The following is a 54012-nucleotide window of genomic DNA, read 5'->3' as shown; positions in this document are numbered from 1 at the left end:
GCGATCTCGGCCGCGCGTTGAACCGCCTGCTGTCGGGTTTTCGTACCCGCACCAAAGTGTTCGATCCCTGGCTGCCGCCGTCGATCCTGATCGACAACGGCGTCGAGCCGGCCTCGCTCGACGACGTACTGTCGCAGAGCGACTTCGTCTTCGTCGTCGCCTCGGTGACCTCCGAGAACCAGGGCTTTCTGGGCAGCCAGGCCTTCGCCAGCATGCGCAAGGGCGCCGCCTTCATCCTGCTCAGCCGCGCTGGCGTGGTCGACTTCCCCGCGCTGATGGCGGCGGTCAAGAGCGGCCACATCGTCGCCGCCAGCGATGTCTTCCCCGAGGAACCACTGGCGCAGGACCATCCCGTCCGCGCCATCCCCGGCTTCCTGCGCTCCGCCCACCGCGCCGGCGCGCTCGACATCGCCTTCAAGCGCATGGGCGACATGGTGCTGGAGGACATGGACCTGATCGACCGCGGCCTACCGCCGCTGCGCTCCAAGCGCGCCGAGCGCGAGACGGTGTCGAGGATGCGCTCGAAGCCGGCGGACAGGAACTAGGCCAAGACGCGGCAAGCAGACCGACGAGAACGAGATCACGGCCACGACCACCGGCTTTGCGGCTGCTGTGCGCACGCGGCCCGGATCGCGACAAGGTATCGAATTTCACGCCGAGATGCCCTGCCGCTGGAACCTTTCTCCGGCCTTTGCGTTTTCCAGGCGGATCGTCTCCCATTCGATCCGTCACTCCTCCAATCAACACCCCGCCAGGCCTCGCCTGGCGGGCGTCTCTTTATTTTAGGGGCGACTTGACAACAACCGGACGCAGGGGCTTACGTCAGGCGTATCGGGGCATGGGGGATTCAAATGAAAAAGACCTACCAGAAGCCGCTTCTGGTGAAGCGCGACAGGCTGTCGGCCGTCACCGCGGTCGCCTGTCCGATCTCGGTATGCCCGCACTGAATCGAAGACTTGGCGATCGAAGACTGGCACTGGCCGGCTGTAGAAAACCCGTTTCCGCGAGGTAGCAGGCTTCTGATGGAACGATCGTTCCGCTGCGCGGTTCTTTAAAGACAGCCGGGCGAAGGCGAGCCCGGTCTACTCCAGAAGGCCCGCCACGAGTCGCGTCGGTGGCGGGCCTTTTCGTATTGGCCTGCCCGTCGTGCGGTATTGGTCGAAGGTCCCCATTCGCGGCAGCACGATCTTGTGCGAGATTGAGGAAATATAAGCAACTTCTGAATAATGGTTCGGACGTCTGTCGGGGCGGTGTCGTGCCAATCCGCAAGAATCTTGCCGCAAATCTCAGACGCTTGGTCAGCGGCCATGCGTCGGTGAGCGCTGTATGCCGCGGATTGAACATGAACCGCTCGCAGTTCGAGCGCTACCTGCAAGGCAAGAGCGTGCCCAACCGGGCCACGGCGCGACTGATCTGCGACTATTTCCGCATCGAGGAGGATGAACTGTACCGGGCGCCGGACGTTGCAACGCCCGGACATCCTGCCCTGCCGCCGCTCCACCAGAAGCTCTACGAGAACATGGTGCAAGGCCCTTCTCCCGCCATCGCAGGCGGCACCTACTTCACCTATTTTTCGGTTCCCGACCGTCCCGACCTTCTGATGCGGTCGGTCACCTTCGTGCGGCGCGAGGCCGAACTGGTGACCTTCAGGCGCGTGACCCGGTGGGCCGAAGGCCATCGCCAGGGCGGAGCGCAGGCGCCGGGCTGGCACTATGGCGTGGCGATCTCGCGCCTGAACTGGATCTATTTCGCCGGCATCAACCGCCGCCAGACCGGCGAACCGTCGATCGTGGCCGTTCAGTGGGCGCCCTTCTCTGAACCGGTCCTGGTCGGCAACGCCTTCATTCTGACTGCGGCGGGGCCGGTCTGCGTGCCGGTCATCATGCGCCAGCAGGTTGGCAGGATCAGCCTGAGGCAGGCGCTGCAGATGTCCAGAATGGTCAGCCTCGATGACCCAGGCGTCGACCAGCTTGTGGTAAGCCTTGTGCGTGAGCGCTAGAGTAGCATTGCTGGCCAATGAGAACACAAGGGTTCGCGATGCTCAACGCCTTCGACTATGGCGGCAAGGAAGCCGATACAGTGCATGCGCTGGAGGAGGACATCATCTTCGGCCGGCTGGCGCCGGGTGAGCGGCTGGTCGAGGACGTGCTGCTCGCCCGTTTCCCTGTGTCTCGCCACACCATCCGCCAGGCGCTTTACCAGCTGGAAAAACTCGGCATCGTCACGCGTGAGCGCAACAAGGGCGCCATGGTGCGCAGGCTTTCACCCGACGAGGTGCGACAGATCTACGAGGTGCGCGAAATGCTGCAGCGCCAGGCCGCGCTGATGATCCGCTTGCCGGCCAGCGATGCGCTGATCGCGGAGCTGATGGAGATCCATGAGATCTATGGCGGCCATATCGATAACGGCTATCTGCGCGGCATCCACGAGGCCAATGACCGCTTCCACCTCACCATGTTCTCGGCCTGCGGCAACGCCTATCTCGTCTCCTCGATCGAGCACTACATGCGCCTCAGCCTGCCGGTGCGAGCCAATTCGCTGGCCGACAGGGAAAAGCTGGACATCTCGCGAAAACACCACTGGATGATGATCGAGGCGATGAAGCGCCGGGACAATTGGGTGCTGGCGCAGCTCTGCGTCGACCATCTGCAGCCGAGCAAGACGTTTTATCTCCAGGAGATCGAGACCGCGCCGGCCGGCTGAAGCAACGCTTTCGTGCCCGCAACTGCGCAAAGACAAGGAGGCAGAGCGGTTCGCCGAACGCTCTCTTTATCTGATCTTGACGACGACCTTGCCCTTGGCACGCCCGGTTTCGACGTAGGCCAATGCCTCGTTGGTGTTCTCGAACGGAAAAGTCCGGTCCATGACGGGCCGTATGATGCCGGATTCGATGAGCGACGTGATCTTGCCCAGCTGATCGCCCTGCGCCCACATGAACAGGAACGAATACCCGACACCAGCGCGCCTGGCCTTGCTGCGTATGCCGCGGCTCAGCAAGCGCAGGACCAGCTTCAGGACCATGTTCAACCCCTGCTTGCTGGCAAATCCGGGATCCGGCGGACCGGAAATGGAGATGAGTTTGCCGCCCGGCTTCAGCACATGCAGGGATTTTTCGAGCGTCTTGGCATCCTGGCTGTTCAGGACGACGTCGTAGCCTTGCAGGACGTTCTCGAAATCGTCTTTCTTGTAGTCGATGACGATATCGGCTCCGAGGCCTTTCACCAGATCGGTACTCGCCGCGCTCGCTGTCGTCGCGACGATCGCACCGAGATGCTTTGCAAGCTGGATGGCGAAGGTTCCCACGCCACCGGAACCGGCCTGGATAAACACTTTCTGGCCTTTCTTCAGCCCGGCTGTTTCGACCAGAACCTGCCAGGCGGTCAGGCCCACGAGCGGAATCGAGGCGGCTTCTTCCATGCTGAGGTTTTTAGGCTTCAGCGCCACGTCGGCTTCATCCATCGCGATAAATTCGGCGAATGCGCCGGTCCGGCTGTCGCGCGGCCGGGCATAGATCTCGTCACCGGGCTTGAATTTGCGGACTTTCGATCCGACCCGAACGACGATCCCGGCCACGTCATGGCCCAGGATGAAGGGCGGGCGATAGGGCAAAATCAGCTTGAACTCACCATCCCGGAGCTTGGAATCGAGAAGGTTTATACCGGCGGCGTGAATTTCGACCAGGACATCATTGTCCCGCAACGCGGGCTCCGGCATTTCGGCGAGCCGCAGGGCACCCTTCTTTTGATACTTGTCGACAACAAAGGCTTTCATCATGTTTTCTTTCTAAAATGATTTCGATGGCCGGCGCGAAACAGACCGGGCTTGCGTGTCGCACATGCGTTAAGTCACTCGCTTCGTTCAGGCAGGCAGGCGAAATTGCTTGCGCAAGATTTTGTCGAACATCGCGGCCGGCGCGAACCGGCGCAGCATGCTGACCTGTCGCGCTGCCTGGCCGGCGGTGTAGCGCCGCCGCGGATGCCTGTCGGTCGCGGCCCGCAGAACCACCTTCGCCACGATGTCCGGGGGATCCGCCTTGGGCATCACGTCGCGAAGCAATGCCTCGAGCCCTGCGCGCGCCTCATCATAGTCCTGCAGGACGGAATCGGGCTCGAATCCGTTCTGGTCGAACACGGTGCGCACGAATGCCGGTTCGATGACCGAAACGCGTATGTTGAAGGCGCGTACCTCGTGGTCGAGCGATTCCGAATAGCCTTCGAGCGCGTGCTTGACGGCTGAATAATGGGCCGAATACGGTGCCGGGACCAGTCCCAGGATCGAGCCGATATTGATGATGCGCCCTTCGCCCAGCCGGCGCATCGACGGCAGCACCGCGTGGGTCATGCGCATGACGCCGAACAGGTTGACGTCGAACAGGGCCTGCGACTGTGCGACCGAGGATTCTTCCGCGCCTCCCAGCAGCCCGACACCGGCATTGTTGACCAAGAGGTCTATCCGGCCGGTCTTGCCGAGGACAGTTGAGACCAGGGACGCGACAGACGCGTCGTCGGTCACGTCGCAAACCAGCATCGATATCCCGTTCGAACTCTGGCTGGACGCCTTGCGGCTGGTGCCGAAGACAGTGAAGCCAGCGCGTGCCAAAATCTCGGCGCTGGCACGGCCAATGCCTGAGGAGGCGCCGGTCACAACAGCGGTCTTTCCCGAATTCCGGTTCATTCTAAAGGCTCCAAACGTAAGAGGTCTTGCCTGCGATCGGCGATTGAATTATGATCGTAATATCACATTATGCTCATAATGCAATAGGAAGACGAGAAGGAGACATCATGCGCTATGACAAGGGCCGGAAGGATGCATCACGCAGCCGGATCATGGAGGTCGCTTCCCACCGCTTCCGAGGCGACGGCATCGCCGCCTCCGGCTTGGCCAGCATCATGAGCGACGCCGGGATGACGAACGGCGCCTTTTATCCGCACTTCCAGTCCAAGGCCGACCTCGTGCGCGAGAGCGTGGCCTCGGCCCTGGAGGCTCAGTCGCAGCAATTACAGGAGGTGCTTGCCTCTGGTGGCCTGGAACTGGCCCTGGCGTTGTATCTGTCGCCCGAGCACCGCGATCATCCGCAGACCGGCTGTGCTTCCGCCGCGCTATTACCGGAGATCGCGCGTCAGCCGCCCGAGACACGCGCTTTCTACACCGAAAGGCTGCTGACCCTGGTTCGCCAGTTGGCAAAGGACCTGCCACCGGGCATCCGTGATCCGGAAGGCGCGGCGCTGGGCGTCTTCGCCGCGCTCATCGGCGCCCTTCAATTGGCCCGCGCGGTGGAAGGAACGGAATTGTCGGACCGCATCCTGGCGGCGGGAGCCGATGCCGCGCGCACGCTGGCCCAACCGCAGCCGAAGGGCGAAGAATACTAGAGCTGGAATGGCGGCTGTCAGGCGACAACATCCCGCGCGCTAGTGCCACGCAGGGTCACTTGCAAGCGAACGAAAAAACCGTCGAAAGGTTTCCAAAATATATTTCGATAAATCCCCACCGCTTCCGGCATGTCATCGGAACTTTCCCTATCCTGACCCCGTTCCGAACCTGACCGTTGCTTATACGGTCGTAAGGCAACAGGGAAGGATCCTACCATGAACATCAAGATGATCTGTTTTGGCGCCATGACGCTCTCGATGGTCGCTGGCTCGGCTCTTGCCGCAGGCAACACAGGCACGTCCGCTCTCGACGACCCGGCCAAGATGCAGCCCTTCTATACTGACTCCAGCATGAAGACGCTGCGCAGCAACGACGACTTCGTCAAAGCCTGGAAGGCCCTGACGCCGGAAGACCAGACCGCGATGATGACGGCCTGCGCCGACGAGGCCAAGAACGCCAACCCCACCAACACCCATCCGGAATTCTGCAGCAGCGTGAAGCTGAATGGCGGCAGCAAGTAACGCAGCCTATCGAGCAGGAACAGCCCCGTTCGCAGGGCTGTTCCTGTTCCTCTGACAGCCGGAATGTCGAGCGGTCCCGGTCACGCCTTGCCGCGGCTTGCCCCTCCGGCACCGCGTCGGCCATAATCCGCATCTCGCGGAGAACACCGATGTCGCTCACCCCTTTGCTCCACGCATCGCCCGTCATCCAGCTCCATGCGCTGATCGCCGTCGCCGCGTTGCTGCTCGGCGCCATGCAGCTCTGGCGCACCAAGGGCGACCGGCTGCACCGGGCACTCGGCCGCGTCTGGATGGCACTTATGGCAACAGTCGCCATCTCCGGCCTGTTCATCTGGACGATCCGGCTGTGGGGTCCGTTCAGCCCGATCCACCTTCTGTCTCTGTTCGTGCTGGTGATGCTATGGCGCGGCGTGCGCGCCGCGCGAGGCGGCAACATTGCCGCGCACCGCCGCATCATGCAGGGCACTTACATCATCGGCCTCGCCATCACCGGGCTTTTGACCTTCATTCCCGGCCGCACCATGTACTTCGTCGCCTTCGGCCCGGAAGGCGCGACGCCTGGGAAACTGGCCGTCTTCGCCGCGCTTGTCGTCGTGGCGGCGGGCGCGGGTCTCTATGCCGCGCGCAGTGCCAGGACGGCGAGCGAGATTCCGCCCGCGCCGACACGAAGCTGACCCGGGCGAACCGGTTCCGGGACAATGTGGCAGCCTAGTCACAGGCGTCGATGAGCCTTGCCCCTTCGCCGCGCGCTCGCCGGCAGGCCATCCGATCCATTTCCGGCGCCTCCCCTTTTTGGCCATGTTGCGCTGCGAAAAATTTGTTGCATTGCGATAGCAGCCGGTCCGGCCGACAATGGCAATGGGCTGGGCTTGCACGGAGGAGGCCTCGTGTCGGCATCGTTCCGGCCAGACATACAAGGGTTGCGCGCGCTCGCCGTCGGCGGCGTCGTTGCCTATCATTTCGGCGTTACGGCGCTGCCCGGCGGCTTCGCCGGCGTCGACATCTTCTTCGTCATTTCCGGCTGGCTGATCACCACGCATCTGATGCAGGAGATTACGGAGACCGGCAGGCTCGACCTCTGGCGCTTCTATGCCCGCCGCGCCCGGCGCCTCCTGCCCGCCGCCCTGTTCGTCATCCTGGTCACGCTGGCTGTCGGCTACTTCATCCTGGCGCCGCAGGAACAGGCGCTCTATTCGCGCGGCGCCATGTATGCCAGCGCCTACGCAATCAATCTGTGGCTACTGCGCTGGTCATTCGACTATTTCGCCGCCGATGCCTTGAGCAACCCCTTCATCCACTTCTGGTCGCTGTCGGTGGAGGAACAATTCTACCTCGTCTGGCCGACGCTGCTTCTGCTCGCCGCCTGGCTGCGCCCAGGCCGGCGAACCGCCGTGGCGGTGATCGGCGTGGCCGGCCTCGCCTCTTTCGCCGCCTGCCTGTGGCTGACCAGGCTCTCGCCGGCCTGGGCCTTCTATTTCTCGCCGCTGCGCGCCTGGGAGTTCGCCGCGGGCGGCCTGGCAACGCTGGCGCCGACGGCCTTGTGCCGGCCGCAACTGCGGGCCGCGCAGGGCTGGCTCGGCCTGGCGCTGATCGCGGCGGCCTACCTTTGCCTAAGCGAAGACCTGCCCTTCCCCGGCTGGTACGCTCTGTTGCCGGTTGCCGGCACGGTGCTGGTGCTGCTGAGCGGTGCTGGCGAACAGGAACTGACAGGCTGGCGGGCGCCCGCCGCCGCACTGTCGCTGCCGCCGCTGCAATGGATCGGTGCGCTCTCCTATTCGCTCTATCTCTGGCACTGGCCGGTGATCGTCTATGCGCAAATGCTGGTGCCGGATCTCAGCGCGCCGCAGCGCCTCGGCTGCGGCGCCCTGGCGCTGGCACTGTCGGTGTTCAGCTACCACCTGATCGAGAACCCGGGACGGCGTTTCGGCTGGCTGACGGCGGGCGCCCGGGCATTGGCTCCCGCGCTGGCGCTAACGGGTGCCGGCATGGCGGTTGCCTATGCCAACGCGCATCTGGCCACCCGCAACATCGACCCCGCGCAGCGCGGCATCGAGCAGGCGGCCGAGCAGCCCTCCACGGCGCGCGCGCTCGACAAGAGCTGCCTGCTCGATTTCAACACGGTGAAGCCGAAACCCTGTGCGTTTGGCCCGGCCGACGCCGCCCACACTGTCGTGCTGTTCGGCGATTCGCATGCCGACCACTGGTCGACGCCGCTGGTCGAGGCGGCCAAACGCAACGACACCAAAGTGGTCACCTACCTCAAATCCTCGTGCCGCGCCTCGCGGCTTTCGACCTTCAACGCCGTGCTGAAGCGCTACTACACCGAATGCGACGCCTGGCGCGAACAGGCGATTGGAGAAATCATCCGCCGCAAGCCGCGCCTGGTGGTGATCTCGGAATTCTCGATCGGCAATCTGACCCGCGACATGCCCGACGCCAGCCGCGAAGCCGAGACCGCGCGCTGGCAGGCCGGCCTGCGCTCCACCTTGCAGGCCTTCAGCCAGGCCGGCGTCGAGACGGCCGTCATCCGCGACACGCCGATCAGCGACAGCTTCGCCGACTCCTGCGTGGCCCGCGCCCTGTGGTGGCGCGAGGCACCCTCGCGCTGCGACACGCCAAGGGCCGAGGCCGCCAATGACGGGGTGGCGGCGGCCGAGCGCGCCGTGGTGAAAAGCGTGCCCGGCACGCTCTATGTCGACCTGACCGACCGCTTCTGCGGCGCCACCGAATGCCACGTCTTCATCAACGGCAAACTCGCCTTCCGCGACCGGCACCATCTGGCGACAGCCTTTGCAAAAACGCTGGAAGGACCACTGGAGAAGGCGCTGTTTTAGGGAAGTGGAAGAGCGCTCTTTCCTTCTCCCTGTGGTCGAGCGTTACGCGCATGGGAATATGGAGGCAGCCAAACCTTGGGGGGCATGTTGGCCTCTTGATCCACATCATAACCTTCGCAGTCGGCCTCGTCGTGCTGCGTCGATCTCGGCTGCCAAAGCCAACCGAAATCGACGCGGATTGGGCTCGGTAGCCAAGACACGTTTCTGAGCCGCCCCCCTCACCGCCCCATTGCATCGGTCGCTCCGGTGAACGCCTGGTTCGTCACAGCTGGCGAATTTTCGGAACGAGGCTGCATCTCGGGAGTTTATATTAGGCCAACCTTGAAAAGGAGGTAGCCATGAAGAAGCTCCTACTCGTCTCGGTTATCGCCATTGCTTCGGCGGCGGCGATGATCGCCCCGGCGGATGCGCGCAGTCACGTTTTTATCGGCATCGGCGGCGGCTATAACGATTATTACGGCAACGATTATTACGATGGCTATGGCGGTTATGGCAGTCGCTACGTCTATAGCCCCTACGACGACGACTACGACAACGGCTACAGGCCGGGTTATTTTTATCGGCACCACCGGGGTTATTCCTACAGGCACCACCGTTGCCACATCGAAGTGGTCAGACACTGGCGCCACCACCACAGGATCGTTGAGGAAATCCGCGTCTGCGGCTGACCTGACCTTCTGAAACTGACCCGGCCGGCATCTGCCGGTCGGGTGTTTGCGCCGTTATCGCACGCTCACCGCCCCATCATCATCCCGTAGTGCACCGCCAGCAGATCCAGCCCCACCTTCAAGAGCTTGGTCACAACGTCCCGGCCCTCGTCGGTCTGTTCGGCCAGGCTCTTGATCGACCCGCCGGCACAGCAGACCTTTTGCACCACGGCGGCGACCTCCCAGTGGCCGAGCGCCCTTGTGGCGGCGGCGTTGGCGCGGCCGGCGTCCAGCACGCTGTCGGCAATGCCGCCGCCCTGGCGACCGCCGTCGACGCGTTCGGTCCAGCGCATGGGCTTGACGCTCGCCTGCTGGCTGCACTGGAAATCCTCGCGGTAGCGCTGGCCGGCCTCACGCTGCTGGCGCGACAGCGAGGTGATGCCCGTGAGCGGATCGACATTGCGCACCCGTACGATGCCGCCGGTGGAGGTGAAACCGTCATTCGACACCTCGTAGACGCGCCGTGCCTCCTGCGTTCCGGCGTTCAGCCGCTTGCGGCCGAAGGCGTCATCCCTTAGCGCGAAATCATGGCCGACCTCACGGCGGATGCGCACCTGCTCGGCCTCGCCCTTCGGCAGTTTCGGCACCTGCGGTTTGGCGGCTTTGGCTTTTTTGGGCATTGGTTGGCTCCTTGGGGTTCTTGGGGTGGTTGAAGAGGCTGGCGGGATGATCATCCCGCCGGCTTCGCGAGCGCTTGCGCCCCACGCCTCGCCACCGGTTCGCGCGGTGGAGAAGGACATCGTGTCGCCGACGAAATCGGAGACGGGGAGCGGCGTGAACGGCCGTTCGCTCATGCCCGCCTCCGCGCCGCGCTCATGGTCACGGTTGATGGAACCAGCCTCCAGCCCGCACGTTGTTTCGCGTCGATTCCAAGGAGAGAATTGCCGATGACGGCCTTCATGTACGCTGCGCTTCTGCGACAACAAGACCATGTTGGTCGGCTCGGTGGCCGATGCCGCGACGGCGCTTCGGCAGCAATGGCCCGACAAAACCTCGCCCGGCTATCTCGACGCCGCACGGCTGGTGCGGCTGGCGGTCGAGGGCAGTTGCTGCCCGCGCACCGCCTTCGAAGCATTCATCCGCGCCGCCGGGCAGCAGGGCATATTGGTGGCCAGGCGCAGAAGCCGTGCGCATGACTGGCTGGACGCCGCCGCCCGCCCGTGAGGCAGGTCCGACCGCCATGCAACCGCCTGCTGGTGTCGCGCGTTTATGAGCGTCGGCTTGAAAGCCGCGCGCACTGCACGACCGAAGGTGAACGCCGTGGGTACGATGAAAACCGGAGTGCCGCTTAAAGTATGCCTGGACGGCCATGTCGAGGAGATCGACAACGTGGCCGACGCCGCCGATTTCCTGCAACGCTGGCCGATCGAGCGGCGCGGCCACGTCTATCGCAGCGCGCTCAACGCCTGCAGCGCGGCTATCGCCGCGCAGATATCGGAATCCGATGCGATAAAAGTGTTCACAGGCTTTGCCCGTGTCGCCGGCATTTTGGTTGGAGACAACGGTCCAGCGATGACGCTGGAGGCCCGGACAGCGCAAAGCCGCCTGCCCAAGCAGGGACGGCAGATGCCGAAATAGGGCGGCGAGAGTTCGTTCGTGTCGGGCTTGTTTCATTTGAAATCCTCAAATCCGCCGGCTGGCGGACACCTGCACGATTTGCGTTCGCGTCCCTTCGGTCATCCGGGCGTTACCCCGCAAACCCGCCGCTGGAATCGCGCTTGGTGATAGCTGCAATAGCTTTTCAGCGCCTTGGTGCCCATGCCGCAGCACAGCATGTCGGCGCCCGGCCGCCCGCCTGGTGCATCCTTCTCGGGGTCTTCCTCCAGCGCCATGTCCAGCGGTGCGCGGCAGCGGGAAAACAGGCAGTCGATGAACCGCATCGCCACGCCATGCGGCTGACGGCCGATGGGTACGCGCTGCGGCGCTGGCACCTCCAGGCGATAGGCCTCGCCATCGGCGATCAGCATACCCACCTCGCGCACCAACCGACGCGTCGGGAGCCAGGCCGGCGAAGGATCAGGCCTGGTCTGGATTTTGCGAGCGGCGCCGCCCCCGGCCATTTGTGCGTCGGGCAATTTTTCCACGGCAACCTTGCCGGTTGCCCTACTCTTTTCCCGCGTTCGGCCTTGTCGCCTGCTCTTCACCGCAACCCGCTTGACGCTGGCCGGCGGTCCCCCGCGGTTGGCAAAGCCGACCGCACCCAGCATGGCGTTGCGGTGGACGATGCCGATGATGGCATTGCGCGAAACCGGGCTGCCGCGCAGCGCACTGAACGCGGCGGCGATCCTCGAGGCCGAAAGCCCCTCCTTCAGCCAGCGGGCGATCTCCTGCAGTTCGGCGTCTGTATAGCTTGCCATTTCCAGGCTCCATCCAAAGATCCGCCTTCGGCCACGCTTGAAAGCGCGCCGTCGGCCAGGCGTCAGGGTTCCAGCCCGGTCTGGGCCGCGGTCAGGGTGTTCGATGCGAACGCCGGCTTCTCGCCGGCGATCAGCCGAAGCGGATCGATTGCCCGGCGAGGCGCGCAAGCCGCGCCTCGGCCGTCTTTCTATCGGAGGCGGACACCGCCCTGCCCGTTGCGGGCTCCAGCAGGATGACGGTGCCGTCCTGCGTGCGGATGCAGGATCGCCCGGGCAGGACACATGCGTCGAATTGGGGGCCGGAGCCGAGGGGAGCGGCGACTCCGGCCGTTCCGGTCGCCGCTGACGGGCGGACCGGACCCGAGGCTGGTGCAATCAAGCACGGGGCCTCGGGCTTCACTCCGGCCGGGGAGGAGGACGGCCGGAGCGGAAGGGAATGGCTGGCGACTTCAGCCGCCGGAAGCGCCTCGCAAGAGGCCGGCGCTACCGCGCCATCGAAGCTGGACAGGTTTTGCATGACCTGATATAAGCATAACTCGAAAATTGATGCAAGCCATTCTTTCATAGACGAGAGCAGCTTTCATCGCTCACATGGGTGCCATGGCAAAAACGGAACTGTCGATCAAGGTCGGGGCGGCGATCCGCCAGGCGCGCAAGCAACGCGGCCTTGTCATGCGCCACATCGCCGAGCACAACGACACCGATGTCGCCGCCGTCGGCAATTGGGAAACCGGCCGCAATCTGCCCAAGACCGAGAACCTGTTGAAGACCGCCGCCTTCCTGCGCGTCGACCCAGTCGCGCTCGGCCAAGGGCAGGTCGTCTTCCTCGACGATGCCGGTCCGGTGGCCGACGCCGAGATCGTAACCGATGCCGGGCCCCTGCCCGCCGGACCGATGGACATCGAGCTTCTGGGCGCGGCCGTAGGCGGCGACGATGGCGACTTCACCTTCAACGGCGAGGTTGCCGGCTACGTCCAGCGCCCGCCCGGTATCGCGCATCTGCGAAAAGTGTTTGCACTACACGTGCTTTCGGATTCCATGGTGCCGCGCTACGAGCCCGGCGAAATGCTCTATTGCGGCGGCCGCGATGCCGTCCCCGGCGACCATGTGGTGATCGAGACCTTCCCGGAAGAGAACGAGCGCAACGGCAAGGCCTTCATCAAGAAGCTGGTCAAGCGCACGGCGGGCGAACTGGTGGTCGAACAGTACAATCCGCCGAAGACACTGACCTTCAACCGCTACGCCATCAAACACGTATGGCGGGTTATACCGCTCAAGGAATTGCTGGGGTATTAGGCGGGGCGGTTCTTCCTTCTCCCCTTGCGGGAGAAGAACCAGCGCCCCTCCATCAAGCCCGCCTCGTCCCCTCCAGCGGCACCTCGCGGTCGCTCAGCATTTGCGCTTCGCTGCGGACACGCTGGCGCTCGTCGATGAACGCGGCCTGGATCGACACCGCCGTACCCGGCAGCCCGTCGGCGCGACAGGCGGAACACACGATGCGACCCGAAAGCACAGCCAGCGGCGTGTTGCCATTCACCCCGAACCGCTTCAGCTGATCGACCCGCCACCACCTGTTTCGGCCGCAATCGGTGCATTCGACGGAGATCGAAGCGACCTGCGCCATTACTGCTTCCCTGCCCGGCAATGCCATCGCCCCTCCTCGTCTTTTGTTCGTGATTTGTTCTTATATTCCTGCGTTTTGCACGGAGAGTCGAGTCGCACTTTCAAGACTTTCCCAAAAGTTTCCCTTCTCCATATTTTTGAGTTATGCTTATATAAACTTGCAGATGCGAGTCGCCTGCCACAGATCCGGGAGCTATGATGGATGACGCCGATTTCGCCCGCGCCTGCGGCTACACCGGCGACAGTCCTGCCTTGCTCCAGGCCTTCGAGGCGATCCGCCGCAACGGCATCGCGCACGCCCGACAGGATCATCTCAGGCGCAAGGCCGTTATCGACGACCTGAAACAGTCGGAGCTCTTGTTCCTGGCCGCGATAGGCCCGGCGCTGACGGCGCAAGAAGCCATCGAGGACACCGCCCATTTCATCGCCTGCTGGCGCAACATGCCGCGCTGGCGCCAGGAGCGTCGCCTGCCCGATCTGGTCCGGGCTAGGCAGCAGCGGCTCGTGGCGCGCTTCTTCCGCCGCTACGCACACCGTCTGTGGGCGCTCGAAGCAGCCTGAGGCAGGCACGCCTGGACCAGCCATTTGCGGGTTCCATCAGCCGTTTTTTCTTTCTACATTGCCTGCGGGTGGCTCTTCGTTCGACGTGCATAGTTTGGAATGTTCAAGACTGCCCGTTCAAGACTTCAGACCTGGATAACGGCCGGCGCGGGAACCATTGCCGCCCTGTTCGTCGCCGGCCTGATGGGAGCCTTCGGCGCCCTGCCCGCCCACGCACCGCCGCAACTGCCACCGGACACCCCCATCGATGCCGGGCGCTGGCGCGTGCGGCCGGTGCACGCCTATGTCAGCCATGCCAAGGTTTATGGCGTGCCCTTGAAGCCCGGCCAGAAGGCGCTGGTGCTGGAAGCCGACATGACCAACCGCACCGCCCAATCCGACAAGGCCTATTTCGACGTCTTCAAGCCGGACGGGATCGACCTGCCCGGCGGTCAGCCGATGATCGCGCTAACCCGCGATGCGACGCTGACGCCGGAACTGCACCCCGGCATGACCGAGCGCATGGCCTATGTCTGGCCGCTGGCCGGCGATGCGGCCGTCCCACCAACGCTCGCCTTCGGCATTACCGCCGAGATCTTCAAGCCGCGCGACAATCTCTACGGCACGCCCGGCTGGTACAATCCCTACCGTCTCGGCACCGTCACCTTGCCGGTCGCCGATGTGCCGGCGACCGAGACGCCGGGGAGCGGATCATGAGAATCCGCGTCCTCGGCAATCTCGTGATTCTCGCCGCCACAGTCGCGCTGAGCTATGGCATGCAGGTCTCCAAGCCGCATTATGCCGACCTCACCGCGCCGATCCCGGTCGATGGCGCCATGCACGACACGGTGCGGGCACGCAGCTTCGATGTCCGCCTGGACAAGATCGTCTTTGCCCGCAAGCTCAAGACCAACCAGTTCGGCCAGGAGAAGCTTTTGACGACCGGCGGCCTGTGGGCGGTGGTGACGACAAACCTCGCCGCCACCGGCTCCTCCACCGCGATCGCCGACGGCACCTGGCAAGGCCCGACCGGGCTGCGCTACCACCAGACGGAGCGGCTCGGCTATCGCCAGGACATGCCGCCGCATGGTGTCGATCCGGGCCTCGAAAAACGCGGCCTGTTCGTCTTCGAAGTGCCATCCGACCAGATCCGCGGCGCCAGGCTGCTGATCGCCTCGCGTCGGTTCGGTCCGCTCGACGCCCAGGCCCGTATCAGTCTCGACGCCGTACAGACCGGGGCAGACGGTCAGCCGGCCGACATCGTACCGGAATTTGATCTGGACGCGCAGCAAGGTGGAACATGACCGCCGTTTCCACCAATGAGGAGCCAGCCACCACCAATGCGCAGGCCGAGAAAAAATGGCGCCGGCTCAGCCTGGCGGCACTTGCCATCCTGCTGCCGCTGACGCTGGCAGAGACCAGCTACGACAGCGTGCGCGCATGGCTGCGCGGCGAGGATCTCGTCGCCAGGGATGTCGACTTCGGCCAATCTGTGCCGTTCGGCGGCAGCGACTGGCGGCTGGCCGACCTGCGCGGCGGCAAGGCCGGCCGCTTGCCCGACCATGCCTTCGCCGTCATCGCCACCTTCTCCGTAACCATCGGCGACACCGACCTGCAGAAGCAGTGGCTGGGCTGCAAGCTGATGCTGACCGACGCCGCAGGGCGCCGCTGGCTGCCCGACTTCATCTCGGGCGTCAGCCTGCCGGACGGCGTCATGAACTGCACCTCGGCGATCTTCTCCGGCGCCAGGAAGGGCGACGTCATCACTATCGGCGACATCTTCATCGTGCCCGAGGTCGCCATCAAGACCATCCGCCCCGCCGTCGGGCTGAGCAGTGAGCGACCCTGGTATCTGCGTTTTCAGCGACCGCCGAAGTAGCTACTTTCTCCCCGTCACTATACAGGGAGAAATGCCCGGCAGGGCAATGAGGGGCAGCGCCAACGCTTCGGTAAGCGGCTGATTTGCCAAATGTCGCTGTCAGCGCCGGCTTGCATATCCAAGCTCAATTCTTTCGCGTCGGCGCCGCCCCTCATCCGCCTGCCGGCACCTTCTCCCCGTATAGCGACGGGGAGAAGAACGCTCTTCTACGCCGCGTCAGCCTTTACCGTCCCCGTCCCCTTCGACAGCGAAAACGCCGTCTCCAGCACGGCGGCGAGAAAGCAAATCCGCAGCGGCTCGACCAGGATGCCGGTGGAGGAATCCTGGAACGGACTGCCGAACAGCAGCGTCACGCCGCGCGAGAAGATCTGCCAGACATCGAGCTCGTGCGGGCCGATCAGCCGCGTCGCGCCCAGCCACAGCCAGGCGGCACCCCAGTCGAGTAAGCGGTAGCCGACGACCAGCGTGCACAGAAGCACCAGGCTCGAACTCACCGTCAGCCGCACGCCGTTGGCGATCGGCAGGTAGCGCGAGCGGTAGCCCTTGACGAAATGCTCGACGAAGTCGCGCAGGAATTTCGGCAGGCCGGCATAGCGCTGGCCGAACCCCTCCAGCCGGCCGTGCACGCGCATCAGAGCGGCGTCGTCGCGCACATCATAGCCATAGATCAGCGCCGCCATGACCAGCCAGATCAGCGGCAGCAGCATGTAGAAGAATAGGTTCACCGCGACCGTCGACGGCGCGATCGAGGTGATCTCGACCGGCACCATGGCTGCCGCCGTCGCCATCGGCACCGGGCTTGCCAGTCCATCGATCGACGCCTGCACGGCCGACCAGAAATTGCGGCTCATCAGCCATTGCAGCGCCGAGTCCTTCCAGCGGCTGATGACGTAGAGGCCGACGAAGATCCAGTTGGTCTCGCAGATCACCACCACGATCTGCCAGAACGAAAGGGCCGTGGTCTTGCCCTGCATGAATTTGGCCAGCCGGCGGATCAGCCAGGACACCGCCACCGAGACCAGCAGCCAGCGCGAATCGAGCACGTCGAGCACATTGGCGCTCTGGCCGAAATCGGCCTGGTCGAGCGTTTCGCGCGAATATTGCCGCACGATGTCGCCAAGGAACCCCCATGCGGCGTAGTAGGCGAAGAACGGCAACAACGCGATGGTGATCATGCGCACCAGCCGCGAGCCGCGCCGGTCCGCGGCATTGTTATGGCTGTCGGCGGTCGCGGCCTTGTCCGCGCCGCGCTGCGCGGCAAGCACATTGGGCAGGCCCGGCCGCAGCACATGGAACATCGCCACCGTCACCACCAGCTGCGCCAGTGCCACCAGGGTCAGCATGGCGAGCCCGGCGAAATGGTTGGCGAGCGCCACCTTCGCCGCCAATTGCAGCAAAATATCGCCGGCCAGCACGCCTGCCAGCACCAGCGCGACAAGCTGCGGCCAAAACCGCCGCAGCAGCGTAAAACTCAAGCTGATCGGTCTGATGATGTCGGCAAACATGAGGCTCTCTCACGATGCCACCCGCCCCAATTCTTTCTAGCAAAGGACGGTTTTATTGCAAGGAATGCGAGGGAGCCTCCTGGCAAACTGCATGGCGAGACGCCCCCCTCTGACCTGCCGGACAGAGGCCCAGGCGCAAACCTCTCCTCACCGCCTCACCCGCGACTTAAGCCACCTATCGAACGCCACCGCCAGGATCAGGATCAGCCCGATCACGATGCTTTGCGTGTAGGACGAGACGTTGTTGAACTGCAGCCCGTTCTGCAGCACGCCGATCAACGCCGCGCCGACCACCGTGCCGCCGACCGAGCCTATGCCGCCGAACAGCGAGGTGCCGCCGATGACGACGGCCGAGATCACCGTCAGCTCGTAGCCGATGCCGGCGACCGCTTCCGAGGAGTTCAGCCTGGCCGACAGCACGAAGGCGGCGAGCCCGGCGAAGAAGCCGACGATGACATAGACCGAGACCAGGATGCGGTCGACGCGCAGGCCGGACAGCCGTGCCGCCTCGGCATTGCCGCCGACGGCATAGACGGCACGGCCATAGCGCGTGTAGCGCAGCACGATGTGGCACAGGATCGCGGCCGCCGCGAAGATCAGCGCCGGCACCGGCACCGGGCCGATCAGCCCGGTGCCGAACCAGCGCATCGAGGCGTCGAAGCCCGATATCGGGCCGCCATTGGAGATGGTCAGCGTCAGCCCGCGAAATACCGTCAGCCCGCCCAGCGTGACGACGAAGGGCGGCACTTTCAGCCTTGTGATGGCCAGGCCCTGCACGCCGCCGGCGGCCGCGCCCACCACGACGGCGGCGAGCAGGGCGGCAAACCACCCAAACCCTTGCGTGCCCGAGGTCGACAGCGACAGCGTGTTGGCGGTGCCGCCCTTGGCGACCACCGCGGCGACCATGCCGCAAAAGGCGAGCAGCGAGCCGACCGAGAGGTCGATGCCGGCGGTGAGGATGACGAAGGTCATGCCGAGCGCGATCAGCCCGGTGATCGAGATCTGCCGCGTGATGTTGAACAGGTTGATAGGGTCGATGAAGCTCGGCTTCAGCACGGTGAAGACGACGACGAGCGCCGCCAGGAACAGCAGCGGCCCGAAGCTCATCAGCAGTCGCGCGAAGTTGATGCCGCCGCGCTCGTTCTGTTCCGTCACGCTCATCGTGCCCGCCCCTCGTCCCGCATCTGCCCCTCGTCCTGCCCTGAACCTTGCTTGTCGAGCGCCATCAATTCCATCAGCTTTTCCTCGTTCGCCTCGACGCCCGGCATCTGCCCGGTGATGCGGCCCCGGCGCATGGTGACGATGCGGTCCGACACCGCCAGCACTTCGGGCAATTCGGACGAGATCATCATCACCGCGATGCCGCGCGCCGCCAATTGCACCAGGATCTGGTGTACCTCGGCCTTGGCGCCGACATCGACGCCGCGTGTCGGTTCGTCGACGATCAGCACTTTCGGGTCGCGCGCCAGCCAGCGCGCCAGGATCACCTTCTGCTGGTTGCCGCCCGACAGGCCCTCGATCGCCTGCTCGGCAGATGCCATGCGGATCGACAGCATCTTCCTGAAACCGGACAGCGCATCGCGCTCGCGTCGCTCGGCCATGAACCCGAAACCGTTGCTGAAGCGGCCGAGCGAGGCGACGGAGAAATTCGGCAGGATGCCGAGTGCCGCAAAGATCGCCTGGTGCTTGCGGTCCTCCGGGACCAGGCCGATGCCGAGCGCGATGGCATCCGCCGGCGAGGCCGGCGCGATTTGTCGGCCGTCGAGCGTGATGGTTCCCGCGGCGATCCGGTCGGCGCCGAAAATGGCGCGCGCCAGCTCGGTGCGGCCGGAGCCGACGAGGCCGGCAACGCCAAGGATCTCGCCGGCCTTGAGGTCGATGTCGACATCGTCGAGCACGATGGCGTGCGGCGCCTCGGGGTCGCGCACGGTGCGCAAACCGCGCACCGACAGCACGACATCGCCGGCCACCGCGCGCTGCGCCGGCCGCGCATAAAGCTCGGAGGCCGCGCGGCCGACCATCTTTTCGATGATCCTTGGCAGTGCGATCGGCCCGCCCTGGCGGTCGAGATGTCCTGCCAGCCTGCCGTCGCGCAGCACGGTCATGCGGTCGCAAATAGCGGATGCTTCTTCCAGCCGGTGGGTGACGAACATGATGGCGACCTTGTCCTGGCGTAGCCGGTCCATGATCGACAACAGCCGCTGTACTTCGGTTTCGGTCAGCGCCGAGGTCGGCTCGTCCATGATGATCAGCCGGCTTTTCAGCGACAGCGCACGCGCGATCTCGACCAGCTGCTGCTCGGCCACCGACAGCGCCGACACCGGCGTCATCGGGTCGATGGAGAGGCCGACGCGGGCGATGATATCACGGGAATCCCGCTCCATGCGCTTCCAGCTCACCAGCCCGAACGGGCCGGTCGGCGCGCGGCCGATGAAAATGTTTTCCGCCACCGTCAGCGTCGGGATCAGGCTGAGTTCCTGGTAGATGGTGACGATGCCGAGCCGCTTGGCATCCTGCGGGCTCGACGGCTGGTAGTCGGCGCCATCGAAACTGATATGGCCGCTCGACGGCGGCATGACACCCGACAGGATTTTGAGCAGCGTCGATTTGCCTGCGCCGTTCTCGCCAAGCAGGCCGAGGATTTCGCCGGGGCGGATGTCGAGCGAGACATCGTTAAGCGCGGTGACGCCGGAAAAATGCTTGGTGACGCCTTGGACGGCGAGCAGGACGGGTGGTGCGGCTTCAACTGGCAAGGATGGCTCTCTCGACAAAAGTTCCTCTCGACGTCAGCGCTTGAACACCCCCCTCTGTCCGGCAGGACAGAGGGGGGTGCTGTCCCGCCGGCTTACCCTAGCCTGAGAGCCTACTTTGTCTCGTTCAGCCTCTCGGCCTTATCAAGATTGTCCTTGCCGATGACGATCGGCGTCAAGAGCACCAGCTTCTCCTTCGGCTCGGTCTTGTCCTTGGCGTAGGCGACCGCGATCTGCACGGCGGTGCGCGATTGCTTGCCCGGGAACTGTTCGACCGTGCCGGCGAGCTTGCCGTCGCGGACCGCGACCAGCGCTTCCGGAAGCGCGTCGAAGCCGTAGATCTTGACGTCGGTGAAGTTGCGCGCCGCGCACGCCTCGAGCGCGCCGAGCGCCATGTCGTCATTGGCGCAGATGATGGCGTCGGGCTTGCCGTTGGCGGCGAGCCCGGCTTCCGTCACCGACAGCGCTTCGGCGCGGGCGAAGTTGGCGGTCTGCTCGAAGACGATCTGGTACTTGTCCTTCAGCGGATCGAGAATGTTGTGCACGCCCTTGTTGCGGTCGATCGCCGGGCCGGCACCGGGCTGGCCCTGCAGATGGAACAGCTTGGCGCCATTCGGGAACGCCGCCACCATGGCGCTGGCTTCCGCCTCGCCACCCTTGACGTTGTCGGCTCCGACATGGGCGAGGATGCCCTCGACGCCGTCGACGCGTCGGTCGATCGTCACCACGGGAACGCCGGCCTTGACGGCCTCCTCGATGGCCGGCGCCAGCGCGTTGACGTCAAGCGGCGAGATGACGATGGCGTTGACCTTCTGCACCAGTGCCGCCTCGATGTCGGCGGTCTGCTTGGTGGCCGAGTTCTGGCCGTCGCTCTCGGTCAGGTTGACGCCTTGCGTGGCGGCCTCCGCCTTGATCTCGTTCAGCATGTGCACGAAGAACGGAAAGCCGAGACTGGGCACCGAGCCGAGAATGGTCAGCTTGTCCTCGGCGAATACCGAGGGCGCCGCCACCATCATGGCGCCGAAAGCCGCGGACGACAGCAGGAATTCACGTCTGTTCATGGTTGATCCTCCTCCACAAGAACGCACGGCCCCGGAAACCGGGCCGGTTTCAGGAAGGATCATGCGTCGGTTCAAAGTGTTGGAGCATCCTCCTTGCGCCCGAGAACGCATGCCGCTCCAGCTGATCGCCGTTGCAAAAACTGCCTCCCATCGGCATCAGCATTGGGATGCTAACCCAGGGTCAACCATTTGTGCAACATCGATATAACAGAGTTGGGTGAGCTATTATCGGAATTGTCGGAATTTTGGATTCCCGGACAAGCAGCTTTGTCTGCTCCAGGAACGTCAGAACACGAGTCCAGAGTCGCGCGGCGAAGGGGGCGACGGCTTCCATTCTCCGGGCGCGACACTATTTTGGGCCCTTCTCAAGGCCACAACCGGAGAAATCATGAAGCCGCAAATCATCTGCCATATGCTCGCGTCGCTCGACGGCAGCCTCCATCCTAGCCGCTACACCACCAGCCCTGATGGCACCCGGGCCGAGTGGTCGAGCCTCTACGAGCACATCCACAACGACATGGCGGGCGACGCCTGGATCGTCGGCCGCGTCACCATGGCCGAGATGAGCAAGGCCGCCGCGCACCCGCCGGCCAATGCCGGCCAGGTCGACCGGCCCTATCATTTCGCGCAAGGCCACGCGGCTACCTATGCCGTGGCGCTCGATGCTACCGGCAAGCTGCACTTTGCCAAACCCGACATCGGCGGCGACCATGTCGTGGTGCTGCTCGGGCGCGACGTCGCCGACAGCCATCTCGCCGAACTCGCCGCCGATGGCGTGTCCTACATCGTGTCGGAAACGCCCGACATCGATCTTGCCGCCATGCTCGAGGTTCTCGGCCGCGAACTCGGCATCCGCCGGCTATTGCTGGAAGGCGGCGCCGGCATCAACGGTTCCTTCTTCGCGGCCGGGCTTGTCGATGAGCTCAGCCTTCTCGTTGCCCCTGCCATTGACGGGCGGGCGGCAAACCAGGGGTTTGTCGAGTTTGGCGAAAGCGGCTTGGCGGGCAGGATGCAATTGTCGCTCACAAGCTGCGAAGCGCTGGTACACGGGCTCGTCCACCTGCGCTACGCCGTCAGGCCTGGCTGAAGCCGCTTCCTCAGTATTGCATCGCGTCGAGGTCGGCGATCAGCGTCGGGCCGGTCGGGTGCCAGCCGAGCCGTGCCTGGGTGAGCGCGCTGGAGGCCGGCAGGTCCATGGGGGCGAACCTCGCCATCCAGCCGAAATGCTCCGCCGCCTCTTCCGGCGCGATCGAAACGACAGGCAGGTTGAGGCCCCGGCCAATCGCCTCGGCGATCGAGCGCACCTCGACACCTTCCTCGCCGACCGCGTGATAGCGTGCGCCGGGCTGGCGCTTTTCGACGGCGAGCCGGTAAAGGCGCGCGGCGTCGAGCAGATGGCCGGCGGAAAAGCGATTGCGACCCTCGCCGACATAGGCCGAGACGCCCTTCTGACGCGCCATCTCGATGAGCGGCGAGATCAGCCCCTGCTTGACCGGGTTGTGGACCTGCGGCAGGCGCACCACCGACACGTTGATCCCGGCCTCCAGCAAGGCATTGCTGGCGAGTTCGGAGGCGATGCGAGGATTGGGATGGCTCGGGTTGAAGACGTCCTCGACCGCCAGTTGGCCATGTCCTGGGCTGCCCGCGCCGACACCTGAGGTGATCACCAGCGGCCGGTCGGATCCGGCAAGGGCGGCGCCGAGGGCGGCGATGACGCGCCTGTCCTTTTCGCAATTTTCGACAAACCGCGAGAAATCATGGTCGAACGCGGTGTGGATCACGGCGTCCGCCTTCGCCGCGCCGTCGCGCAGCCCCTCGGGCTCCTCGAGGGTTCCGCGATGCACTTCGGCGCCAGCGGCGGCCAGCGCCTCGGCACCGGCGTCGGAGCGGGTGACGCCGACCACCTGATGGCCCGCGCCGATGAGTTCGGGAACCAACGCCGAACCGATGAAGCCGGTCGCGCCGGTCAAAAAGATACGCATGCAAAATCTCCTGCACAGTTGCCCGCGCAGTATCGCCGGTCTATTATTCCATTAAAGTAGTGACTTTATCCTATTATAATCGCTAACAGGATCGACCATGCCCATCAATTCCGCCGGCACGCTCGCAGCCTTCCTGAAAGACCGGCGCACCCGGCTCGACCCGGCATCGTTCGGATTTTCCGGGCGCCGGCGCACGCCTGGGCTGCGCCGCGAAGAAGTCGCCCAGCGCGCCAACATCAGCCCGACCTGGTATACATGGCTGGAACAGGGCCGCGGCGGCGCGCCTTCGGCCGACGTGCTGAACCGCATCGCCAAGGGGCTGATGCTGACCGAAGCCGAGCGCGAACATCTTTTCATGCTCGGGCTGGGGCGCCCGCCCGAGGTCCGCTATATCGGCGTCGAGGGCGTCAGCCCGCGCCTGCAGCGCCTCATCGACACGCTCGACGCAAGCCCGGCCCTGATCAAGACCGCCACCTGGGACGTCGTTGCCTGGAACCGCGCCGCGCAGATCGTGCTGACCGATTACGGCGCCCTGCCCGCCGGCCAGCGCAACATCCTGCGCTTCATGTTCCGCAGCTCCGCCATCCGCGAAAAGCAGCACGACTGGGAAAACCTCGCCCGTTTCGTGGTCGGATCGTTCCGGGCCGATGCGGCACGCGCCGGCGCGGTGTCCGAGGTGCGCGACCTCGTCGACGAACTTTGCAGCACCAGCCCGGAGTTTGCCGCCCTATGGCGGGAAAACGACGTGCTCAGCCATGGCGACGGGACAAAGCGCCTGAAGCACCCGGTACTCGGCGACATTGAACTGGAATATTCTGGGTTCGCGGTCGACGGCCGGCCGGATCTGAGCCTGACCGTCTACAACCCGGTCGACAGCAAGGTCGCCGACCGCATCCGCGACCTGGCAAGGCGCCTCCCGGGGCAAGAGCTGGGCGATCGCCCCCCGCGATGACGCGGCGAAGGCTCACGCTTTGCGCTGGGAACCGGTCGAGCGTGGCTGGCTGAGATGCGGGCGCCAGCCATGCACCCGGTCCCGTCCCGCAGCCTTGGCGCCATAGAGCGCCTCGTCGGCGCGCCTGACAAGATCGGCGATCTCGATCGAAGCGCTGCCCGCGTCGAAGGTGCCGACCCCGATGCTGACGGTAACGATGCCCTTTTCGCTGCCGGCATGCGCCAGCCCGAGATCGCGCACCTTGGTCCTGAGGTTCTCGGCGATGACGAAGGCGCCCCGCGCGTCGGTCTCGGGCAGGATGAGTGCGAACTCCTCGCCACCGTAGCGGGCCGCCGCGTCGGCCGGCCGCCGCGCCGCCGCCTCGATGCAGCGGCTGACGGCGCGCAGGCAATCATCACCAGCCGGATGACCGTAATGGTCGTTGAACCGCTTGAACCAGTCGACGTCGACGAGAAGCAGGCTGAGCGGCGTCGCGTTGCGCCTGCAGCGCGCAAACTCGCGCGCCAGCGCCTCGTCGAAGGCGCGCCGCGTCATGAGTTCGGTCAGGCCGTCGCGATGCGCCAGCAGGTTCAGCTTCTCGTTGGCCGACAGCAATGCGGCTTCGACCTGCTTGGCCTCGGTGATGTCTGAAAACACGCTGAGGCTTCCGCCATCGCCGGTCGGCCGGGTCCGCACATCGAGCCAGCGCCCGTCGGCGAGCCGGATCTGGCGGTGGCTGTCGAGCTTCTGCGAGGCCATGATGGCGGCGACCCAGTCCTCGACCGCGTCCGGCGGCGTGATCGCCTCGCCGCGCGCCGCCGAGGCGCGCAAGATATCGCGGTAGTCGGCACCTGGCACCCGTATGTCGGCCGTCTTCGGAAACATGGAGCGGTAGCGGGCGTTGCAAAGCAGCAGCCTGCCATCCGGATCGAACATCACCAGGCCATCGGCCATGTGCGTCAGGGCGTCTCCGAGCCTCGCCTGGCTCGCTGCCAGTTCGTTTTCGAGCTGCTTGCGCGCGGTGATGTCGCGGTTGTGCGTGATCAGGCCGACGATCGCTCCGGCCTTGTCGCGAAACGGCGCTTTCAAGGTCGCCAGCCAGCCATCGGTGCCGTCCTCGTGGTGAAGGCGCTGTTCGATGGTGGTGGAAACGCCCGTGGCCAGCACGGCTAGCTCGTCCTCGCGGAATCCCTGCGCCGTCTCGCGCGGATAGAAATCGAAATCGGTCTTGCCGATCAGCGCCTTGGCATCCGTCGCATGCATCAGTTCGGCCGTTGCCGGATTGGCGACGATGAACCGTCCGTCGAGATCCTTCACATTGAGGCAATCGGGCAGTGTCTCGACCACCGCCTTGAAGATGCGCCGGGATTGCAGCGCTTCGATGCGACGCCGCTCCTGGTAGAGCGTAAGCCCCGACAACGCCACCGAGACGAAGATGAGAAGGGTCGAGGGGAAAACCACCTTCGGCAGGACGGCCTGTATGACGGACTGCGGCAGCATGCTGAGGCCAAGCAGCGATCCGCACGCGGTCGCGGCACCCAGGATCATGATGTCGGCCATGCCGGGCGAACGCCCCTTCAGGGCAAGGTTGCCGGCAACGCCGATCAGCATGGTGGCCGCGATCCCCACCGCGCCGGCAAACGCGCCGATGCCACCCTCGAAGGTCCGGAAGGCACCGGCCATGACGCCGGCGACGATGCCGGCTATAGGACCGCCGAAAAAGCCGGCAACGGCAATCATCGTCGCCCTGAGATCGACCAGGATACCCGGCTGCAACTGCATGGGAGTCAGCATCAGGATGATGGCGCCAGTGCCCATCAAGAGGCCGAAAGCCGCGGCCTTCGCCGCGGCCGGCCTGCGGTCCAGCCACACATGCGTGTGGATCCAGACCGAAACGAACATCGCAACGACCGCGAGATTGGCCAGCAATTCGGACCAGGGCGAACCCATTGCGCGCCTTTCCTGTCACCGGGCTTTCGCCGTACCGCCTCTTCGATAGGCCCTCAATGACAACAAAGTGTTACAGTGGGCATTGGTCGAAGGGAGCAAGACATCGTCCCCAGATCACCCCCACCGCATCGTTCCGACAAAATCGATGAACGCCCGCAGCGGCGCCGGCGTCAGGCGGCGGCCGGGATAGTAGAGGAACGGGCCGGAAAATTCCTGCCACCAGGGCTCCAGCACAGGCTCCAGCCGGCCATCGTCGAAATAGGGGCGCAGCCAGTCCTCGAACAGCGAGACGATGCCGCCGCCGGCGATCGCCACCTCGAGCGCAAGGGCCATTGCTGTGCCGGTGCTGACCAAAAGCGGGCCGGTCGGTTCGACGCTCACCACCTCGCCGTCGCGTTCGAACTCCCAGGCCGGCGTCAGGCCGCTGGCGAAGCGGCCGCGCAGGCAGGCGTGGGCGAGCAGGTCGCGCGGATGGCCGGGCCGGCCGCGCCGATCGAGATAGGTCGAAGCGGCGCCGGTGGCGAAGCGCTGCCGGCGCGGGCCGATCGGCACGGCGATCATGTCCTGCTCCAGCCGCTCGTCATAACGGATGCCGGCGTCGCAGCCGCTGGCCAATATGTCGACGAAACTGTCCTCCGCGGTCACTTCCATGCGGATGTCGGGATAGGCGGCGAGGAAAGGCGGCAACAGGCGCGGCAGCACCAGCTTCGCCGCGACGACCGGCACGTTGAGCCGCAGCGTGCCGGCCGGGCGGCCGCGAAACCCGTTGACCACGTCGAGCGCCGCCTCGACTTCGCCCAGCGCCGGGCCGAGCCGCTCCAGCAGGCGCGCGCCGGCCTCGGTAGGGGCGACGCTGCGCGTGGTGCGGTTGAGGAGCCGCACGCCAAGCCCGGTCTCCAGCCGCCGCACCGTCTCGGAGAGGCTGGAAGCGCTGACGCCGCTCACTCTGGCTGCCTCGCGAAAACCGCCGGCGCGCGCCACTGCCATGAACGCCTGGAGGTCTCCCAGATCCGTCGCCATTGTTCGCTTCTCCGTACAGGCTGTGCCGATTGCACCATATTATCGTGCAGGTGCGCTCTGTCTACATTGGGCCGATCCAAAGGAGATGAGACCATGACCGACATCAGCAAGGCCGGAACCTTCAAGCTCGGCGATCGCACCGTGAAGCGCCTCGGCTATGGCGCCATGCAACTGGCCGGACCGGGCGTCTTCGGCCCGCCGAAGGACCGCGACGCCGCACTCGCCGTGCTGCGCGAGGCGATCGCCAGCGGCGTCGACCATATCGACACATCGGATTTCTATGGCCCGCACGTCACCAACCAGATCATTCGCGAGGCGCTGCACCCCTACCCGGCCAACCTCACCATCGTCACCAAGGTCAGTGCCCGGCGCGGCGCCGATGCATCGTGGATCCCCGCAACGTCACCGCAGGAGCTGACGCAGGCCGTGCACGACAATCTGCGTAATCTCGGGCTGGAAATTCTCGACGTCGTGAACCTGCGCTCCATGCATGGCATTCACGGACCGGCGGAAGGGTCGCTCGAGCCACAGCTGAACACACTCGCCGAACTGCAGCGTCAAGGTTTGATACGCCATATCGGCATGAGCAACGTCACATCGGCCCAGATCGCGCAGGGACGCAGCATGGTCGACATCGTCTGCGTGCAGAACCAGTACAACATCGCGCATCGCGAGGATGACGCGCTGATCGACGAGCTTGCTGCCGTCGGCATCGCCTATGTGCCGTTCTTCCCGCTCGGCGGCTTCACGCCGCTGCAGTCGGACACGCTCGCCAATGTCGCCAGGAAACTCGGCGCAACCCCGATGCAAGTGGCGCTCGCCTGGCTGCTGCGCCGCGCGCCCAACATCCTGCTCATCCCCGGCACCTCCTCGGTCGGCCATCTCAGGGAAAACCTGGCGGCGGCCGAGTTGAAGCTGCCGGCCGACGCAATCGAGGTGCTGAACGGCATCGCCGGCGAGAAGGCAGCCGCCTGAGGCGGTTCGACCCGCGCCACCTTGCGAAGCCGCCGCTGCCCGTGGCATCTGTCCGTCACAACGGACCGATCCACACCAGCATGGCTTCACGACGACCACCACAGCCCGCCAGCCCGGGCAAGCTGCCCAAACCGCCCACCGGTAAACCGTTGGGCGTCAGTCTCAACCGTGCGCTTTCAAAACTCGGCCTGTGCTCGCGCACGCAGGCCGAGCTGCTGATTACGGAGGGCCGCGTGCGCGTCGGCGGCAAGGTGGTGCGCGATCCGGCTCTGCGCGTTGATCTGAATCGCGATAGCATCGTCGTGGACGGTGAAAAGGTGATCGCCGAGCGTAAGGTCTACGTCATGCTCAACAAGCCGCGCGGCTTGGTCACCACCCGTGACGACCCGCAACAGCGCGACACGGTCTATGCTTGCCTGGAAGCGCTCGACCTGCCCTTCATCTCGCCGGTCGGCCGCCTCGACAAGGCGAGCGAGGGCCTGTTGTTGATGACCAACGACACGCGCTTCGCCAACCGGCTGATGGACCCGGCCTCGCATCTGCCCAAGACCTATCACGTCCAGGTCGCCACGGTGCCCGACGCGGCGATGCTGGAGACGTTGCGAGCCGGCGCCACTGTCGACGGCGAGATCCTGACCGCCAATTCGATCGACCTGCTGCGCAGCGGCGGCCGCACCGCCTGGCTGGAGGTCGTGCTCGACGAAGGCCGCAACCGCCACATCCGCCGCCTGCTCGCCGCCCACGACATCGAGGTTCTGCGCCTCATCCGCATCGCCATCGGCGGCCTGCGCCTAGGCGACCTCGCCAAGGGCACCGCGCGGCATTTGACGGCGGAGGAGTTGGCGTTGCTGGGTGGGTGAGCGAACGGGCCGGAGGTAACGTCCTGGGGCGCCCCCTCTGTCCTGCCGGACATCTCCCCCAACTTTGGGGGGAGATCGGCAGCTCGATCGCCGGCTCTCCTCCTGCAACGTCGAAGACTAGCGAAGGCCCCGATGATATCAATCTCCCCCCTCGTGGGGGAGATGTCCGGCAGGACAGAGGGGGGCGCCATAGAACTCGACGGCGCGTACCGGATTCTCAGAAAAAATTTCGTCCCCACCGATGATTTCCGCCCTCCTGCGCTGTCTTCACCCATAGGCGCCGGAATTCTCCGGGCCGGACAAGCGAGGTGATCCATGGGATCGTTGAAAGGTCAAAATGTCGTCGTGGTCGGAGGCAGCAGGGGTGTTGGCCGTTCGATCGTGGAAGCTGCTCTCGGCGAGGGAGCAACCGTGCTTGCCGTCGCCCGCGGGATGGCCGCCTTGAAGGAACTCTCCTGGGAGGCCTCGGGCGTGAAGACGCTTGCCGCCGACGCCACGCAGGACGCCGCGCCCGACGCGGTGTTCGCGGCCATGCGGCCGGACGTGCTGGTGATCTCGGCCGGTGCCTTCGCTGCGTCGGCGTCCATCCAGGACCAGAGCTGGAGTGACTTCTCGGCGAATTGGGAGACGGACGTCAAGGCATCGTTCCTGTTCTGCAGAGCAGCCCTGCGGGGCGGGCTGAAGCCGGGCAGCCGCGTCGTGCTGATCTCCAGCGGCGCCGCATTCAGCGGCGGCCCGCCGAACTCGGGCGGCTATTCCGGCGCCAAGTGCATGCAGATGTTCCTGGCCGCCCACAGCCAGAAGGAAGCGGATCGGCTGGGTCTTGGCCTGCGCTTCATGGCGCTGGCGCCGATGCGCATCATGGCCGGCACCGGCGTCGGCGAGCGCGGAATATCCAGCATCTCGGCCTATCTCGGCATCAGCCCGGCGGATTTCCTGGCCAGCCTGAGCGATATGCAGACACCGGCCGATGTCGGACGCGCCGTGGTCGCGCTCGCCGGCGGCAAGCGGCAAGGCACTGCCTTCACGGTGAGCGGCAGCGGCCTTGCAGAGGCGGCATGACGCGCGCAGGATGCCAGGCAAATTCCGCACGGCAGGCTCGACATGACAGACGCTCCCGGTCCGCTTGAGCCGTTAGGCCCGACAGACCGGCCGATCCTCGATCGGCCGGTCTTCGAGCGCCTGACCATGGCCCACCGCCGCGAGCTGAAGCTGCATTGCTACCGGATGATGGGCTCGCTGCATGAGGCCGACGACCTCGTCCAGGAGACGTTCCTCAACGCATGGCGCGGCCGCGCTCAATTCGACGGGCGCGGCTCGCCGCGCGGCTGGCTCTATACGATCGCGACCAACGCCTGCCTCAACGCTATCAAGGCGCGGGTCACGGCGCATCGCGTTCTCGAGCAGCCCGACCGGCCGCCGACCGAAGGCCGCGCCGCTGCCGGGCCAGCCGCCGAGCTTTCTTGGTTGGAGCCCTACCCCGATGTCGAGCTGCCCGACTTTGTGGACGGCGAGCCCGGCCCGGAGGCGCGCTACGAGACAAGCGAAGCCATCCGGCTCGCCTTTGTCGCCGCCATCCAGCTGCTGCCGCCAAGGCAACGCGCATCGCTTCTGCTGTGCGACGTGCTCGGCTGGTCGGCGGCCGAGACCGCGCAGTTGCTGGGCGGCTCGACCGCCTCGATCAACAGCGCCCTGCAGCGAGCGCGCGCGACGCTGGCGCGGCATTATCCCGCCGGGCGTCCCTTGCAGCGATCGCAGCCCAACCCCGAAGAGGGCTTGCTGCTCGAACGTTATATCAGCGCCTGGCGGGCCGCCAATCTCGACGGCTTCATCGCGCTGCTGCGCGAGGACGCCACCTACCATATGCCGCCATGGCTGGACTGGTACCACGGACGCCCCGCGATCCGTGGTTTCTTCGACACGGTGTGGGGCAATTTCGCCGGCTACTTCCCGGTGACGACAAGGGCCAACGGTCTGCCCGCGGTTGCGATCTACGCGCGGCGCCATCAGGAGCCGGAATGGCGCGCGCAATCGCTGCATGTCATCGAGCCGGCCGATGGCGGGATCGCCTCGCTGACGGTCTATGTCGGCCCGCTTGGCCCCGACCTGTTCGCCGCCTTCGGCCTGCCGACGGTCTGGCCTGAACCGGAAGCATAGCCACCGCAAACTTCTCCTGACAGAAAGCTGGCAGGAGGCCTGGTCTACAGATCGCTCGGGAGCCCGGTCGCGGCTTCAGCGATCAAGGAGCCAAGCCATGAATTTCGTCTCTGTCCGCATCATCACGTCCGATGTCCAGCGCCTCGTACGCTTCTATGGTGAGATCACCGGCCTGCCGGTGACGGTGTACACGGAAGACTTCGCCGAATTGGCGACGCCGGCCTGCACGCTGGCGATCGGCAGCACGCGCACCTTGATGCTGTTCGGCGGCGACATCGCCCGTCCCGCCGACAACCACACCGCCATCATCGAATTCCGCGTCAGCGACGTCGATGCCGAATTCGCCAGGCTGTCGGACACCATCAAGGGCGCAATGGTGCAGGAGCCGACCACCATGCCCTGGGGCAACCGCTCGCTGCTGTTTCGCGACCCCGACGGCAATCTGGTGAATTTCTTCACGCCGGTCACCGCCGAGGCGATCCGGAAGTTCGACAGGTAGAAGCGTTAGAGATAGGCTAGAGTTTGGGAATCGCCGAAGCCTCCGCGCGTTCGTCATCCACGGGCGGAGCAGCCGCGAAAGCGGCGGCGCGGAGACCCGAGGATCCATGCCGCGACCTTAGCCTTGGAGTGCAACGGAGTAGAGTTCTTCATCGTAGCAACGCTTTGAAGTCGCGGCATGGATCCTCGGGTCTGCGCCGCGTCGTTACGCTCCTTGCTCCGCCCGTGGATGACGAAGCGACGGCGCGTCCGCGCCGAGCCGGGATCGTTCTCCGCTCTACCTCTGATTCCACTTCCGAATAACCGGCTCGCTGAGATCATGCTCGTAGCCGAGCACGCTGATGCTGGCCGTGTCGAGCACGAGCAGCGCGCCACCCTCCGGCGGCAGGCCCAGCCAGCGGGCGGCGAGCACGCGCAGGAAATGCGCGCTGGAGAAGATCAGGATCGAGCCGCCAGCATCGCGAAGCTGTCTGATGATCCTGTCGGCGCGGGCGCCGACATCGGCCGCCGTCTCGCCTTGCGGGCAGCCGTCGCGGAAGACATTCCAGCCCGGTCGCTCGGCCAGGATCGCCTTGGTGGTGCGCCCCTCATAGGCGCCGTAATCCCACTCCTGCAAATCGTCGTTTCTGATGCTCTGAGCGCCAAAGCCGGCAAGCACGCTGGTGTTGTAGGCGCGCTGCGACGGGCTCGACCACACCGCCGAGAACGACAGGCCTTTCAGCCGCTCCGCCACGCCCCGCGCGGCGGCCTCGCCGGCCGGCGTCAGCGGCATGTCGGTGCGGCCGGTGTGCTGCCCAGAGAGGCTCCACGCCGTCTCGCCATGCCGGACCAGATGGATCTGCGGAAACGCGCTGCTCATGGGATGCCCCTCAATGTCGCCGGCACCTTAGAGGACGCTGTGGCAAAGGGGAATTCGGGGAACGGCGAAAGCGTGCATGCGGGGAAATGCCTGGCAGGGCAACGGGAGACGGCACCGGGATCGACGATTGGTCCAATCTCGGCTGTCCTTGATCCACGTGGCGCTGGCCCTGTGAGTTGCCCGGTGGCGCAACTATATCAAGGTGAGCCTCCAAGGCTCCCGCCGCCCAAGGGCGCCAGCCCTCGCACAACAGGTCAGATCATCATGTACAAACATCTGCTCATCGCAACCGACGGATCGGAACTGGCCGACAAGGGGGTTGCCCATGGCCTCACATTGGCCAAGGATCTCGGCGCCGGCGTCACCTTCGTCACCGTCTCGGAACAATTCCCTATGCTGGCCTGGGGCGGCGCCATGGCCGGCTATGCAGCGGGCGATGAAATGGCCGTCTACCAGGAGGAATTGCGCAAATATGGCAAGCAGGTTCTCGACAAATGCAAGGCATCGGCCGATGCGGCCGGCGTCTCCGCCGAGGTCGTCCATGTCGAGGACAAAAGGCCCGCCGAAGCGATACTGGAACTGTCGCAGGCGCTGGGCTGCGACCTTATCGTGATGGCCTCGCATGGCCGCCGCGGACTGGGCCGGCTGCTTCTCGGCAGCCAGACGGCGGAAGTGCTGTCCTACACCGCAATCCCGGTGCTGGTGGTGCGCTAGGACCGCCCCGGATCACGGGCTCCATCGGTCACCCGCACAGCATGGTGTAATGACAACATCGTTACGCTATGCTAGATCTGAACAAGAAGGAGCTATCGATGCCAGCCTCACATCAGCCGTTGCCGAAGAGCGTTCCGCTCAATATCCGCGTCAAGCCAGAGGTCCGCAATCTGATCGACAGGGCAGCGGAACTGCTTGGCAAGAACCGCACGGACTTCATGCTGGAGGCGTCGCAACGCGCCGCCGAGGACGCGCTGCTCAACCGTCTCGTGTTTACTGCCGAGCCGGATGCCTACGCTGCGTTTCTGGCGCGTCTCGACATGTCGCCGCATCCGAACGACCGGTTGCGGCGTACGATGGCAACAAAGGCTCCGTGGGACGCTGCGTGAGCCTGTCGGCCCCGGTTCCGCTCGCCGACCATCACGACCTCAATGATTTTTCATCGGGCATACCCTCACTCGACGACTGGCTGAAAAAACGGGCGCGCGCCAACCAGGCAGGCGGTGCATCCCGGACCTATGTGACCTGCATCGGCAACCGTGTCGTTGGCTATTACGCTATTGCCAGCGGAGGAGTGCGGATGGTCGAAGCTACCGGCCGCTTCCGGCGCAACATGCCCGACCCGATCCCGGTTGTGGTGCTCGGCAGGTTGGCGGTCGACCAGAGCCATCACGGCCGTGGCATCGGCCGTGCGCTGGTAAGGGATGCCGGTCTGCGGATACTTCAGGCCGCTGAAATACTGGGAATCAGGGGTATACTGGTGCATGCGATATCCGACGATGCCCGAGCCTTCTATATGGCTGTCGGATTCGAGCCTTCACCAGTCGAGCCGCTGACGCTCATGGCCACGCTCGCCGACCTCGGCGCGAGTCTCGGTTGACGGCCTTCCTGTCTTGGGAAGGCCAGGCTAGAGCATTTCACCGTTTCACGGAAACGGCGAACCGCTCTATCTCTTTGTTTTTACGCAATTCCGGACGGAAAACCGTGTCATACTTTTCCTGGAATTGCTCTAGAGCGCGGTCTCCACGACGAGATACACCCCCAGCATCAGCAGCCCGGCAAAGAACACTTTACGAAACGTCTCGACGCTCATCGCCTGGCGCAGCGCCTGGCCGGCGAACATGCCGGCGAGCGCCGGCGCAAGCGCCAGGACCGATCCCGCCAGTTGCGTTGTCGGCGATGCGAGCGCGCCTGCTTTGAACAAGCCAAGGGCAAGTGCCGCCGTCGACACGGTGAAGGACAGGCCGAGCGCCTGGATGAGGTCTTCCCGGCCCAGCCGCAGCGATTGCAGATACGGCACGGCCGGGATGACGACGACGCCGGTGGCGCCGGTGACCAGTCCGGTCGCCACACCGACCAGCGGTGACATCAAGGCCTCGTGGCGCGCCGGCGTGGTGAAGCCAAGCTTGAGCAGGCCGAGAATGGCGTAAAGCACCAGCGCCGCACCGAGCCCGGCCGATGCAACGCCGGAGTGTATGCCGGTGAGCAGGCCGGCCCCGGCGACGGTGCCAAGCACGACGCCGGCCATCATCGTCCACAGGCGCCTGCATAGCCCGCCGAAGGATGGGCCGGTGAACAACTGCCAAAGATTGGTGACCAGCGACGGGATCAGCAGCAGGGCAGCCGCCTGCGCCGGCGGCATCGTTACCGCCAGCAGCCCCATCGCCACGGTCGGCAGCCCCATGCCGACGACACCCTTGACGAAACCCGCGGCAAGAAAGACCGCGCCGGTCCAGGCAATGACGCCGACGCTCAGCACGGTCGTTCCTTCGGGGCGCCGGTTCGATCAGTCATGCAACAGCATGTCCGCCGCATCATCATCGGGTGCCGGTTTTGCAGGCGTCGCTTCATGGTGGACGGGATCAGCTATCGCCGCGCAACCGTGCTGGCTGGGCTCCGCTCGCGCCATGGCAAGCGAGGCCACCGCGATCGCAAGCCGATCGCCGCGCTTTCAAGTATGCCGGGTCCATGCCGGCCTGTCGCCTTTTCGCTCATCGCGCATCTCCATCGCAAAAGATTTGACTGACATGCCGGCCGCCCACAATGTGGAAGTTACGCCGTCAGCCTTCGCCTGCGCCGAAGGCTGAAACCCTGCAGGAGAAGAAAGATGCGCTTCGATCTTACCGATCTCCGGCTGTTCCTGCTGGTCGCCGAGCGCGGCAGCATCACCCATGGTGCCGAACTTGCGGGGCTGGCGCTCGCCTCCGCCAGCGCCCGCATCAAGGGCATGGAGGAAAGCCTCGGCGCGCCGCTTTTAGAGCGGCGGCGGCGCGGCGTGGTGCCGACGGCCGCCGGGCAGGCGCTGCTGCACCATGCGCGTGCGGTGCAGAACCAGATCGAGGCGATGGCCGGCGACCTCGGCGCCTATGCCACGGGCTTGCGCGCCCGTGTGCGGCTGATGGCCAACACGGCCGCCACCAGCGCGCTGCTGCGCGACATGCTGCCGGCCTTCCTCGTCGCGCATCCCGGCATCGACATCGACCTCGACGAGCGCCCCAGCCATGAGATCGCCGAGGCGGTGGCAAGCGGTGCCGCCGATCTCGGCATCGCCGCGACCTGGGCCGGCCTCTCGCATCTGGAGCAGAAGCCGTTCTTCATCGACAGGCTCGTGGTGATCGCCGCGCGAGACTGGCCCGGCCTCGAAGGCCACACCGCCAGCCTCGGCGACCTGCTCGGCGAAGCCTTTGTCGGCCTGAGCGCCGGCCATCCCTTGCAGGAGCACATCACCCGCCAGGCCGCCCGCCTTGGCGGCCATCTGCACTTCCGCATCCGCGTGCCCGGCCTCGATAATGTCTGCCGGCTGGTCGCGCAGGGCGCCGGCATCGCCATCGTGCCCGAAAGTGCCGCGCGCCGCTCCGCCCGCACGTTGCGCAGCCTACGGTTGACCGACGACTGGGCAACACGCCAGCTCAATCTCTGCGTCCGCAGCTTCGACGAACTCACGCCGCAGGCAAAGCTGCTCGCCGCGGCCTTGGCCTGAACCCGACAACGGAACGCCGGCGGTGGCAACCGCGCGCAAAGCGGTGCGCTGTTGCCGTCCACGCTAAAACAACACCTTGCTTTTCAAAAGTCTGTGACGTAGCCTATTTGCATATAGGCAAAATAATTGCCAATTTTCTTTCTGTTTATGAAAGACGGGGGCTTTGCGGGAACATCTCGATCTGACCGACCGGCGGCTCGTCAAGCAGCTGTCGCAGGATGCGCAGCCGGGCATCAACCGCCTCGCCGAGATGTTGGCGATTTCGGTGCCGACGGTGCGCTCGCGGCTGCGCAACCTGCTCGACCGCAACCTGCTCAAGGTCGTCGGGCTCTTGAACCTCACCGAACGCCCCGAGTTGATCTCGGCCATTGTCGGCATCAATGCCCAGGGGCGCGGCCGTGCCCGCGAACTGGCGCAGCGCATTTCGGAACTGCCCTTCGTCAATTCGGCCTCGGTGGTCACCGGACGCTTCGACATCATCGTCGACGTGACGGTGGCCGGTGACGTCGCCGATCTCTACCGCGTCACCAGCGAGCTGATCCCGGGTGCTGGCGAGCCGGGCGAAGTCGTGCGCAGCGAGACCTTCGTCGTCATGGCGTCTTGCAACAAATGGGTCAGCCTGCCGGAAGGCTGCTGGTCGGACGATCGCAAGGAGCCGGCATGAAGATCGCGGTTCTCGGAGGCCTCGGCCTGCAAGGCCGGGCGGCCATCGCCGATCTCGTCGCCAGTGGCGTCGAGGAGGTGGTTTGCGTCGATACCGCGCCGGACGGCCCTGCCCGGCTTGACGGCCTGGCCGATCTTTCCCGTGTGCGTTTCGTCGTACCCGAGGGCGCGATCGGCCTGGCCCTGACCACAGTGCTGGCCGATGTCGACGCCGTCATCGACCTGTTGCCGCAACCGCTGATGCGCGAGGCGGTGCAAGCCGCGATCGCAACCCGCACGCCGCTGGTCACCACCAACTACGGCAAGGCGATCGCCGACCTGGCGCCGGCCGCCGAACAGGCCGGTGTGCCCATCATGACCGAATGCGGGCTCGATCCCGGCATCGACCTCGTGCTCTACGCGCGCGCCGCGCGCCAGTTCGACGCGATCACCGCGATCGATTCCTATTGCGGCGGCATCCCCGAGCCGAAGGCGATGGCCAAGCCGCTTTGCTACAAGGTGAGCTGGAACTTCGACATGGTTCTGGTCAGCCAGAACCGCGACAGCGTGATGATCGAGGACGGGCAACGCGTCGCGGTGCCGGCTGGCCAGCAGCACCACAATCCTTTCATCCATGAGATCGAGGTCGCGGGCCTCGGCATGCTGGAAGCCTTCCCCAACGGCGATGCGCTGCATTACGTCGAGATGCTTCCCGCGGCGAAAGGGCTGCGCCGCTCCGGACGCTATACGCTACGCTGGCCGGGATGGTCGGCCTTCTGGGCACCGCTGAAAGAACTCGGCTTCCTCTCGGAAGAAAAGGTGCCCGGCACGGGCGCCAGTCCGCGCGAATTCCTAGGCCGGCTGCTCGGCCCGCAATTGCAATATGGCTCCGGCGAAAAGGATCTGTGCGTGATGCGCAATGTCTTTTCCGGCATCGAGGACGGCCGCGCCAAGACGGTCACTTCGGACCTGATCATCGAGCGCGACCTGGCTTCGGGCCTGTTCGGCATGAGCCTGGGCGTCGGCTATCCCGCCAGCATCGTGGCGCAGATGCTGGCGCGCGGCGAGATCACCAAGCCCGGCCTGCTCAACCCGCTGCTCGACGTGCCGGACATCAGCTTCTTCGACGAACTGGCCCGGCGTGGCATCACGGTTTCCGAGACGGTGGCCCGGGACTGAGGAAAGAGATTTGCGAACGGTGGCCGCCGCCGGCAACGGCGCTGCCGCTCAAAAAGCACCCCGAAGGGTGAAACAACAACGTGGAACAATAAAACAAGGAGGAATGCCAAATGAAGATTGCCAGACTTTTCATCGCCGGACTCGCACTCGCCGGCCTCACCACGGCCGCCAGTGCCGGAGCGCTCGACGACATTACCAAACGCGGCGAACTGCGCGTTGCCGTGCAGACCCAGGGACCGCCCTTCTCGCTGGTCGGCGCCAATGGCGAGCGCACCGGCAGTTCGGTCGAACTTGCCGAACTGATGGCCAAGGAAATGGGTGTGAAAATCACCTTCCTCGACTTCGACTGGGATGGCTTGATCCCCGCACTCTTGTCGGGCAAGGCCGATCTCTTGGTCGCCGACATGACGCCGACGCTGGCGCGCGGCATGAAGGTCGCTTTCACCACGCCCTATATGTACACAGGCAGCACCGTCTTCACCAAGGCCGACAGCAAGTTCAAGACCACCGAGGACTGCAAGGCCAAGGGCACCAAGATCGCCGTGTTGCTCGGCGCGACCGGCGAGAAGGAAGCCAAGGCCGCCTTTCCCGATGCTGACATCAAGAGCTACAAGGGCGGCGGTCCGCTGCTGCTCGACGCCGTCAACAACGGCCAGGCCGACTGCGGCGTCAACGACGTCTCGGCGGTCAAGGGCCAGTCGACCGCCTACCCGGCCGGCACCTTTACCATCATGCCCGACCTGCTGTCGAAGGAGCCGCTTGCCTTCGCCACTCGCTACGACGAGCCGGACTTGCTTGTCTGGATGAACCTTTTCCTCAACCAGGTCACCATCGACGGCCGCCTGCAGAAGAACCTCGACTACTGGGTCAATTCCGACGCCTGGAAGAAGGATCACTGAGAAATTAGTGAGTAGGGAAGTAGTGAGTAGGGAAGTAGTGAGTAGGGAGTGGTGAGTAGGGAATAGTGACCGGTGAATGGAGAATCGACCATTCCGGATACGCTTCACTACTCGCTACTGCCTACTCACTACTCCCTACTCCCTACTCCCTACTCACTGTTCACGCCCATGCTCGAAAATTTCAGTTTCCGCACCATCGTCGAATATCTGCCCCTGTTCGGGCAGGGCCTGGTCACGACCGTCTGGCTGTCGGCGCTGTCCTTCGTCGGCGCGCTGATCGTCGGCATCGTGCTGTGCGCCATGGGCCTGCAGCGCGGCTGGCTGTTTCGGGTTCCGGCCAAGGCCTATATCGACGCCGTGCGTGCCACGCCGTTGCTGGCACAGCTCTATTTCCTCTATTTCGGCCTGCCCCGGCTCGGCTTCGTGCTGCCCGAGCTGGTCGTAGGCATCCTCGCTTTGTCACTGAACAGCGGCGCCTATGTCGCTGAAATCATTCGGGCCGGCATCCTTTCGATCCCGCGCGGCCAGGTCGAAGCCAGCGTCGCCTCGGGCATGACCTACGTCCAGCGCATGCGCCTGGTCGTGCTGCCGCAAGCCTTCAAGGTGACGATCCCGCCGCTGCTCGGACAGGCGATCGTGCTGGTCAAGGATTCCGCTCTGCTGTCGCTGATCTCGGTCGCCGAGCTGACGCGCGCCGGCCAGTTGCTCGCTTCCGACCGCTTCATGCCGGCCGAAGGTTTTCTCACCATCGCCGCCTTCTACCTGCTGCTCTACTACTGCTTGAAAGGACTGGCCGTTCTGTCCAGCAGCTGGCTCGGCACAACAGGGGTGCGGGCATGATCTGGCAACAGTTCCTCAGCCTCGCCGGCTCCTATCCCCTCGCCTTGCGCGGTCTCGGCATGACCGTCGTGCTGTCGCTGATCAGCCTGGTGCTCGGCACCGTGCTTGGCTTCGGCCTCGGCATCTTGCGCACCGGCGGCAACCGGCTGATCGCCGGCGTCATCGGCGCCTGGGTCGACCTGATCCGGGGTACGCCGTTCCTGGTGCAGATCTTCCTGATCTTCTTCATCCTGCCGGAATTCGGCGTCGAGCTCGACGCCTTCACCGCCGGCATCATCGCGCTGACCAATCTGGCCGCCTGCTTCATCTGTGAGATCGTCGTCGCCGGCATCCGTTCCGTGCCGACAGGCCAGGTCGAGGCAGCCCTTGCATCCGGCCTGTCGCGCTGGCAGCGCCTGCGCCAGGTTGTGCTGCCGCAGGCGATGCGCATCGTGCTGCCACCGCTGGTCGGGCAATATGTGCTGCTGATCAAGGATTCTTCGGTCGTCTCGGCCATCGGCCTGACCGACCTCACCCGCGTCGGCTGGCTGGTGGTGCAGCGCGTGCCCAACGGCCTCCTGGTGTTCTTCCTTGTCGGCGTCGGCTATTTCATCGTCTGCTATCCGCTGATCATGCTGGCGCGCCGGCTCGAACGCCGCATGGGCGCGGCCCATGGCGAGGTGCAGCTGTGACATCGAACCCCAAAGGGCCAACAGACATGACCAATGCGGGTCTCAACAAAACCGGCATGATCGACTTTCGCGGCGTCAACAAATGGTTCGGCTCGCTCAACGTGCTCCGGGATATCACGCTGAGCGTCGAGCCGCGCGAGGTCGTCGTCGTCTGTGGCCCGAGCGGCTCCGGCAAGAGCACGCTGATCCGTTGCATCAACGGACTGGAGACGATCAAGGACGGCGATCTCGTCGTCGACGGCCAGCGCCTTGGCGACCGCGCCACCAACATGACGCAGCTGCGCACCGAGATCGGCTTCGTCTTCCAGTCGTTCAACCTCTACCCGCACAAGACCGCGCTCGAGAATGTCACGCTGGCGCCCATCCATGTCCGCAAGATCCCGCGCGCCGAGGCCGAGCATGCCGGGCGCGAATTGCTGGCCAAGGTGGGGCTCGCCGACAAGGTCAACGCTTATCCGGCGCAGCTCTCCGGCGGCCAGCAGCAGCGCGTGGCGATCGCGCGCTGCCTCGGCATGCGGCCCAAGATCATGCTGTTCGACGAGCCGACCTCGGCACTCGACCCCGAAATGATCTCCGAAGTGCTCGACGTCATGGTGGCGGTCGCCGAGGAAGGCATGACCATGATGGTGGTGACGCACGAGATGGGCTTTGCCCGCAAGGTCGCCCAGCGCGTGGTGTTCATGGATGCCGGCGCCATCGTCGAAAGCGGCACGCCCGATGAGTTCTTCTCGCACCCCAAGACCGACCGCAGCCGTGCCTTCCTGAGCAAGATTCTCAGGCACTGAGGACTGTTGGGCTTGGAATGCGATGGCCGTTCGGACCGAAATTCGGTCCGGATCGTCGCGTCAGGCGACCAGCTGCCCTTCCGCCGCGGGCGAAAGGGCAAACGTCTGGGCTCAGGCCGCCGACGGGTAATCCGTATAGCCCCTGGCGTCGCCGCCATAGAACGTCGCTTTGTCCGGCGCGTTCAGTTCGGCATTCCGCTTCAGGCGGCTGACGAGGTCGGGATTGGCGATGAACAGCTTGCCGAACGCGACAAGGTCGGCGTAGCCGTCCCCGACAGCCTTTTCGGCCAATTCCTTGTCATAGCCATTGTTCACCAGCCAGGCACCGGTGCCGCCGGCCTTGCGGTAGGAGGCCTTGAGGTCTTCGTAATCGAACGGCCTGTCGCCCTGGCTGAAGTCGCGCGCGCCGCCGGTCGCGCCTTCGACGATGTGGACATAGGCGAGGCCCCGGCTGCCCAGGCCCGCCGCAACATGGTTGAACAGAGGCTGCGGATCGGCATCCGAAGCGTCGTTGGCGGGCGTTACCGGCGACAGCCTGATCCCGGTCCTGCCGGCGCCGACAGCGCCCGTGACCGCGTCGACCACCTCAAACAGGAGGCGCGCCCGGTTTTCGATGGAGCCGCCATAATCGTCGGTGCGATGGTTGGTGCCCGAGCGCAGGAACTGGTCGACGAGATATCCATTGGCACCATGGATCTCGACGCCGTCGAAGCCCGCTACCTCGATCGCCGCCTTTGCGGCGCGGCGAAAATCATCGACGATGCCGGGAATTTCGGCCGCGTCGAGCGCGCGCGGCTCGGAGGTGTCGACGAACTCGCCGCTGCCATCCGGCTTGACCAGGAACGTCTTGGATTTTGCCCTGATCGCCGATGGCGCCACCGGCTTGCCGCCGCCAGGCTGCAACGAATTGTGCGAGATGCGTCCGACATGCCAGAGCTGGACCACGATCTTGCCGCCACCTTTATGAACCGCGTCGGTGACACGCTTCCAGCCGGCAAGCTGATCCGCCCCGTAGAGGCCGGGCACATTGGCATAGCCTTGGCCCTGATGGCTGATGGCGGTTGCCTCTGTCACGATCAGCCCCGCCGTGGCGCGCTGGCCGTAGTAGGTGACCGATAAGTCGCCGGGTACTGCATTGGGTGAGCGATTGCGCGTCAGTGGCGCCATGACGATGCGGTTCGCCAGCGTCAGGTCACCGGCCCGCAAGGGATCAAAGAGGGTAGCCATGAGAAATGCCTTTCATGCATTTTGGGGGAATGGGGAGGATCGTCAGAGATCGGACAAGGCAGCCTGGAAGGCGGCGATGGTTTCTTCGTTGCGCTTGTAGAACACCCATTGGCCGACCCGCCGCGTCGTAACGAGGTCGGCGGACGCCAGCGTCGCCAGATGTGCCGAAACACTGGACTGAGCCAGGCCGCGGTGGTCGAACTGGCTGGCGCAGACGCCCATCTCGAGCGGATGTGCCTGCGCGGCGAAGTGCTGTTCAGGCTCCTTCAGCCACGCCAGGACATCCCGTCGAAACGGATGCGCCAGTGCCTTCAATATGATGTCGTGGTCCATCTTCACCTGCATCGATCTCAACCGATATATAGATCGGGCAGAGGCGATATGGCAGGTAATCCATGCCATTTTTGAGGGTGATCGGAGAACGTTGCTCTCAGGTCACGGCCGGACCGCAATAGCGCCGCCGGGTGCTTCCGTCGCCTGTTGAGGGATGCGCTCCCATCAGGTGACCGACAGCACTTTGCCCGTGTCGTGCTGACGTACGAAATCCACGCGGGTGCCGTCCCAGTGGTAGGAGTAATGCCGGCCCTGCACCGGAACGGGGATGACATCGGGCCAGAAGATGCCGATACATTGCCCGTCCGCCATCCGCACGCTGCTCCACACCAGCCCGTCGCTGCCTTGCGCCCGCAGCGCCCGCCCTTCCGCCTGCGAGGCGGTGTAGTCGTCGGGGTCGAGCACGCCGGGCACGGCATTGACGTCGTCGAGGTCACGGTCGACGCTGCCGATCAGCACGCGGAAATCCGCCGTCCAGCCCGGATCCTCACTGGTGGCGCGCATGAAATTCTGGTGGTGGTGGATGGTCTCGGCCAGCGCCACGTCCTCGCTGTCGCCGGCATAGTAGATGCCGTAGCTGCCATCGGAGAAACGGCCGGGCCGCAGCGTCGAACAATGCACGAAGGGCGCCATCACGAAGCTTGCGCCAGGACCCGACACCCGCCTTGCGGCAGGCACCTTGCCGAGCTCGCCGATCTCGAGCCGGATGCGCGGATTGGTCTTCTCCTCGACGGCGGCCAGCGCCTCCCAGTCGCGCGGGTCGGCAATGTCCTCGAACAGGTCGATCGGCGGATGGATGGAGCGGATGATGCGAAAAGTCTGGTGCCAGTGGACGCGGCGCCGGACCGCGAGCCCACTCACCATGCACCACGCTCCGCATCGAGCCATTCACGCATGGCCGCAAGATCGGAAATTTCGCCACGCAGCATCAGGTCGAGCGCCGACTGGCCGCCGAAGGTCGCGTTGGGCTTGCGGATCCAGGCATAGCCGCGCGCCGGCTCTGTGAAGAGATAGCGCAGGCCCTTGTGGATGCCCATCAGATGAGCCATGCGGGTGCGCAGGTCGCGGTCGATCCGGCCGATGCCGCCTTCCTTCCAGCGTGCCCAGGTCCGCGCCGACATACCTCCAAGCAGGATGCAGGCCTCGAGATCTGTGAGGTTCCACGCCTTGAACAGATTGACAGTGGTGCGCGCCAGCGCACCGGCCTCTTCCTCCGAAATGGCGCTGCCGACCGTGGCCGGCGTGGCGACGATGGACTGAAGTTGCATTTTGCTCACCCTTGCTATTGGCAGAGATATAGCATGTATTTGCCAATTGGCAAGTACGGGGCTAACGTTCCTCGCCCCCATGAGATGGGGGAGAGGTGGCTCGGCGAAGCCGAGACGGAGCGGGGGATGGCGCAGCCCTGGAAGAATTCAGCGCGACCTCATCAGCGCCGCAGCCCCCTCTCCGACCGCTTCGCGGCCACCTCTCCCCCACTCCGTTGGGGCGAGGAACTCCTGCAAGGTCGGCGCCAGTGTCGTGCCTACTCCGCCGCCTCATACCCAGCGATACCCTTGATCTCCAGAAAATCCTCAAGCCCATACTCGGCATACTCGCGGCCGTTGCCCGACTGCTTGTAGCCGCCGAAGGGCAGGCCGGCGTCCCAAGTCGGATAGTTGATGTAGACATTGCCGGAGCGCATGCGCGCCGCCACGTCGCGGGCCTTCTGGATGTCCTTGGCCTGGATGTAGGAGGCCAGGCCGTAGACCGTGTCGTTGGCCTGCTCGACCGCCTGCTCGACCGTGTCGTAGGGCATGATCGCCAGCACCGGCCCGAATATCTCCTCGCGCGCGATGCGCATGTCGTGGGTGACGTCGGCGAACACGGTCGGCCTGATATAGTAGCCACGGTTGAGTTCGGCGGGGCGGCCGGGGCCGCCGGCGACCAGCGTCGCACCCTCGTCGATGCCGACCTGGATCAGGTCCTGGATCTTGTCGAACTGAACCTGGCTGACGACAGGGCCAAGCTTGGTGTTGTCGCCGTCGGCGGGGCCGACCACGAACTTTTCCGCCGCCGCCTTGGCGTAGCCCGCCGCCTCGTCATGACGGTCGCGCGGCACGAACATGCGCGTCGGCGCATTGCAGGACTGGCCGCTGTTGCTGAAGCAGCCGGCGACGCCCTTGCTGACGGCGGTGGCGAGGTCGACATCGGGGAACAGGATGTTGGCCGACTTGCCGCCAAGCTCCTGATGCACGCGCTTGACCGTGTCGGCGGCGGCCTTGGCGACCAGGATGCCGGCCCGCGTCGAACCGGTGAACGACATCATGTCGATGTCGGAATGGCTGGACAGCGCCTGGCCGACGCCGGGGCCGTCGCCGTTGACGAGGTTGAACACGCCTTTCGGCACGCCGGCCTCGTCGAGGATTTCGGCGAAGATGATGGCATCGATCGGCGCGATCTCCGATGGCTTCAGCACCATGGTGCAGCCGGAGGCGAGCGCCGGACCCACCTTGCAGGTGATCTGGTTCAGCGGCCAGTTCCACGGCGTGATCAGGCCGACGACGCCGATCGGTTCCTTGACGATCAGCGAGGAACCCTTGACGTGGCGAAACTCGAACGATTTCAACACTTCCGCCATCTTCGTCAGATGCGCGAGGCCGACGCCCACCTGGCTGTCGAGCGCGAACTGGCGCGGCGCGCCCATCTCGCGCGACACGGCGAGCGCCAGGTCGGAACTGCGCTTCTTGTAGACCGCGATGACGCGGTTCAGGATGTCGAGGCGCTCCTCCACCGAGGTGAAGCCGAATGTGTTGAAGGCGCGCTTGGCCGCGGCCACTGCCTTGTCGACATCGGCCTTGGTGCCGAGCGATATCTGCGCGAAGGCATCCTCGGTCGACGGATCGATGACATCGAGCGTCTTGGCCACAACAGGATCGACCCACGCGCCATCGATATAGAACTGCAGATCGTGTGACATGGTTTTCTCCTGGGGGCGCGTCGCATGGCCGTTGGCCGTGATATATGGCTAGAGATAACGATGCGCAAACACTGCTGTCAAACGCAACCCCGGAAGTGTTTGAGCCAGCACGCCAGTGATTGAGCCAGACGCGTTGGGCCAGCGAACCCAGCCGTTTTCGATGACATGGATGAACTACAGCAGCGTGTGTCCTGCCTCGACCAGACGCTGTCTCGCCGCATCCCGGTCCGCCGCTTTCACCAGCAGATGATCGCCGTCGAAGGTGGACACCAAGAAGATGCCCAGCCCGTTTTCCGACAGCGGCCGGATGACCGACAACACGATGCCGGTTTCGTCGAAAGCAAACGGCCCCTGCAATTTGAAGGCGACCCAGTCGCCATCGTGCTTGACCGTGCCTGGAACGCGATCCTCCAGGCAAGTGATCGAAAGCTCGTCATCGGTCCTGGTGATGCTGACGAAGCCCGGCCCGTCCGCCCAGCCGGGAATGCTGTCGCTCGCCCCGAGCCGTGAAATCGCGTAAATCCCTGGAAGTTGCTTCAATTTGATCCTGGCAGCCATCATCGTACCATTCCTCCGCTTGCCCGCTATCGCGTCAATTTCTTGCTCATATAGACCGTCATGCCGCCCATGAACGGCTCCTCCCTGTCGATCGTATAACCGTGCCGTTTATACAGCGACACATTGGCCTCGAAAGCGCCGTTGGTCAGCAGGCGCAGCAGCGGACGGCCTGCTTCGATCGCCTTGCGCTCGGCCCGCTCCAGCAGCAGCCGGCCGATCCCCCTGCCCTGCGCCTCCGGCGCGACGCAGATATTCTCGATCCAGAGATGGTCGTCGGCAAGCATGGTTTCGATCATCCCGACAATGCGGCCCTCCTCGATGGCCAAGTCGAACGGATGCTCGGCAACGGCCTTCTCATAGTCGGCGCGCATCGGCAGCGGCTCGCGGCCGATCACCGGCACCCATTTGCCATAGGCTGATCGCACGATGTCCCTGATCGCGGCGGCGTCGGCGGGTTCGGCCGGCCGGAACCGGATGGAGGAATTGATGGTCATGACAGGGCTCCAGACATGGAAAACCCCGCCGGCGGGTGTCGCGGGCGGGGCTGGAAACGAACGAACCGGATCTATCCTGCCGGGTCTTGTCGTCGCGCAATCAGCTTGCCGCTCCTGATGAAGGAACGGCGTCGCTTGGCGAGGGTAGGCGCGAGAGCGAACATGCCGCCAAGCTGGAGTAGGAAGGGCGGCGCTGTCAAGGCAGCGTCGCCATCTCCGGGGGTCGCGTGCGCCTCAGCGGTCGATCCTTGCCGCTTGTTGCGGCGAGTAGCGCGCTCCCTGCACCGCAATCGCCGAGACCGCGTTCTCGATGTTGGCAAGATCATCCGCCGTCAGCGCCACGGTGGACGACGCGATGTTCTCCTCCAGTCGGTTGAGTTTGGTGGTGCCGGGGATCGGGACGATCCAGGGCTTTTGCGCCAGCAGCCACGCAAGCGCGACCTGCGCCGGAGTCACCTTCTTCTGCGCCGCGATCGCGGCGATTGCGTCGACCAGCGCCTGGTTCGCTCGCCTGGCCTCCTCCGCAAAGCGCGGCACGGTGTTGCGGAAGTCGCTGCTGGCGAACGTCGTGTCGGCGTTGATGGCGCCGGTGAGGAAACCCTTGCCCAACGGGCTGAAGGGCACGAAGCCGATCCCCAGTTCTTCAAGGACCGGCAGGATCGCCTCCTCGGGTTCGCGCCACCAGAGCGAGTATTCGCTTTGCAGGGCGGCGACCGGCTGCACCGCATGCGCGCGCCGGATGTTGCGAACGCCCGCCTCGGAGAGGCCGAAATGCTTCACCTTGCCTTGGCTGATCAAGTCCTTCACCGTGCCCGCCACGTCTTCGATCGGCACGACCGGATCCACGCGGTGCTGATAGAGCAGGTCGATGCGGTCTGTTCTCAGCCGCTTGAGCGAAGCCTCGACGACCTCGCGAATATGCTCCGGCCGGCTGTCCATGCCCTGATGTCCGGCCGCGCCAGCGATGTCGATGCCGAACTTGGTCGCGATCACCACCTGGTCGCGGATCGGCTGCAGCGCTTCACCGACGACCTCCTCGTTCTTGAACGGTCCATAGACTTCCGCCGTGTCGAAGAAAGTGATGCCGCGCTCGAACGCGGCGCGGATCAGGCGGACGGCATCCGCCGTCTGCATCGGCTGCCCGTATGACTGGCTCATGCCCATGCAGCCGAGCCCGATCGCCGAGACTTCGAGGCCGCTGTTTCCAAGTATGCGCTTTTGCATTTCAATTCTCCTTCGGTGTGATCCGCACCGTGGCGGCGCGGGCGCGCGCGGCGATCATCGGCGCGAGATAAGGGCTCGCCGCGTATTTCGCCCGGTAGGCATCGTCGATGCGTTCATTGACGGTTCCCTCGACCGGCTCGAAGGTGACATCCCTGGTCATGCCGGCAGCAGTGATACGGCCGGCCTTCTGGGTGGTCGCCGCCTGATACCAGCGCGACTGCCGGCCGTTGTAGCCGCGCACATAAAGTGCGCCGTCGGCGACGACCGACCAGATCCAGGTCGGCGTGCCCAAGGTCACGCCGTCATCGCGCAACGGCGAGATGTACAGATCGTCGGCTGCCGCGATCTTGTCGAGTTCGTCCTTCGACCACGGCATTTCCTTATGCCTTCTTCTCGCCGTCGGCCTGTTCGAAAACCTTGCGGGCAATGCCCAGGGCTGTGGCCGCCGTCGGCCATCCGGCGTAGAAGGCAAGATGCGTGATCGTTTCGATCAGTTCATCGCGGGTGACGCCATTGTCGAGCGCCCGCTTCATGTGGAAAGGCATTTCGTTGATCCGGTAGTTCGAGACCAGGCTGGTGACGGTGACGAGGCTGCGGTCGCGCGGCGAAAGGCCTGGGCGCTTCCAGACCTCGCCGAACAACACCTCGTCGGTGTATTTGCCGAGCGCTGGCGCGATATCGGAGAATGGGCTTTTGGGTGCGTCTGTCATGAGAGCTTCCTTCGTTGAGGGTGTATCCGGAAATGGATCCGGGAACCGCCGTGTCAAACCCCGTATTGTTCGTCGCTGACCTTCTCCATCCAGTCGACGACCTTGCCGTCGAGCGCTTCGGCGATGGCGATGTGGCTCATCGCCGTGGTCGGCGCGGCGCCATGCCAGTGTTTCTCGCCGGGCGCGAACCAGACGATGTCGCCGGGGCGGATCTGCTCGACCGGTCCGCCTTCGCGCTGCACCAGGCCGGCGCCCGAAAGCACGATCAGCGTCTGGCCGAGCGGATGGGTGTGCCAGGCGGTACGCGCGCCGGGCTCGAAAGTGACGGTGGCGCCGCTGACCCGGGCGGGTTCGCTGCCCTTGAAGGGCGCGTCGATGCGCACCGTGCCGGTGAAATACTCCGCGGGGCCTTTCGCCGAGGCTTGCGAGCCGCTTCGCTGGATATCCATGGGTTTTCCTTTTTTCTCGGCGCCCGGCAACTCACCGCCATGGCTCCAAGGCCGTCGACTTCGGCGGCCCGATTGGATGGAGTATATTTAGCGCCCGTGATTAGCCGCGATTAGGTGCTATATCCGGCATGTACTTATGAGAAAGGCTCATCAATGCCTCGCGACAATCTGAACGAACTGACCGCCTTCCTCGCCGTCGCGCGCGAAAAAAGCTTCACCAGGGCGGCGGCGCAGCTCGGCGTCTCGCAATCGGCGCTCAGCCACACGGTGCGCGCGCTGGAGGAGCGGCTGGGCGTGAGATTGCTCACCCGCACTACGCGCAGCGTGTCGCCCACCGAGGCCGGCGAGCGCATGGTGCGCTCGGTCGGACCGAGGCTCGACGAGATCGAGGCTGAGCTCGCCGCGCTCAGTGCCTTGCGTGAAAAGCCCGCTGGCACCATCCGCATCACCGCCGGCGAGCATTCAGCCGATGTGATCCTGTGGCCTGCTTTGGCGAAATTCCTGCCCGACCATCCCGACATCAAGGTCGAGATCATCGTCGACTATAGCCTGACCGACATCGTCGCCGAGCGCTTCGATGCCGGCGTGCGGCTGGGCGAACAGGTGGCGCGCGACATGATCGCCGTGCGCATCGGCCCGGACATGCGCATGGCGGTGGTCGGATCGCCTGCCTATTTCGCCATCCATCCAAAGCCGCGCACGCCGCAGGACCTGACCAATCACAACTGCATAAACCTGCGCCTGCCGACCTATGGCGGGCTCTATGCCTGGGAGTTCGAAAAGGCCGGGCGCGAACTGAAGGTGCGTGTCGAGGGCCAGCTGGTGTTCAACACAAGCGCGCTGCGCATGAACGCGGTGCTGGCCGGCCTCGGCCTCGCCTATCTGCCGGAGGGCCAGGTGACGGCACATCTGGCCGATGGCCGCCTGGTGCGGGTGCTGGCCGACTGGTGCGCGCCTTTCCCCGGCTATCATCTCTACTACCCCAGCCGCCGCCAGGCGACGCCGGCCTTCTCGCTGCTGGTCGACGCGCTGCGCTATCGGGGGTAGAGCGTGATCCCGAAAAGTGGAACCCGGTTTTCTCGGACAAACGGTTTCCGCTTGTCCAGGGATCATGCTCAAAAAACAGATAGAGCCCCATCCCGATTCTCCCGGGATGGAACAGGCTCAAGCGCGGCTGGACTGTGTCCACGGTCGTTCTATCTTCCAGGGTGTCAGCACCGGAGCCATCGCGATGACCGAGATCGACCTCTATCGAGGCTACATCGACTGCCTCAACAATCAGGATTGGGAGCGACTGCATCGCTTCGTCCATGACGAGGTGCACTACAACAGTGAGCGGGTCGGCCTGTCGGGTTATCGCAAGATGCTGGAGCGGGATTTCCGGGAAATTCCGGACCTCTTTTTCGACGTCCAGATCTTGATCTCCGAGCCGCCGTTCATCGCCAGCCGCCTCCAGTTCAACTGCACGCCGAAGGGGACCTTCTTCGACCTCCCCATCAACGGCCGGAAAGTCTCCTTCAGCGAGAACGTCTTCTACGAGTTTCTCGATGACAGGATCAGGAATGTCTGGTCGGTGATCGACAAGGTAGCGATCGAAGCGCAGCTTGATGCCATGTGATGGATGCCTCCTTCTTGCGGCCGGTGGTAAACTTGCGTCAGTGGCAGGATTTGTTGTGGCTAGGGCGATCTGTGCCATTGCTAAAACAGACCGTTCATAAAAATCGATCATTCTGACAATAACAATTCGTTGGAAAGATCGTTTCAGGAATGGCATTCTCCCAGGCCACCCGCCTGGAGAATTGCATTGCCTTCCCTGACCAACATCGCGAACGATATTCCGAAAAGCACGATTTCCGCCGATCTGGCCGCAGGCCGCAAGCGCCTCGATTCGGTGTGGAACGGCATCATCCCCGGCATCGTCCTTGTCGCGATGATCACCGGCGTTGCCTTTTCTGCCCGCAATGTCTCCGGCTTCGCCTTGTTCAGCCCAATGATCCTCGCCGTCGTCGCCGGCATGGTCTATTCCAATGTGCTCGGCACGCCCGCCCATGCCAAGGCCGGCATCGCCTTCTCGCAAAAACGCCTGCTACGCTTCGCCATCGTGCTGCTCGGCTTCCAGCTGACGCTCGGCCAGGTCGTCTCGATCGGCGCCGGCGGCGTCGGCATCGTGGCGGCCACCCTTGGCGCGACCTTCGTCTTCACCATCATGCTCGGCCGCCTGATCGGCGTCGACTCCAAACTGGCGCAGCTGATCGCCGCCGGTACCTCGATCTGCGGCGCCTCGGCCATCGTCGCCACCAACATCGTCACCGATGCGCGCGACGAGGACGTCACCTACGCCGTCGCCTCTATCACCTTGTTCGGCACCGTCGCCATGCTCTGCTTCCCGCTGCTGGCTCCCGTGCTCGGCCTCGACCAGCACGCTTTCGGCCTGTGGGCAGGGGCCTCGATCCATGAGGTCGCGCAAGTCATCGGCGCTGGCTTCCAGAACGGCACCCAGTCCGGCGAGATCGCCACCGTCGCCAAGCTCACCCGTGTCGCCATGCTGGCGCCGATGGTCATCGCGCTCGGCCTGATGGCCCGCCGCGGCAGCCGCCACCAATCAAGCGACCAATCCGGGACGCGGCCGCCCATGCCGTGGTTCGTCGCCGCCTTCGTCGCCGTCGTGGCGTTGAACAGCCTTGTCGCGATCCCCGCCGAAGTGAAGACGGCGATGGCGCTCGCCACCGCCATCATGCTGACCATGGGGCTGGCCGCCATGGGCCTGCAGGCCGACATCTCGCAACTGCGATCGCGCGGCCTGCGCCCGCTGGCCCTCGCCTTCTCGGCCTTCCTGTTCATCGGCGGCTTCAGCCTGATGCTGGTGAAGTTTGTAGGCTGATTAGTCCTCGAACGAGCTCGCCGCGACATAGATCGCGGCCAGCGCTTCGATGCCGGCTTGGTCGGCCTTGTCGAAGCGGCCGGGCAGCGGGCTGTCGAGATCGAGCACGCCGAAGACGCCGTTGTCGTCTTCCAGGAGCACGACCAGTTCCGAGCGCGAGTCCGCATCGCAGGCGATGTGACCGGGGAAATCGTGCACGTCCTTGATCAGCATCGAGGTGCCGAGTTCGACCGCGGTTCCGCACACCCCCTTGCCGACGGCGATGCGCACGCAGGCCGGCTTGCCCTGGAAGGGGCCGAGCACCATCTCCTCGTCCGACGCCAGGAAATAGAAGCCGGCCCAATTGAGGTCGGGCACCATCTGGAAGATTAGCGCCGAGGTGTTGGCGGCATTGGCGATCGAGTCGCCCTCGCCGTCGAGCAGCGCCTTCAGTTGCGTGGCAAGGTCGCCGTAGAACGCGACCTTGTCCGAGGTGTCGATCGCCTTGGCGGCAAACATGGCTTGTCTCCGAGCTGAGAATCGCGGTTCCGTTTCCGGCAAGCTGCACCAAACGACCACCGGGCCATATTAGCGTGAATTCCATCCCCCGCGAAAGCTGCAAGATCAGGATCGCCGCCGCAATCATCGCGGACGTGCGGCTCGATCTTGCCGCCGGGCTACATCAAGGCGCTGGTGCTGCGGTTGAGTGGGAAGTAGCAGCATCAATACGAGCGTCCTTCTCCCCGTTCACGGAGAGAAGATGGCGGCAGCAGATGAGGGGGCAGCGCGACGCTCGCAACAGGCCCGTTGCCGCAGCGAAGGACTGGATATGGAAAGGTCGCACTCTCCTTGCGGAGCGTTGGAGCCGCCCCTCATCCGCCTGCCGGCATCCTCTCCCCGCATAGTGACGGGGAGAGGGACGATGTTGTCGCCGCTTTCGCCAATCGCTGGCGTCGCGGCTCTGAATCCTAGTAGCCGCCGCCCGCCGGTGCCGCATCCTTCGGTGGAACGTCGGTGATCATCGCCTCGGCGGTGATCAGCAGGGCCGCGATCGAGCCGGCGTCCTGCAGCGCGGTGCGAACGACTTTCGCCGGATCGACGATGCCGGCCTTGATCATATCGACATAGGTCTCGTTCTGGGCGTCGAAGCCCTGATTGTGGTCCTTGCTGTCGGCGAGCTTGCCGACCACGATCGAGCCTTCGACGCCAGAATTCTCGGCGATCTGGCGGATCGGCGCTTCCAACGCCCGCAGAACGATCGAGATGCCGGCGGTGACATCGGCATTGGCGCCGTTCAGGCCTGACAGCGCCGATTTGGCGCGCAGCAGGGCCACGCCGCCGCCGGGCACGATGCCTTCCTCGACCGCCGCGCGCGTTGCGTTCAGCGCGTCGTCGATGCGATCCTTCTTTTCCTTCACTTCCGACTCGGTGACGCCGCCGACGCGGATAACGGCAACGCCGCCTGACAGCTTGGCCAGCCGTTCCTGCAGCTTTTCCTTGTCATAGTCGGACGTCGTCTCCTCGATCTGGCCCTTGATCTGGGCAACGCGCGCCTGGATGGTCGCCTTGGTGCCGGCGCCGTCGACGATCGTGGTGGTATCCTTCTCGATCAGCACGCGCTTGGCGCGGCCGAGCATCTCGATGGTGACGTTTTCGAGCTTGATGCCGAGATCCTCGGAGATCATCTGGCCTGCCGTCAGCACCGCTATGTCTTCCAGCATCGCCTTGCGGCGGTCGCCGAAGCCCGGCGCCTTGACCGCCGCGACCTTGAGGCCGCCGCGCAGCTTGTTGACGACCAGCGTGGCGAGCGCCTCGCCTTCGACGTCCTCGGAGATGATAAGCAACGGCCTGCCGCTCTGCACCACGGCTTCGAGGATCGGCAGCATCGCCTGCAGATTGCCGAGTTTCTTCTCGTGGATGAGCACATAGGGCTCTTCCAGTTCGGCGCGCATCTTGTCGGCATTGGTGACGAAATAGGGTGAGAGATAGCCGCGATCGAACTGCATGCCTTCCACGACGTCAAGCTCGGTTTCGGCGGTCTTGGCTTCCTCGACGGTGATGACGCCGTCATTGCCGACCTTGTCCATCGCCTTGGCGATCATGGCGCCG

Annotated in this window: 62 protein-coding genes and 1 pseudogene (2 of these 63 cut by a window edge); 35 read left to right on the top strand and 28 right to left on the bottom strand. The window is 64.8% G+C overall.

The genetic code is table 11. The features are described from left to right. From MESOP_RS15725 to MESOP_RS15715, 3 genes are all read left to right on the top strand, one after another. A protein-coding gene (locus tag MESOP_RS15725; protein ID WP_013894306.1) for a hydroxyacid dehydrogenase crosses the window boundary here: on the top strand, positions 1 to 545 show its 3' portion. 487 nt of this gene lie to the left of the window's left edge; 545 of the gene's 1032 nt are visible here — the last part of the coding sequence; the start codon falls outside the window, past its left edge; its stop codon occupies positions 543 to 545. A gap of 710 nt (positions 546 to 1255) precedes the next feature. Next, on the top strand, positions 1256 to 1999 hold the full coding sequence (locus MESOP_RS15720; RefSeq protein WP_013894304.1) for a helix-turn-helix domain-containing protein: 744 nt from the start codon (positions 1256 to 1258) through the stop codon (positions 1997 to 1999). A gap of 38 nt (positions 2000 to 2037) precedes the next feature. Next, positions 2038 to 2703, top strand: coding sequence for a GntR family transcriptional regulator (locus tag MESOP_RS15715; protein ID WP_013894303.1), 666 nt, complete (start codon positions 2038 to 2040; stop codon positions 2701 to 2703). A gap of 66 nt (positions 2704 to 2769) precedes the next feature. Here the strand turns inward: MESOP_RS15715 and MESOP_RS15710 are convergent, their stop codons facing one another. Then, entirely contained in the window at positions 2770 to 3771 is a 1002-nt protein-coding gene (locus tag MESOP_RS15710) for an NADP-dependent oxidoreductase (RefSeq protein ID WP_041164712.1), read from the bottom strand. Between the two features lie 87 nt (positions 3772 to 3858). Next, complete coding sequence (locus MESOP_RS15705) at positions 3859 to 4674, bottom strand: oxidoreductase (RefSeq protein ID WP_013894301.1); 816 nt, start codon at positions 4672 to 4674, stop codon at positions 3859 to 3861. Positions 4675 to 4781: 107 nt separating this feature from the next. On the opposite strand from MESOP_RS15705, the gene MESOP_RS15700 reads away from it, so the two are divergent. From MESOP_RS15700 to MESOP_RS15680, 5 genes are all read left to right on the top strand, one after another. Further along, complete coding sequence (locus tag MESOP_RS15700) at positions 4782 to 5369, top strand: TetR/AcrR family transcriptional regulator (protein ID WP_013894300.1); 588 nt, start codon at positions 4782 to 4784, stop codon at positions 5367 to 5369. 216 nt (positions 5370 to 5585) lie between these two features. Then, positions 5586 to 5891 (top strand): hypothetical protein, encoded by a 306-nt coding sequence (locus MESOP_RS15695; RefSeq protein ID WP_013894299.1) that lies wholly within the window; start codon positions 5586 to 5588, stop codon positions 5889 to 5891. Positions 5892 to 6040: 149 nt separating this feature from the next. Continuing rightward, on the top strand, positions 6041 to 6565 hold the full coding sequence (locus MESOP_RS15690; RefSeq protein ID WP_013894298.1) for a DUF2306 domain-containing protein: 525 nt from the start codon (positions 6041 to 6043) through the stop codon (positions 6563 to 6565). Between the two features lie 213 nt (positions 6566 to 6778). Then, on the top strand, positions 6779 to 8725 hold the full coding sequence (locus MESOP_RS15685; RefSeq protein WP_013894297.1) for an acyltransferase family protein: 1947 nt from the start codon (positions 6779 to 6781) through the stop codon (positions 8723 to 8725). Positions 8726 to 9063: 338 nt separating this feature from the next. Then, entirely contained in the window at positions 9064 to 9393 is a 330-nt protein-coding gene (locus MESOP_RS15680; protein ID WP_013894296.1) for a hypothetical protein, read from the top strand. A 65-nt stretch (positions 9394 to 9458) separates the two neighbouring features. On the opposite strand, the gene MESOP_RS15675 is transcribed toward MESOP_RS15680, so the two are convergent. Continuing rightward, complete coding sequence (locus tag MESOP_RS15675) at positions 9459 to 10052, bottom strand: DUF6456 domain-containing protein (protein WP_041164146.1); 594 nt, start codon at positions 10050 to 10052, stop codon at positions 9459 to 9461. 310 nt (positions 10053 to 10362) lie between these two features. Between MESOP_RS15675 and MESOP_RS15670 the strand changes: the two genes are divergently transcribed. After that, positions 10363 to 10596, top strand: coding sequence for a DUF982 domain-containing protein (locus MESOP_RS15670; RefSeq protein WP_013894294.1), 234 nt, complete (start codon positions 10363 to 10365; stop codon positions 10594 to 10596). Between the two features lie 45 nt (positions 10597 to 10641). Continuing rightward, a complete protein-coding gene (locus tag MESOP_RS15665; RefSeq protein WP_013894293.1) occupies positions 10642 to 11010 on the top strand; it encodes a DUF982 domain-containing protein in 369 nt (122 codons plus the stop codon). Positions 11011 to 11108: 98 nt separating this feature from the next. Here the strand turns inward: MESOP_RS15665 and MESOP_RS15660 are convergent, their stop codons facing one another. Continuing rightward, entirely contained in the window at positions 11109 to 11789 is a 681-nt protein-coding gene (locus MESOP_RS15660) for a GcrA family cell cycle regulator (RefSeq protein ID WP_013894292.1), read from the bottom strand. A 591-nt stretch (positions 11790 to 12380) separates the two neighbouring features. Between MESOP_RS15660 and MESOP_RS15650 the strand changes: the two genes are divergently transcribed. Continuing rightward, on the top strand, positions 12381 to 13085 hold the full coding sequence (locus tag MESOP_RS15650) for an XRE family transcriptional regulator (RefSeq protein WP_013894290.1): 705 nt from the start codon (positions 12381 to 12383) through the stop codon (positions 13083 to 13085). Between the two features lie 52 nt (positions 13086 to 13137). Here the strand turns inward: MESOP_RS15650 and MESOP_RS15645 are convergent, their stop codons facing one another. Further along, the gene (locus MESOP_RS15645) at positions 13138 to 13440 is read right to left on the bottom strand and encodes a hypothetical protein (RefSeq protein WP_013894289.1); all 303 of its coding nucleotides are present in this window, start codon (positions 13438 to 13440) and stop codon (positions 13138 to 13140) included. 170 nt (positions 13441 to 13610) lie between these two features. Between MESOP_RS15645 and MESOP_RS15640 the strand changes: the two genes are divergently transcribed. The 4 genes from MESOP_RS15640 (at position 13611) to MESOP_RS15625 (ending at position 15831) form a co-directional block, all read left to right on the top strand. Then, complete coding sequence (locus tag MESOP_RS15640; RefSeq protein ID WP_013894288.1) at positions 13611 to 13973, top strand: hypothetical protein; 363 nt, start codon at positions 13611 to 13613, stop codon at positions 13971 to 13973. A gap of 99 nt (positions 13974 to 14072) precedes the next feature. Beyond that, entirely contained in the window at positions 14073 to 14669 is a 597-nt protein-coding gene (locus tag MESOP_RS15635; protein WP_013894287.1) for a hypothetical protein, read from the top strand. Beyond that, entirely contained in the window at positions 14666 to 15256 is a 591-nt protein-coding gene (locus MESOP_RS15630) for a hypothetical protein (protein WP_013894286.1), read from the top strand. Before MESOP_RS15635 ends, MESOP_RS15630 begins: the two co-directional genes overlap by 4 nt. Continuing rightward, positions 15253 to 15831: a hypothetical protein gene (locus MESOP_RS15625; RefSeq protein WP_013894285.1), complete on the top strand. Its 579-nt coding sequence runs from the start codon at positions 15253 to 15255 to the stop codon at positions 15829 to 15831. The genes MESOP_RS15630 and MESOP_RS15625 overlap by 4 nt, the downstream gene beginning before the upstream one ends. 206 nt (positions 15832 to 16037) lie before the next feature. Here the strand turns inward: MESOP_RS15625 and MESOP_RS15620 are convergent, their stop codons facing one another. The 5 genes and pseudogenes from MESOP_RS15620 to MESOP_RS15605 all read right to left on the bottom strand — a co-directional run bounded on the left by MESOP_RS15620 (position 16038) and on the right by MESOP_RS15605 (position 21147). Beyond that, complete coding sequence (locus MESOP_RS15620) at positions 16038 to 17336, bottom strand: hypothetical protein (protein WP_013894284.1); 1299 nt, start codon at positions 17334 to 17336, stop codon at positions 16038 to 16040. Positions 17337 to 17483: 147 nt separating this feature from the next. Next, on the bottom strand, positions 17484 to 18497 hold the full coding sequence (locus MESOP_RS15615; RefSeq protein WP_013894283.1) for an ABC transporter permease: 1014 nt from the start codon (positions 18495 to 18497) through the stop codon (positions 17484 to 17486). Continuing rightward, the gene (locus MESOP_RS15610; protein ID WP_425339706.1) at positions 18494 to 19600 is read right to left on the bottom strand and encodes a sugar ABC transporter ATP-binding protein; all 1107 of its coding nucleotides are present in this window, start codon (positions 19598 to 19600) and stop codon (positions 18494 to 18496) included. The genes MESOP_RS15615 and MESOP_RS15610 overlap by 4 nt, the downstream gene beginning before the upstream one ends. Then, positions 19574 to 20002 (bottom strand): annotated as a pseudogene (locus tag MESOP_RS36765) (ATP-binding cassette domain-containing protein); the annotation flags it as partial. The pseudogene MESOP_RS36765 and the gene MESOP_RS15610, both read right to left, overlap by 27 nt. A 197-nt stretch (positions 20003 to 20199) precedes the next feature. Further along, positions 20200 to 21147, bottom strand: a complete 948-nt coding sequence (locus tag MESOP_RS15605) for a substrate-binding domain-containing protein (RefSeq protein ID WP_013894281.1) — start codon at positions 21145 to 21147, stop codon at positions 20200 to 20202. A gap of 388 nt (positions 21148 to 21535) precedes the next feature. Here MESOP_RS15605 and MESOP_RS15600 point away from each other — a divergent pair, with 388 nt between their 5' ends. Continuing rightward, positions 21536 to 22234, top strand: coding sequence for a RibD family protein (locus MESOP_RS15600; RefSeq protein WP_013894280.1), 699 nt, complete (start codon positions 21536 to 21538; stop codon positions 22232 to 22234). Positions 22235 to 22244: 10 nt separating this feature from the next. Here the strand turns inward: MESOP_RS15600 and MESOP_RS15595 are convergent, their stop codons facing one another. Next, on the bottom strand, positions 22245 to 23129 hold the full coding sequence (locus tag MESOP_RS15595) for an SDR family oxidoreductase (RefSeq protein ID WP_013894279.1): 885 nt from the start codon (positions 23127 to 23129) through the stop codon (positions 22245 to 22247). A 97-nt stretch (positions 23130 to 23226) separates the two neighbouring features. On the opposite strand from MESOP_RS15595, the gene MESOP_RS15590 reads away from it, so the two are divergent. Next, a complete protein-coding gene (locus MESOP_RS15590; RefSeq protein WP_013894278.1) occupies positions 23227 to 24081 on the top strand; it encodes a helix-turn-helix transcriptional regulator in 855 nt (284 codons plus the stop codon). Positions 24082 to 24093: 12 nt separating this feature from the next. Here the strand turns inward: MESOP_RS15590 and MESOP_RS15585 are convergent, their stop codons facing one another. Both MESOP_RS15585 and MESOP_RS15580 read right to left on the bottom strand, forming a co-directional pair. Beyond that, entirely contained in the window at positions 24094 to 26010 is a 1917-nt protein-coding gene (locus MESOP_RS15585) for a diguanylate cyclase (RefSeq protein WP_013894277.1), read from the bottom strand. 114 nt (positions 26011 to 26124) lie between these two features. Beyond that, on the bottom strand, positions 26125 to 27030 hold the full coding sequence (locus MESOP_RS15580) for a LysR family transcriptional regulator (protein WP_013894276.1): 906 nt from the start codon (positions 27028 to 27030) through the stop codon (positions 26125 to 26127). Between the two features lie 93 nt (positions 27031 to 27123). Here MESOP_RS15580 and MESOP_RS15575 point away from each other — a divergent pair, with 93 nt between their 5' ends. From MESOP_RS15575 to MESOP_RS15555, 5 genes are all read left to right on the top strand, one after another. Then, a complete protein-coding gene (locus tag MESOP_RS15575) occupies positions 27124 to 28005 on the top strand; it encodes an aldo/keto reductase family oxidoreductase (RefSeq protein WP_013894275.1) in 882 nt (293 codons plus the stop codon). 80 nt (positions 28006 to 28085) lie between these two features. After that, positions 28086 to 28865 (top strand): pseudouridine synthase, encoded by a 780-nt coding sequence (locus MESOP_RS15570; protein ID WP_013894274.1) that lies wholly within the window; start codon positions 28086 to 28088, stop codon positions 28863 to 28865. Between the two features lie 315 nt (positions 28866 to 29180). Further along, positions 29181 to 29927 (top strand): SDR family oxidoreductase, encoded by a 747-nt coding sequence (locus MESOP_RS15565; protein ID WP_013894273.1) that lies wholly within the window; start codon positions 29181 to 29183, stop codon positions 29925 to 29927. A 42-nt stretch (positions 29928 to 29969) separates the two neighbouring features. After that, the gene (locus MESOP_RS15560; protein WP_013894272.1) at positions 29970 to 31022 is read left to right on the top strand and encodes a sigma-70 family RNA polymerase sigma factor; all 1053 of its coding nucleotides are present in this window, start codon (positions 29970 to 29972) and stop codon (positions 31020 to 31022) included. 97 nt (positions 31023 to 31119) lie between these two features. Continuing rightward, entirely contained in the window at positions 31120 to 31521 is a 402-nt protein-coding gene (locus MESOP_RS15555) for a VOC family protein (RefSeq protein WP_013894271.1), read from the top strand. Positions 31522 to 31797: 276 nt separating this feature from the next. Here the strand turns inward: MESOP_RS15555 and MESOP_RS15550 are convergent, their stop codons facing one another. Next, positions 31798 to 32379 carry a histidine phosphatase family protein gene (locus tag MESOP_RS15550; protein ID WP_013894270.1) on the bottom strand — a complete coding sequence of 194 codons (582 nt, stop codon included), beginning with the start codon at positions 32377 to 32379 and terminating at the stop codon, positions 31798 to 31800. A gap of 264 nt (positions 32380 to 32643) precedes the next feature. On the opposite strand from MESOP_RS15550, the gene MESOP_RS15545 reads away from it, so the two are divergent. The 3 genes from MESOP_RS15545 (at position 32644) to MESOP_RS15535 (ending at position 33973) form a co-directional block, all read left to right on the top strand. Then, positions 32644 to 33093: a universal stress protein gene (locus tag MESOP_RS15545; RefSeq protein ID WP_013894269.1), complete on the top strand. Its 450-nt coding sequence runs from the start codon at positions 32644 to 32646 to the stop codon at positions 33091 to 33093. A gap of 98 nt (positions 33094 to 33191) precedes the next feature. Then, on the top strand, positions 33192 to 33482 hold the full coding sequence (locus MESOP_RS15540) for a type II toxin-antitoxin system TacA family antitoxin (RefSeq protein WP_013894268.1): 291 nt from the start codon (positions 33192 to 33194) through the stop codon (positions 33480 to 33482). Continuing rightward, positions 33479 to 33973, top strand: coding sequence for a GNAT family N-acetyltransferase (locus MESOP_RS15535; RefSeq protein WP_013894267.1), 495 nt, complete (start codon positions 33479 to 33481; stop codon positions 33971 to 33973). Before MESOP_RS15540 ends, MESOP_RS15535 begins: the two co-directional genes overlap by 4 nt. A 129-nt stretch (positions 33974 to 34102) precedes the next feature. Here the strand turns inward: MESOP_RS15535 and MESOP_RS15530 are convergent, their stop codons facing one another. Next, complete coding sequence (locus MESOP_RS15530; RefSeq protein ID WP_013894266.1) at positions 34103 to 34852, bottom strand: sulfite exporter TauE/SafE family protein; 750 nt, start codon at positions 34850 to 34852, stop codon at positions 34103 to 34105. A 348-nt stretch (positions 34853 to 35200) separates the two neighbouring features. Here MESOP_RS15530 and MESOP_RS15520 point away from each other — a divergent pair, with 348 nt between their 5' ends. From MESOP_RS15520 to MESOP_RS15490, 7 genes are all read left to right on the top strand, one after another. Then, entirely contained in the window at positions 35201 to 36073 is an 873-nt protein-coding gene (locus MESOP_RS15520) for a LysR substrate-binding domain-containing protein (protein WP_013894265.1), read from the top strand. A gap of 163 nt (positions 36074 to 36236) precedes the next feature. After that, positions 36237 to 36737, top strand: coding sequence for an Lrp/AsnC family transcriptional regulator (locus tag MESOP_RS15515; RefSeq protein ID WP_013894264.1), 501 nt, complete (start codon positions 36237 to 36239; stop codon positions 36735 to 36737). Continuing rightward, complete coding sequence (locus MESOP_RS15510; protein WP_013894263.1) at positions 36734 to 37894, top strand: saccharopine dehydrogenase family protein; 1161 nt, start codon at positions 36734 to 36736, stop codon at positions 37892 to 37894. The genes MESOP_RS15515 and MESOP_RS15510 overlap by 4 nt, the downstream gene beginning before the upstream one ends. 110 nt (positions 37895 to 38004) lie before the next feature. After that, positions 38005 to 38793 (top strand): ABC transporter substrate-binding protein, encoded by a 789-nt coding sequence (locus MESOP_RS15505; RefSeq protein WP_013894262.1) that lies wholly within the window; start codon positions 38005 to 38007, stop codon positions 38791 to 38793. A gap of 168 nt (positions 38794 to 38961) precedes the next feature. Beyond that, entirely contained in the window at positions 38962 to 39633 is a 672-nt protein-coding gene (locus tag MESOP_RS15500; RefSeq protein ID WP_041164144.1) for an amino acid ABC transporter permease, read from the top strand. Continuing rightward, complete coding sequence (locus tag MESOP_RS15495) at positions 39630 to 40304, top strand: amino acid ABC transporter permease (protein WP_013894260.1); 675 nt, start codon at positions 39630 to 39632, stop codon at positions 40302 to 40304. The genes MESOP_RS15500 and MESOP_RS15495 overlap by 4 nt, the downstream gene beginning before the upstream one ends. Before the next feature lie 26 nt (positions 40305 to 40330). Next, complete coding sequence (locus MESOP_RS15490; protein ID WP_013894259.1) at positions 40331 to 41089, top strand: amino acid ABC transporter ATP-binding protein; 759 nt, start codon at positions 40331 to 40333, stop codon at positions 41087 to 41089. 111 nt (positions 41090 to 41200) lie between these two features. On the opposite strand, the gene MESOP_RS15485 is transcribed toward MESOP_RS15490, so the two are convergent. The 11 genes from MESOP_RS15485 to MESOP_RS15435 form a co-directional block, all read right to left on the bottom strand. Next, the gene (locus MESOP_RS15485) at positions 41201 to 42316 is read right to left on the bottom strand and encodes an alkene reductase (RefSeq protein WP_013894258.1); all 1116 of its coding nucleotides are present in this window, start codon (positions 42314 to 42316) and stop codon (positions 41201 to 41203) included. 42 nt (positions 42317 to 42358) lie between these two features. Next, a complete protein-coding gene (locus MESOP_RS15480; RefSeq protein ID WP_013894257.1) occupies positions 42359 to 42649 on the bottom strand; it encodes an ArsR/SmtB family transcription factor in 291 nt (96 codons plus the stop codon). A gap of 165 nt (positions 42650 to 42814) precedes the next feature. Beyond that, positions 42815 to 43513, bottom strand: coding sequence for an RES family NAD+ phosphorylase (locus MESOP_RS15475; protein WP_013894256.1), 699 nt, complete (start codon positions 43511 to 43513; stop codon positions 42815 to 42817). Continuing rightward, a complete protein-coding gene (locus MESOP_RS15470) occupies positions 43507 to 43917 on the bottom strand; it encodes an MbcA/ParS/Xre antitoxin family protein (RefSeq protein WP_013894255.1) in 411 nt (136 codons plus the stop codon). Before MESOP_RS15470 ends, MESOP_RS15475 begins: the two co-directional genes overlap by 7 nt. Positions 43918 to 44174: 257 nt before the next feature. Then, a complete protein-coding gene (locus MESOP_RS15465) occupies positions 44175 to 45608 on the bottom strand; it encodes an aldehyde dehydrogenase family protein (protein ID WP_013894254.1) in 1434 nt (477 codons plus the stop codon). Between the two features lie 174 nt (positions 45609 to 45782). Continuing rightward, entirely contained in the window at positions 45783 to 46166 is a 384-nt protein-coding gene (locus MESOP_RS15460) for an ACT domain-containing protein (RefSeq protein ID WP_041164707.1), read from the bottom strand. A 26-nt stretch (positions 46167 to 46192) separates the two neighbouring features. Further along, positions 46193 to 46660, bottom strand: coding sequence for a GNAT family N-acetyltransferase (locus tag MESOP_RS15455; RefSeq protein WP_013894252.1), 468 nt, complete (start codon positions 46658 to 46660; stop codon positions 46193 to 46195). 234 nt (positions 46661 to 46894) lie between these two features. Beyond that, positions 46895 to 47884 (bottom strand): aldo/keto reductase, encoded by a 990-nt coding sequence (locus MESOP_RS15450; RefSeq protein WP_013894251.1) that lies wholly within the window; start codon positions 47882 to 47884, stop codon positions 46895 to 46897. 1 nt (position 47885) lies between these two features. Continuing rightward, positions 47886 to 48260, bottom strand: a complete 375-nt coding sequence (locus MESOP_RS15445; RefSeq protein WP_013894250.1) for a DUF2255 family protein — start codon at positions 48258 to 48260, stop codon at positions 47886 to 47888. 4 nt (positions 48261 to 48264) lie between these two features. Then, the gene (locus MESOP_RS15440; protein WP_013894249.1) at positions 48265 to 48594 is read right to left on the bottom strand and encodes a carboxymuconolactone decarboxylase family protein; all 330 of its coding nucleotides are present in this window, start codon (positions 48592 to 48594) and stop codon (positions 48265 to 48267) included. A 53-nt stretch (positions 48595 to 48647) separates the two neighbouring features. Further along, complete coding sequence (locus MESOP_RS15435) at positions 48648 to 49043, bottom strand: (R)-mandelonitrile lyase (protein ID WP_013894248.1); 396 nt, start codon at positions 49041 to 49043, stop codon at positions 48648 to 48650. Positions 49044 to 49196: 153 nt separating this feature from the next. On the opposite strand from MESOP_RS15435, the gene MESOP_RS15430 reads away from it, so the two are divergent. The 3 genes from MESOP_RS15430 to MESOP_RS15420 all read left to right on the top strand — a co-directional run bounded on the left by MESOP_RS15430 (position 49197) and on the right by MESOP_RS15420 (position 51924). Beyond that, positions 49197 to 50090 (top strand): LysR family transcriptional regulator, encoded by an 894-nt coding sequence (locus MESOP_RS15430; protein ID WP_013894247.1) that lies wholly within the window; start codon positions 49197 to 49199, stop codon positions 50088 to 50090. A gap of 184 nt (positions 50091 to 50274) precedes the next feature. Continuing rightward, positions 50275 to 50661 (top strand): ester cyclase, encoded by a 387-nt coding sequence (locus MESOP_RS15425; RefSeq protein ID WP_013894246.1) that lies wholly within the window; start codon positions 50275 to 50277, stop codon positions 50659 to 50661. A 186-nt stretch (positions 50662 to 50847) separates the two neighbouring features. Beyond that, a complete protein-coding gene (locus tag MESOP_RS15420; protein WP_013894245.1) occupies positions 50848 to 51924 on the top strand; it encodes a YeiH family protein in 1077 nt (358 codons plus the stop codon). Here MESOP_RS15420 and MESOP_RS15415 read toward each other — a convergent pair whose 3' ends face one another. Together MESOP_RS15415 and groL are read right to left on the bottom strand one after the other, a co-directional pair. Beyond that, complete coding sequence (locus MESOP_RS15415) at positions 51925 to 52422, bottom strand: GAF domain-containing protein (RefSeq protein WP_013894244.1); 498 nt, start codon at positions 52420 to 52422, stop codon at positions 51925 to 51927. 449 nt (positions 52423 to 52871) lie between these two features. Next, on the bottom strand, positions 52872 to 54012 hold the 3' portion of the coding sequence (groL, locus tag MESOP_RS15410) for a chaperonin GroEL (RefSeq protein WP_013894243.1). It continues 473 nt past the right edge of the window; the window shows 1141 of its 1614 coding nt (coding positions 474-1614); its start codon lies beyond the right edge, outside the window; the stop codon is at positions 52872 to 52874.

The organism is Mesorhizobium opportunistum WSM2075 (genome assembly GCF_000176035.2).
Taxonomy (GTDB): domain Bacteria; phylum Pseudomonadota; class Alphaproteobacteria; order Rhizobiales; family Rhizobiaceae; genus Mesorhizobium; species Mesorhizobium opportunistum.
This window is presented reverse-complemented; position numbering and strand designations above follow the sequence as displayed.

Excerpts from the sequence above, each read along its gene's own strand:
- MESOP_RS15715 (WP_013894303.1), top strand. The coding sequence starts at position 2,038 with ATGCTCAACGCCTTCGACTATGGCGGCAAGGAAGCCGATACAGTGCAT.
- MESOP_RS15710 (WP_041164712.1), bottom strand. The coding sequence starts at position 3,771 with ATGAAAGCCTTTGTTGTCGACAAGTATCAAAAGAAGGGTGCCCTGCGG.
- MESOP_RS15705 (WP_013894301.1), bottom strand. The coding sequence starts at position 4,674 with ATGAACCGGAATTCGGGAAAGACCGCTGTTGTGACCGGCGCCTCCTCA.
- MESOP_RS15700 (WP_013894300.1), top strand. The coding sequence starts at position 4,782 with ATGCGCTATGACAAGGGCCGGAAGGATGCATCACGCAGCCGGATCATG.
- MESOP_RS15695 (WP_013894299.1), top strand. The coding sequence starts at position 5,586 with ATGAACATCAAGATGATCTGTTTTGGCGCCATGACGCTCTCGATGGTC.
- MESOP_RS15690 (WP_013894298.1), top strand. The coding sequence starts at position 6,041 with ATGTCGCTCACCCCTTTGCTCCACGCATCGCCCGTCATCCAGCTCCAT.
- MESOP_RS15680 (WP_013894296.1), top strand. The coding sequence starts at position 9,064 with ATGAAGAAGCTCCTACTCGTCTCGGTTATCGCCATTGCTTCGGCGGCG.
- MESOP_RS15675 (WP_041164146.1), bottom strand. The coding sequence starts at position 10,052 with ATGCCCAAAAAAGCCAAAGCCGCCAAACCGCAGGTGCCGAAACTGCCG.
- MESOP_RS15670 (WP_013894294.1), top strand. The coding sequence starts at position 10,363 with ATGTTGGTCGGCTCGGTGGCCGATGCCGCGACGGCGCTTCGGCAGCAA.
- MESOP_RS15665 (WP_013894293.1), top strand. The coding sequence starts at position 10,642 with ATGAGCGTCGGCTTGAAAGCCGCGCGCACTGCACGACCGAAGGTGAAC.
- MESOP_RS15660 (WP_013894292.1), bottom strand. The coding sequence starts at position 11,789 with ATGGCAAGCTATACAGACGCCGAACTGCAGGAGATCGCCCGCTGGCTG.
- MESOP_RS15650 (WP_013894290.1), top strand. The coding sequence starts at position 12,381 with ATGGGTGCCATGGCAAAAACGGAACTGTCGATCAAGGTCGGGGCGGCG.
- MESOP_RS15645 (WP_013894289.1), bottom strand. The coding sequence starts at position 13,440 with ATGGCATTGCCGGGCAGGGAAGCAGTAATGGCGCAGGTCGCTTCGATC.
- MESOP_RS15640 (WP_013894288.1), top strand. The coding sequence starts at position 13,611 with ATGGATGACGCCGATTTCGCCCGCGCCTGCGGCTACACCGGCGACAGT.
- MESOP_RS15635 (WP_013894287.1), top strand. The coding sequence starts at position 14,073 with ATGTTCAAGACTGCCCGTTCAAGACTTCAGACCTGGATAACGGCCGGC.
- MESOP_RS15630 (WP_013894286.1), top strand. The coding sequence starts at position 14,666 with ATGAGAATCCGCGTCCTCGGCAATCTCGTGATTCTCGCCGCCACAGTC.
- MESOP_RS15625 (WP_013894285.1), top strand. The coding sequence starts at position 15,253 with ATGACCGCCGTTTCCACCAATGAGGAGCCAGCCACCACCAATGCGCAG.
- MESOP_RS15620 (WP_013894284.1), bottom strand. The coding sequence starts at position 17,336 with ATGTTTGCCGACATCATCAGACCGATCAGCTTGAGTTTTACGCTGCTG.
- MESOP_RS15615 (WP_013894283.1), bottom strand. The coding sequence starts at position 18,497 with ATGAGCGTGACGGAACAGAACGAGCGCGGCGGCATCAACTTCGCGCGA.
- MESOP_RS15605 (WP_013894281.1), bottom strand. The coding sequence starts at position 21,147 with ATGAACAGACGTGAATTCCTGCTGTCGTCCGCGGCTTTCGGCGCCATG.
- MESOP_RS15600 (WP_013894280.1), top strand. The coding sequence starts at position 21,536 with ATGAAGCCGCAAATCATCTGCCATATGCTCGCGTCGCTCGACGGCAGC.
- MESOP_RS15595 (WP_013894279.1), bottom strand. The coding sequence starts at position 23,129 with ATGCGTATCTTTTTGACCGGCGCGACCGGCTTCATCGGTTCGGCGTTG.
- MESOP_RS15590 (WP_013894278.1), top strand. The coding sequence starts at position 23,227 with ATGCCCATCAATTCCGCCGGCACGCTCGCAGCCTTCCTGAAAGACCGG.
- MESOP_RS15585 (WP_013894277.1), bottom strand. The coding sequence starts at position 26,010 with ATGGGTTCGCCCTGGTCCGAATTGCTGGCCAATCTCGCGGTCGTTGCG.
- MESOP_RS15580 (WP_013894276.1), bottom strand. The coding sequence starts at position 27,030 with ATGGCGACGGATCTGGGAGACCTCCAGGCGTTCATGGCAGTGGCGCGC.
- MESOP_RS15575 (WP_013894275.1), top strand. The coding sequence starts at position 27,124 with ATGACCGACATCAGCAAGGCCGGAACCTTCAAGCTCGGCGATCGCACC.
- MESOP_RS15570 (WP_013894274.1), top strand. The coding sequence starts at position 28,086 with ATGGCTTCACGACGACCACCACAGCCCGCCAGCCCGGGCAAGCTGCCC.
- MESOP_RS15565 (WP_013894273.1), top strand. The coding sequence starts at position 29,181 with ATGGGATCGTTGAAAGGTCAAAATGTCGTCGTGGTCGGAGGCAGCAGG.
- MESOP_RS15560 (WP_013894272.1), top strand. The coding sequence starts at position 29,970 with ATGACAGACGCTCCCGGTCCGCTTGAGCCGTTAGGCCCGACAGACCGG.
- MESOP_RS15555 (WP_013894271.1), top strand. The coding sequence starts at position 31,120 with ATGAATTTCGTCTCTGTCCGCATCATCACGTCCGATGTCCAGCGCCTC.
- MESOP_RS15550 (WP_013894270.1), bottom strand. The coding sequence starts at position 32,379 with ATGAGCAGCGCGTTTCCGCAGATCCATCTGGTCCGGCATGGCGAGACG.
- MESOP_RS15545 (WP_013894269.1), top strand. The coding sequence starts at position 32,644 with ATGTACAAACATCTGCTCATCGCAACCGACGGATCGGAACTGGCCGAC.
- MESOP_RS15540 (WP_013894268.1), top strand. The coding sequence starts at position 33,192 with ATGCCAGCCTCACATCAGCCGTTGCCGAAGAGCGTTCCGCTCAATATC.
- MESOP_RS15520 (WP_013894265.1), top strand. The coding sequence starts at position 35,201 with ATGCGCTTCGATCTTACCGATCTCCGGCTGTTCCTGCTGGTCGCCGAG.
- MESOP_RS15510 (WP_013894263.1), top strand. The coding sequence starts at position 36,734 with ATGAAGATCGCGGTTCTCGGAGGCCTCGGCCTGCAAGGCCGGGCGGCC.
- MESOP_RS15505 (WP_013894262.1), top strand. The coding sequence starts at position 38,005 with ATGAAGATTGCCAGACTTTTCATCGCCGGACTCGCACTCGCCGGCCTC.
- MESOP_RS15500 (WP_041164144.1), top strand. The coding sequence starts at position 38,962 with ATGCTCGAAAATTTCAGTTTCCGCACCATCGTCGAATATCTGCCCCTG.
- MESOP_RS15495 (WP_013894260.1), top strand. The coding sequence starts at position 39,630 with ATGATCTGGCAACAGTTCCTCAGCCTCGCCGGCTCCTATCCCCTCGCC.
- MESOP_RS15490 (WP_013894259.1), top strand. The coding sequence starts at position 40,331 with ATGACCAATGCGGGTCTCAACAAAACCGGCATGATCGACTTTCGCGGC.
- MESOP_RS15485 (WP_013894258.1), bottom strand. The coding sequence starts at position 42,316 with ATGGCTACCCTCTTTGATCCCTTGCGGGCCGGTGACCTGACGCTGGCG.
- MESOP_RS15480 (WP_013894257.1), bottom strand. The coding sequence starts at position 42,649 with ATGGACCACGACATCATATTGAAGGCACTGGCGCATCCGTTTCGACGG.
- MESOP_RS15475 (WP_013894256.1), bottom strand. The coding sequence starts at position 43,513 with ATGGTGAGTGGGCTCGCGGTCCGGCGCCGCGTCCACTGGCACCAGACT.
- MESOP_RS15470 (WP_013894255.1), bottom strand. The coding sequence starts at position 43,917 with ATGCAACTTCAGTCCATCGTCGCCACGCCGGCCACGGTCGGCAGCGCC.
- MESOP_RS15465 (WP_013894254.1), bottom strand. The coding sequence starts at position 45,608 with ATGTCACACGATCTGCAGTTCTATATCGATGGCGCGTGGGTCGATCCT.
- MESOP_RS15460 (WP_041164707.1), bottom strand. The coding sequence starts at position 46,166 with ATGGCTGCCAGGATCAAATTGAAGCAACTTCCAGGGATTTACGCGATT.
- MESOP_RS15455 (WP_013894252.1), bottom strand. The coding sequence starts at position 46,660 with ATGACCATCAATTCCTCCATCCGGTTCCGGCCGGCCGAACCCGCCGAC.
- MESOP_RS15450 (WP_013894251.1), bottom strand. The coding sequence starts at position 47,884 with ATGCAAAAGCGCATACTTGGAAACAGCGGCCTCGAAGTCTCGGCGATC.
- MESOP_RS15445 (WP_013894250.1), bottom strand. The coding sequence starts at position 48,260 with ATGCCGTGGTCGAAGGACGAACTCGACAAGATCGCGGCAGCCGACGAT.
- MESOP_RS15440 (WP_013894249.1), bottom strand. The coding sequence starts at position 48,594 with ATGACAGACGCACCCAAAAGCCCATTCTCCGATATCGCGCCAGCGCTC.
- MESOP_RS15435 (WP_013894248.1), bottom strand. The coding sequence starts at position 49,043 with ATGGATATCCAGCGAAGCGGCTCGCAAGCCTCGGCGAAAGGCCCCGCG.
- MESOP_RS15430 (WP_013894247.1), top strand. The coding sequence starts at position 49,197 with ATGCCTCGCGACAATCTGAACGAACTGACCGCCTTCCTCGCCGTCGCG.
- MESOP_RS15425 (WP_013894246.1), top strand. The coding sequence starts at position 50,275 with ATGACCGAGATCGACCTCTATCGAGGCTACATCGACTGCCTCAACAAT.
- MESOP_RS15415 (WP_013894244.1), bottom strand. The coding sequence starts at position 52,422 with ATGTTTGCCGCCAAGGCGATCGACACCTCGGACAAGGTCGCGTTCTAC.